The sequence below is a fragment of the Mycobacterium montefiorense genome (assembly GCF_025823255.1).
GTDB classification, from domain to species: Bacteria; Actinomycetota; Actinomycetes; order Mycobacteriales; family Mycobacteriaceae; genus Mycobacterium; species Mycobacterium montefiorense.
This window is the reverse complement of sequence record NZ_JACKVL010000007.1, coordinates 115344-173014: the sequence shown is the minus strand read 5'-3', so window position 1 is coordinate 173014 and position 57671 is coordinate 115344. Positions and strand designations below refer to the sequence as shown.

Below are 57671 nucleotides of genomic sequence, written 5' to 3'. Positions count from 1 at the left end.
GCTGACAAGGCACCGATTTCGGGTCACGTGCGCGAGCTGCTCGACGATCCGACCGGAGTCGACGACGCGGTCTGGCGCGGCCTGGCCGACCTCGGCACCACCGGGCTGTTGGTTCCGGAGGAGCACGGCGGAGCCGGGATGACGATGGTCGAAGCCGGCGTGGTGGCCGAGGAACTCGGCGCCGCGCTGCATCCGGGTCCATGGTTGTCCACTGCGGTCGCCGCGCCGCGCGCGCTGACACGAATCTGCGATAACGACAGTGCGGCACCAATTCTGGCCGGCATCGCCGAGGGAACGACGATCGCCACCGTCAGCTTCCTGGGCTTCGAGAATGCCGCGGTCGACGCGGCCGGCGACGGCGTCGTCCTGCGCGGCGAACTCGGCGATGTGGCCGATGTCGCGGCTGCCGATGTCCTGCTGATGCTGGCCGAAGATGCGAGGGGCACCGCACTTTTCGCTGTGCACACCGACTCCCCCGGGTTCTGGGCGCAGCCCGAGCGCGGTATCGATGCGACCCGTAAACAGTTTCGCGTCCGGCTCGACGGCACCCCCGCCCAGCGGCTGGCTACGGCTACGCCGGCTGACGTGACGGCGGTGATCGACGATCTGCTGATCGCCACTGCCGCCGACGCGCTCGGCGCGGCACGGGCCGTGATGCACCTCGCCGTCGAATACGCAAAAGTCAGAAAGCAATTCGGTCAGATCATCGGATCGTTTCAGGCGATTCAGCATCTGTGCGTCGATATGTACGAGACGGTCGAACTGGCCCGCAGCGGTGTTCTGCACGCGTTGTGGGCCGCGGACGCCGAAGTGCCGGCCGACGAACGCCATGTTGCCGCGCTGCGGGCCAAGGCGTTCGCCGGTCGACTGGCCACCGTGGGCGACACCGCCATCCAGGTGTTCGGCGGTATCGGCTACACCTGGGAGCACGACGCGCATCTCTACCTCAAGCGCCTGCTGAGCTGGAGCGCATTTCTCGGCGGACCCGATGGATATCTGACCGAACTCGGTGCGCGCCTTGCCAAGAGAGATCACTGATGGATATCGAATACCTGCTGACCGCCACCCGTTCCGCGCGCAAGACCCTCGACCTCGACGCGCCGGTGGACCTGGCGGATATTCGCGAGTGCTTGCGCATCGGCCTGCAAGCCGCCAACGGCTCGAATTCACAGGCCTGGCGTTGGCTGGTAGTCGCCGACCGACGCTGCGGGAAAAGATCGCCGAGTTGTACCGCGATGCCTATCGGAAGCGGGTCGGCGGTCAGTTGCTCGCCGACATGTTGCCGGGCGGCACGCCAGAGGGCCGGCTGATGTCTTCAACAGAGTGGCTGGTCGAGAACATGGCTAAGGTGCCGCTGCTGGTAATCCCAAGCTATCAGCCCTACTTGCCGCGCATCGACGGCGACGAGTCGTTTCACCTGGCAACCTTGTACGGTTCGATCTTCCCCGCGGTGTGGAACTTTCAGCTGGCCTTGCACACCCGCGGCTACGGCACCTGCGTGACAACCCTGCACCTGCACCATGAAGACGAGGCGCGGCAATTGCTCGGGATCCCGCCGACTTACGTCCAGGGCGCGCTGCTGCCGGTGGGCAGGCTGCGGTCCGGGCACAACTTCTCCCCCGCCCCGCGGCGGCCGCTCGACGAGGTGATTGCGGTGGACAGTTGGGACGGTCCCGCGCTCTAGGGCTTTAGAATGGCTCTGTCACCGCTGTTAGCAGCGCATTTGAGCCGGTTTCGAATCGGGCAATCTGATAGCCTTTAACAAAGATTTGGTTCGGCAGGAGGACGAATGCGTAGGTTTGCCCGGTCGCAGTCCTCTCGATGTGCGCACCGTTAGCCATGGCCAAAGCCGAGACCTTGGCTAAGGGCAAGCGGGCGCTGGCCGATCGTCTGGATCAGGCCGACGACTCCGGGACGCGCCGCACCGAGATTCTGCAGACCGCGGCCACTTTGATCGCATCCTCGGGATTGCGAACCTCGTTGCAGGAGATCGCCGACGCGGCGGGGATTCTGCCCGGAAGCCTGTATCACCATTTCGAATCCAAAGAAGCGATCCTGATCGAGCTGATCCGCCGCTATCAGGACGACCTGAACCGCATCGGGGAAAACGCCCAGGCGCGATTGGACGACGCCGGATCGCGGCCGGCTGCCGAGAAAATCATCGAGCTGGGGTCGGCGGTCGCCAACTGCGCCGTACACCATCGGGCCGCCCTGCAGATGTCGTTCTACGAGGGCCCGAGCGCGGACCCCGAATTGATGAACCTGACCCGGCAGCAGTCCGTGGCGGTTCAAGAGGCCATGGTGCAAACGCTGCGCGCCGGCAGGTGGACCGGCTACATCAAGCCCGACATCGATCTACCCACACTGGCCGATCGCATCTCTCAGACCATGCTGCAGGTCGGGCTCGACGTCATGCGGCACAACTCTGCACCCGACCAGGTGGCCGAGCTGCTGTGCCGAATCATCTTGCAAGGGCTGGCGGCCCGGCCCCCCACCGACTCGGCACTGGATCGCTCCAACGCCTTCGCGGCCGCCAGCGCCGTCATCGAGTCGTGGGCCGACGACAGCGACGCCGACCCCAGCGACAAGACCGCCCATGTCCGTGCGGTGGCCCGTACCGAATTCGGCCGCAAAGGCTATGAAGCCACCACGATCCGTGACATCGCGTCGGCGTCGGGTCTTGGCACCGGCACCGTCTATCGGGTGATCGGATCCAAGGACGAGCTTCTCGACTCGATCATGGAATCGTTCGGGCAGAAGGTCGAGGCGGGGTGGGTCAGCGTGCTGCGCTCGGATGCCACGCCCATCGAGAAGCTGGATGCGCTGAGCTGGATCAACGTCAACGCGCTGGACCGATTCTCCGACGAATTCCGGATCCAGCTGGCGTGGATGCGGCAATCGCCGCCGACCGCGAATCCGGGCTGGTCGTATCCAACACGGCTGCGGCAGATGAAAACGCTGCTCTCCGAAGGTATCCGCGCCGGCGAGATTCGCATCGACACTCCGTCGGCCGCGATGCTGGCACGCTGCGTCATCGGGCTGCAGTGGATACCGGAGAACATCCTGCGTGCGGTCGGGAAGCGGGCGGCGCTGGTGCACACCCGTGACACCGTCTTGCGCGGTGCCGCCGTTCGCGGCAAGTAAGCCCGTCTACTTAATCCCGACCCGGGTATTGAACCAAATAACTGTTACCCATACAGTTGAGCAGTTAGAACCGCGTTGGCATTATCCGAGAAGGGGATTTCCATGACCATTGTCGATCGGTTGCGCTACGACGGCAAGCGCGCTCTCGTTGTCGGTGGCGCGACTGGCATGGGCGCCGCGGCGGCCAAATCAGCGGCTGAGCTCGGCGCCGAAGTCATCGTGATGGATTACGCACCGGTGAGCTATGACGTCGCCAAGTCCATCCAGGTGGACCTGCGCGACACCGCGTCCATCGATGCCGCGCTCGAGCAACTCGACGGTCCGGTCCACGCCGTGTTCTCGGCGGCCGGCATCGCCGACGGCACGACGGACCTGATGGCTATCAACTTCCTCGGCCACCGGCATCTGATCGAGCGCCTGCTCGAGCGCAACCAGCTGCCCTCCGGCTCGGCGATCTGCTTCATCTCCTCGGTCGCCGGCATGGGCTGGGAGAACGACCTGGACCTGCTGACCGAGTTCCTGGCCACGCCGGACTTCGCGTCGGCCCAGGAGTGGGTCAAGGCGCACGAGGCCGAAGGCATCATCCACTACGGCTTTTCCAAGAAGGTCGTCAACGCCTACGTGGCGACCCAGGGCTATCCGCTGCTGAAGAAGGGCATCCGGATCAACGCGATCTGCCCGGGTCCCACCGACACGCCGCTGGCCCAGTCCAACGCCGACCTGTGGCTCACCTTCGCGCAGGACTACCGCGACGAGACCGGCTCCAAAGTGCACACGCCCGAGCAGATGGGCGACGTGATGGCGTTCCTGAACAGCGCCGCCGCCTTCGGCATCAGCGGGATCACGCTGCTGGTCGACTACGGGCACACGATGGCGTCGCTGACCAACGCCTATCCGCCGGGAAAGCCGATCATCGACATCATCATGGGGCGGGTCAAGCTCTAGGGCCGGTGGCCTCGAGCTGGAACGGCTGCATCGACAAGTAAGCATCCGCCGCGCACCAGCGCGCCGCGAGGAATCTCTCGTCTTGCCAATCGGAGAGTTCTCCGGTAGCTTCCGACTCAGCTACCGGAGAACTCTCCGTTAATGCATTCGGGAGGAGTGGACCTTGCAATACATCAAGCTCGGCACATCGGGACTCGACGTGTCTCCCATTGCGATTGGCGCCATGACCTACGGCGATCCCCGGCGCGGGCATCCCGTGTGGTCACTGCCCGAAGACCAGTCTCGACCCCTGATCAGATACGCAATCGAAGCCGGGATCAACTTTTCGACACCGCGAACATGTACTCGCAGGGAAGCAGCGAAGAGATCCTTGGGCGCGCGCTGCGCGACTTCGCCAGCCGCGACGACGTCGTTGTCGCGACCAAGTTGAGACACGCAATGCGTTCGGGACCGAACGGTAAAGGCTTGAGCCGCAAAGCAATCATGACCGAGATCGACCATTCACTGCGCAGACTGGGTGTCGACTACATCGACCTTTACCAGATTCACCGCAATGATCACACCACGCCGTTGGAGGAAACTCTCGAGGCACTTCATGATCTGGTCAAGGCCGGCAAGGTCCGCTATCTCGGGGCGTCATCGATGCCGGCATGGGAGTTTTCCAAAGCCCTGCACCTGCAGCGCAACAACGGCTGGGCGAGATTCGTCTCGATGCAGGATCACTACAATTTGTTGGCTCGCGAGGAGGAGCGCGAGATGATCCCACTCTGCCTCGACGAGGGCGTGGGCGCCATTGTCTGGAGTCCGTTGGCGCGCGGAAGGCTGGCACGATCCTGGGGTGACGTGAAAGCCACCGCACGGTCGTCGAACGACGGATTTGCCGACTTGCTTTATGCCACTGCCGATAACAGCTCCGACAAAGCCATCGTTGATGCGGTCGGCGCTGTCGCCGAGGCGCACGGCATCAGTCGCGCCCAGGTGGCACTCGCCTGGCTGCACGCCAAACCCGTGGTGACAGCACCCATTGTCGGAGCGAGCAGTGTCGGTCAGATCGACGAGGCGATTGCCTCCCTCGACGTCGACCTCACGGCAGCCGAAATGCAGATGCTGCAGGCACCGTACACACCGCGCTACGACTTCCAGGGCATGTCAGACGATGCGCAGTTGCAGGCGGTGATCGCGCATGTACCCCAATTAACCACCGCTGTATAGCGATTCGTAGGCAAGAATCGCAAGGCGGTCCGACATCGCCCGGCGGTGGACGTGCACGGTAGACCGGCGAGCATCTCGTCGTGCACATGAACGTATTCCGACCACACGGCGTATCGAATTCAGCAATTGCGCTGCTTTATACGTTGGCCTGCTTGTCTCACGCGTTCCACTCGAAGGGAACAAGTCATTGCGTTATGTGCTGAAACCCGACGATATCCCGGCGGCATGGTTCAACGTGGCGTCCTGCCTACCCGCACCACTGGCAATACCGAAACACCCGGTCCTCGATCGAGGAGTCGACCGCGACGATCTTGGCGCGATCTTTCCTGCTGCGCTGATCGAGCAAGAGATGTCCGCCGACCCCTGGGTCGACGTGCCAGGCGAAATACTCGACATCTTAAGACTCTGGCGTCCAACGCCATTGGTGCGTGCGGTGCGTCTGGAACGAGCTCTTCAGACGCCGGCCCGGATCTACTTCAAAGACGAGTCGGTCTCACCCACCGGTTCCCACAAGGCCAACACGGCAGTCGCCCAGGCGTACTACAACAAAGCCGAAGGTATTCGACGGCTCACCACCGAAACCGGTGCCGGACAATGGGGTAGCGCGTTGTCGATGGCTTGCCAGCTATTCGACCTGGATTGCCGCGTCTTCATGGTGGCCGCGTCGCACCAGCAGAAGCCGTATCGCCGCGTCCTGATGGAGACTTGGGGCGCCGAGGTGATTGCCAGCCCGTCTACCACAACCGAGGCAGGCAGATCAGTCCGACAAAGCCATCCTGACAGCCCCGGTTCGCTCGGGATCGCGATCAGTGAAGCCGTCGAAGAGGCGGTTGGCCGCTCGGATACTCACTACGCGCTCGGTTCCGTGCTGAACCATGTGCTGCTTCATCAGACCGTCATCGGATTGGAAGCCAGAGAACAACTGCAGCTCGCGGGCGAGGGCAGCCCGGATATCGTCATCGGCGCATGCGGCGGCGGCTCGAACTTCGCGGGTCTGGCTCTGCCGTTTCTGCAATCACGCCCCGGTGCAGCGAGCAGGCCTCGCCTGATAGCCATCGAACCGCGATCCTGCCCGTCATTGACAGCAGGCCAGCTGCGGTACGAATCCGGCGACACCGCGGGTCTGACACCGCGGATGTGGATGTACACGATCGGGCGCGAATTTGTGCCCCCCGCTACCCACGCCGGAGGACTGCGCTATCACGGCGCCGCGCCGATCCTGTCAAATCTCTTGCAACACCAGTGGATCGAGGCCGTTGCGTACCCGCAGCGGTCCGTGCTCGAAGCCGCCGTGAGGTTCGCACGCACCGAGGGCATGGTCCCGGCACCGGAGACCGCGCACGCCATCAAAGGCGTGATCGAAGCAGCGCTGGCAGCGCGGCGCGCGCAGCAGGAACCCGTCATCTTGTTCAACTACTCGGGGCATGGCCTACTCGACTTGGCGGCCTATGACGATTACTTCCACGACCGGCTGTCCGACGACTGATTGCGGTCTTACCCGAGACGGTCTCCACCTATGCTCGGTCTGCAACAGAGAGTGTCCTTGACCAAGGAGGTATCGGTCCGTGGCAGACGACGCTGTCGCCGGGATCCGCGCCGACGCCCTGCGCAATCGAGAGCACATCATTGAAGTTGCGCACGACGCCTTCGCCGCGTCGGGAACGACCTCGCTCAATGAGATCGCCAAACGAGCAGGCGTCGGTGCGGGAACGCTGTATCGCCATTTCCCCACCCGGGAAGCGTTGATCCTCGCGGTATACCGTCACGACGTCCAGCGACTTGTGGGTTCGGTGCCCAAGTTGCTGCAGGCTCACCCGCCGTTGGATGCGTTGCGTTTGTGGTTCCAGAAATTGGCAGATTACGTTCGCCTCAAACACGGTCTGGGCGACGCACTGCACAGTGCAGCGCTACAGGACGCGATCGACGAAACGTATACCCCGGTTGTCGCTGCAGTCGGCCAGCTGGTCGATGCCTGCATTACCGACGGGTCCCTTCGGCCGGACCTCGATCCCGCAGATGTTCTGCTGCTGATGGGTTTTCTGTGGCGGGTCGCAGACGGAGCAGAGGGAAAGCGGCAAGCCAAACGGATAATGGGCCTCGCAATCGAGGGACTGCGGAGCAGCTGACCGGGCCGCCGCGGGGGTTCTGACGCGTACGGTCGGGGTATGGCTCGAATCCTCGTCATCGGCGGCCACGGCAAGGTTGCGCTGCAGCTCGCCCGCATCCTGACCGAACGCGGCGACGAGGTCAGTTCGGTCTTCCGCAATCCCGACCATTCCGACGAGGTCGCCGCCACCGGCGCCAAACCGGTGGTGGCCGACATCGAGCAGCTCGATACGAATGCCCTGGCCGATCTGTTGACCGGGCACGACGCCGTCGTCTTCGCGGCCGGAGCGGGCGGCGGCGATCCGGCGCGAACGTATGCCGTCGACCGTGATGCCGCAATCCGGGTGATCGACGCCGCCGGGCAGGCGGGCATCAACCGGTTCGTGATGGTGTCGTACTTCGGCGCGGGGCCGGATCACGGCGTGCCGCAGGGCGATCCGTTCTTCGCCTACGCGGAGGCCAAGGCCGCCGCCGATGCCCACTTGCGGGCCAGCGAACTGGACTGGACGGTGTTGGGTCCCGGCAGGCTCACCCTGGAGCCGGCGACCGGTCGCATCGTCGCCGGCCAGGGCAAGGGCGAGGTATCCCGCGCCGATGTCGCGCTCGTGGTGGCTGCCGCCCTTGCCAACGATTCGACCCTGCGGCGGACCATCGAATTCAACAACGGGGACATCCCGATCGCAGTGGCGTTGGCGGGCTGACTAAACTACTCCTCGCAGCTGGTCTGCTTGCGCCGCACCCGCGGCGCCGGCATCGAACGAAGCAACGTGAGTAACGCTTCGTAAGAGGGAACCCGGTGAGAATCCGGGACTGTCCCGCAACGGTATGCAGGAACGACCGCCGTCAGAGTTTCTGGCAAGCACTGGTCTTACGACTGGGAAGCGACGGCCACTAGGAGCACCACCCGGTGCGCGCCTGCAAGTCCGGAGACCTGCCAGCTGTGCCGGGCGCGCCGCGCCCGGCGGCTCATCGCCTCGTGGAATGGGCGCTAGGCTGCAGCCGTTGCGATACGTGCACAGGGTGCGCACCGCTACCGGATCGGCTGCATGTCCGCCGGCGGTGACCTCCACGCCGATTGAAGGACGAATATCGTGACCCCTCAAGCATTCACAGCGACAGTTGTCGGCTCTCCGCGCATCGGCCCGAAACGGGAACTCAAACGCGCGACCGAGGGCTACTGGGCAGGACGCACCAGCCGAGCCGACCTCGAAAACATTGCCGCCACCTTGCGGCGCGACACCTGGAAGCGCCTGGCCGACGCGGGCCTGGACTCGGTGCCGGTGAACACCTTCTCCTACTACGACCAGATGCTCGACACCGCGGTCATGCTGGGCGCATTGCCGGCTCGCGCCGCGCAGGTTCCCGACGAGCTGGACCGCTACTTCGCCGCGGCGCGCGGCAACAAAGACGTCGCGCCGCTGGAAATGACCAAGTGGTTCGACACCAACTACCACTACATCGTTCCCGAGATCGAGCCTGCGACGAAGTTCTCGCTGAATCCGGACAAGGTGCTCTCCGAGCTCAAAGAGGCTCAAGGGCAGGGAATTCCAGCGCGTCCAGTCGTGATCGGCCCGGTCACCTTCCTGTTGCTGAGCAAGGGCGTCAACGGTGGCGGCGCGCCGATCGAGCGGCTGCAGGAGCTGCTACCGATTTACTCCGAGCTGCTGTCGCTGCTGGCCGACAACGGCGCGCAGTGGGTACAGATCGACGAGCCGGCTCTGGTCACCGACATCTCCCCCGATGCCCCCGCGCTGGCCAAAGCCGTGTACAACGCGCTGGGCAAGGTGAGCAACCGGCCCGCCATTTACGTCGCCACCTACTTCGGTGATCCCGGCGACTCATTGGGAGCGCTGGCCCGCACACCCGTCGAGGCGATCGGCGTCGACCTGGTTTACGGTGCCGACACCGCGATCGCCGCGGTGCCCGAGCTGGCCAACAAGACACTGGTGGCCGGTGTCGTCGATGGACGCAACATCTGGCGCACCGATTTGCAGGCGGCGCTGAGCAAGCTGGCGACGCTACTGGGTTCGGCGGCCAACGTCGCCGTCTCGACGTCGTGCTCGACGCTGCACGTGCCGTACTCGCTGGAACCGGAGACCGGCCTCGACGACGCGCTGCGCAGTTGGCTGGCGTTCGGTCAGGAGAAGGTCGCCGAGGTGGTGGCGCTGTCCCGAGCGCTGCATGAGGGCCGCGACGCGGTCGCCGAGGAGATCGAGGCCTCCAACGCCGCGGCGGCCTCCCGGAAGAAGGATCCGCGGCTGCACAATGACAAGCTCCGGGCTCGCATCGACTCGATCGTGACGTCCGGTACGCACCGCGGCGACGCCGCGCAGCGGCGCACCAGCCAGGAAGAGCGGCTGCACCTGCCGCCGCTGCCGACCACCACGATCGGCTCGTTCCCGCAGACCGTAGAGATCCGCAAGGCCCGCGCCGCGCTGGTCGCCGGTGAGATCGACGAGGCCGAATACGACCGCAGGATGAAGCAGGAGATCTCCGACGTCATCAAGCTGCAGGAAGGCCTCGGCATCGATGTGCTGGTGCACGGCGAGCCGGAGCGCAACGACATGGTGCAGTACTTCGCCGAGCAGCTGGACGGATTCTTCGCCACCAAGAACGGCTGGGTGCAGTCCTACGGCAGCCGCTGCGTGCGGCCGCCGGTCCTTTTCGGTGACGTGATCCGCGAGCAGCCGATGACGGTGGAATGGGCCAAGTACGCGCAGTCCCTGACCGAAAAGCCGGTCAAGGGCATGCTGACCGGCCCGGTCACGATCCTGGCCTGGTCGTTCGTCCGCGACGACCAGCCGTTGGCCGACACCGCCAACCAGGTGGCGCTGGACATCCGCGACGAGACGGTGGATCTGCAGTCCGCCGGCATCGCGGTGATCCAGGTCGACGAGCCCGCACTGCGCGAGCTGCTGCCACTGCGTCGCGCTGATCAGGACGAGTACCTGAGCTGGGCGGTCGGGTCGTTCCGGCTGGCCACTTCCGGCGTCGATGACTCGACCCAGATCCACACGCACCTGTGCTATTCGGAGTTCGGCGAGGTGATCGGAGCCATCGCGGACCTGGACGCCGATGTCACGTCGATCGAGGCGGCTCGCTCACACATGGAGGTGCTGGACGACCTGAACTCGGTCGGCTTCGCCAACAGTGTTGGCCCGGGCGTCTACGACATCCACTCGCCGCGGGTGCCGAGCACCGGCGAGATGGCCGAGTCGCTGCGGGCGGCGCTGCGGGCCGTTCCGGCGGAGCGGCTGTGGGTCAACCCCGACTGCGGGTTGAAGACGCGCAACACCGACGAGGTGAACGCCTCGCTGCAGAACATGGTTGCCGCCGCGCAGGAAGTCCGCGCGGGGGTCTAAGCGGTTTACTCCGCTTGCTCGGACAGCACCTGGACCGGCACATCGTCGGCCCAGGGCTGCCGGGTGACCATGTCCGAGACTTTGACGATGCCGCGCTCGAACTCGCCTGTCGCGGCGTCCACCAGCCGATAGGACTGGGTCTGGCGGTGGATCGGCTGAGCGTCGAGTAGCACGACCCGCACTTCGCCAGGCAGGAAGCCGCAGCGCTGCTGCATCGCGGCGATCAACTGCTCGTTGTGCATATGGCCGTCGCCGAAATTCCATCCGATCGCGGTGCTGCAGATCCGCTCCCCGTCGGTGATGACGTAGTCGTCCTCGTTGCCGTCGGCCATCGCGCGATGCGCGAGTGTGAACAGCGCGCGGCCGTGAGTGTTCATGGCGCGGAACGCATATCCGAGATACATCGGGATCTGGGCGCGCTCTTTGCCGTACACCTTCTCCAGCTGGGCAGCGGGCATGCTGGCGATCGAGACGATGTTGTGGTTGATCTTCTTATCCGCTGATCCCTTGATGCACCACAGCGTGGTGTCCCAATTGCCGGCGTAGTACCGCATGCCGGGCAGGAACGAGATCTTGCGCGGAAACAGGTTGCCCGCGATCACGATCCCGGCAATGAACGCGATGAAAATCCCCACCGGGACAGGGTTTTTCAGGTCGGCCAGCCCGGTGTGAGCGTGGCCGACAAACAGCGCGAACACGCCGAAGATCATGAACACGTTCCACTCCAGCGGCACCCCCATCGGGATGGCCGACAGGATGCCGAAGTGGAAGAGCACCATGATTGCCGCGGGAACCGCGGTCCACCAGCCGCCGTGCCCGACGAATAGCGCAATGGGCACACACATTTCGACGAAGGTGCTCACGTGGGCGAAGATCCGCGACAGCCGTCCGGGCCGCAGATCGTCGGGAAACTTCTCGAAGAACAGCCGCTTGATGAAGCGTGGCCGGAAGACCGGGTTGTTGGACATCATCGTCGACATCACGAACGGAAAGTGTTTGTTCAGCTTGGACGTCGCCGCGCCCATCCAGATCACCAGGAACACCAGTTTGGCGGCGATGATCATGTCGACGCCGCCGAACAGGAACGTCACCGCCAGCGTCGCGTAGACCTCCCCGCGGGCGGCTAGAAAGATCACCTTGTCGCGCAATCCCAGCACCGCGAGCAGCACCAGGATCAGCACGATCCGCCAGGTGGGTATCAACCCGACCTGGGCGCCCAGTTCCGGCACCGGGCCGGTGCCGTCGGCAAACAGGGTCAGGAAGGTCAACAGCAGAAGCAGCCCGTACAGCGCGTTGTCCACCAGCGTGCGGGCCGTGCCCTTGGTCCCCGGGACGCGCTTGGGCCACGGGGGCAACCGAATGGTGTCGGGCCGCAGCCAATACAGGATCGAACCCAACGGCGGATTGACCCGGTTGTTCAGCGGCCCAAACCCACAGCCAAGCCCGATCACCTCGAAGAGCATCGTGTAAAGCACGACCTTCTCGAACACGATCGGCTCGGAGTACCACGACATGACGTGGGTGAACGCCAGCCCGCGGGTGGTCGGCACCGCCAACAGCCACGCGAACAGGATGTAGAGCAAGATCTTGCCGACGTAGAACAGGTGCAGGACGACCGGCGTTCCGAAGCCCACTTCGGCCCAGTGCCGGGCCATCGGCCGGATCTTCTCGCTGCGGCTGAGCTTGCTCCACTCGTCGATGTCGACCTGCGGCAGTTCGGGTTGGAGGAATCCCATTGCCACAGACTAGAACGCGTTCTAGCGCAACGTGCCGAGGGCCGCGGATGACATCCTTTGCCCGCAAGTTCTCCGCCGGATAGCGTGATGGCTTGACACCTGCTTAGGAGATGTCCATCGTGAGCAGATTTCGGTTCCTGGTATCGGCCGCCGCATTGGCGGCCTTTATCGCCGCCGGCTTCGGCGTCGGCACCGCGCACGGCGACGCGCCCGCCGTCGGGGATTCGTGCACGGCGTTGCACGCCACCACCCAGGACGCCAATGGCCGCACCATGTGGTGCAATCCGACCATGACCGGCAACCACAACCTGGTCTGGCAATACGGCGGCCCGGCGGACTAGCCGGCTTACCTGAAGGCCAGTGCCCGCTGCTGGGGCCCCGAGTAGGCACTCAACGGGCGGATCAAGGAGTTCGACGCGGCCTGCTCCATGATGTGAGCGGTCCACCCGGTGATCCTGCTCATCACGAAGATCGGCGTGAAGCAGGCGATGTCGAATCCCATCAGGTAGTACGCCGGACCGGTCGGGAAGTCGAGATTGGGCTTGATTCCGGTCGCGTCAAACATCTCGGCTTCCAGGATGTTGTACATGTCCAGCCAGCGCTGCCCATCGCGCGTCGCGGCGACCCGGCTCAACGCCTCCTTCATTGTCGGCACCCGGGAGTCACCGTTCTTGTAGACCCGGTGGCCGAATCCCATCACCTTTTCTTTGCGGGTGAGCTTGCCGCGCAACCATTCTCGGGCGTTGCGCGGATCGCCGATCTCGATCATGTCATGCATGACCGCCTCGTTGGCGCCGCCGTGCAGCGCGCCCTTGAGCGCACCGATGGCACCGGTGACCGCGCTGTAGATGTCGGACTGCGTCGACGTCACCACCCGTGCGGCGAACGTGGAGGCGTTGAAACCGTGTTCGGCGTACAGGATCATCGACTGCTCGAATGCCTTCACGACTTCGGGTTCGGGCACCTTGCCGAAGCACATCTGCAGAAAGTTCTCGGAGTATCCCAACCCGCTGTGTGGCGGGATCGGCTCCAGCCCACGGCGCCGTCGCATGTCGACCGCGACGATGGTGGGCAACACCGCCAGCATGCGCAGCGACTTGGCCCGGTTCGCCGAATCGTCGTCCTCGTCGGGATCCTCGGCACCCAAAAAGCTGATCGCCGTGCGTACCACGTCCATCGGGTGGCAGTTGTCGGGGAGCTTGGTCAACAGCGACAGCATCGACCGGTCGATCCGCCGGCTGGCGCGTTCCCGCTGGCTGAACAGCGCCAGCTCCGAGTCGGTCGGGAGCTCACCGCGCCAAAGCAGGAACGCGACTTGCTCGAAACTGCACTGCGCGGCCAAATCCTGGACCGCGTATCCCCGGTAGGTCAGCGAATTGGTCTCCGGCACCACCTTTGAGATCGCGGTGGTGTCCACCACCACGCCGGCTAGGCCCTTTTTGATTTCAGCGGTCGGCGCGGTCATGGTTAGTTCCCTTCGACGGCGAAGTTGTAGATGTCGGAATCGAATTGGTTGTAGTCGGAATAGCGCAGCAGCTCGTAGAGCCGGCTGCGGTGCTGCATTCGCTCCAGCAGGCTGGATTGTGTTCCGGTGTCCGCGATTTCACGAAGGCCAGACTCGACGGCTTGCATGGCCAGACGCAGGGTGGTCACCGGGTAGATGACCACGTTGTAGCCGATGTCGGACAACTGCTTGGCGGTCAAGAGCTCTGACTTGCCAAACTCGGTCATATTAGCGAGCAACGGCGTGTCCACCGCGGCGCGAAACTGCTCGAAATCGGCTGGCGTACGCAGGGCTTCGGTGAAGATCAGATCGGCGCCGGCGTCGGCGTAGGCCTTGGCGCGGTCGATCGCCGAGGGAATTCCTTCGATACCCGCGGCGTCGGTGCGGGCGCAGATGATGAAATCGGGGTCCCGCCGGGCGGATACCGCGGCGCGCAGACGTTTGACCATCTCACTCGCCGGCACCACGGCTTTGCCATCGAGGTGCCCACATCGCTTCGGATTTTCCTGGTCCTCCAGGTGGCAGCCCGCCAGTCCGGCATCCTCCAGGACGGTCACCGTGCGTGCGGCGCTCATCGGTTCGCCGAAGCCGGTGTCGGCGTCGATCAACGTGGGCAGGTCCGTCGCCCCGGCGATCTGGGCGCCGCGCGCGCCGACTTCGGTCAGGGTGGTCAGGCCGATATCGGGCAGTCCGAGATCCGCGGAGAGCACCGCGCCCGACACGTACACGCCGTCGAACCCGATCTCGGCGACCAGCTTGGCAACCAGCGGCGAGAATGCACCTGGAAATCGTTGCAGCCGACCACTTTGCAGCGCGGTGCGAAGCTGTGCTCGCTTCTGTGCCGCGGGAACAGCGCTGCCGATCAGCCCGCTCATCAGAAGATCCCCGGCCCAATCTTGGGCGCCCGGTCGAGCACCAGCGGACCGACCGTGATGTTGAGCGCGCCCAGAGCACCGGCCTGCAGTTGCGGAAGGGCTTCCACCGCCGACAGGAATCGCTGCTGCTCGGCGTCGGCGACCACACCGTCGGCCAGGTCGGTGAACTTCCCGACGTACTGCTTGCGCTCAAATGGCCTGGCCCCCAACGGGTGCGCGTCGGCGACGGCCAGCTCGTCGACGATTACCTCCCCGCTCTTCAGCGTCACTTCGGCGCGGGCGCCGAACGCCTTCTCGGCGGGATCGGCCGAGTGATAGCGGCGAGTCCACTCGGGGTCTTCGACCGTGGAGATCTTGTGCCAGAGCTCGACGGTGTCGGGCCGGTGTGCCCGCTCGGGCGCGTAGGACCGTTCGTGGTGCCAGGTGCCGCCCTGCAGCGCGACCGCGAAGATGTACGGCAGCGAGTGGTCCAGCGTCTCCCGCGATGCGTCCGGGTCGAACTTCTGCGGGTCGCCGGATCCGGTGCCGATCACATAGTGGGTGTGGTGGCTGGTGTGCAGCACTATCGTCGCGATCTGGCCCAGGTCGCCGATGCGCTCGCGCAGCCGCCGGGCCAGGTCGATCGGCGCCTGGCTCTGGTACTCCGCCGAGTGCTCCTTGGTGTAGGTGTCCAGAATGGCCCGCTTCGGTTCGCCCGGCTCCGGCAACGGCACCTGGTAAGTGCGCTCGGGACCGCCTAGCAGCCAGGCGATTACGCCGTCCTCGCCCTCCCAGATGGGCGCCGGAGCACCTTCCCCGCGCATCGCCCGGTCAACCGCCTCGATAGCGATCTTGCCGGCGAATGCCGGTGCGAAGGCCTTCCAGCTGGAGATCAGGCCTTTGCGGGACTGACGGGTGGCCGTGGTCAGGTGCAGTGCCTGCCCGACCGCCTGATAGATCACCTCGGGGTCGAGCTTCAGCATGGTCCCGAGGCCGGCGGCCACCGAGGGGCCAAGGTGGGCGACGTGGTCGATCTTGAACTCGTGCAGCGAGATCCCTTTGACCAGATCGACCTGGACCTGGTAGGCCGTTGCCAGACCGCGAATTAGATCGGCACCGCCGATATCGAGGTGCTGTGCCACGGCCACCAGTGCGGGGATGTTGTCTCCCGGATGCGAGTACTCGGCGGCCAGGAACGTGTCGTGGAAGTCCAACTCGCGTACCGCGACGCCATTGGCCCATGCCGCCCACTCCGGCGAGTAGTCGCCTTCGACGCCGAAGACCTTCGCGCCCCGCGCCGAAGCCGGATGCGCCAGCGCCTGGACCCGGGCGGTGGTCACCGGACGACGGGTCAGCGAGGCAGCCGAAACCGCGGCGTTGTCGATAATGCGATTGATCACCATCGCTTCGGTCTCCGCGGGCACGGCGACCGGATCTGCAGCGACCTCGGCAATCTTGAAAGCCAGGTGCTCGCTGCGGGGGAAGTCGTCGGCGCTGCGCCGGGTTCGAACGTCATGAATGCGCATAAACCGCACATTACGCAACCAATGAAACGGGGTAAATCCCCTAAAAGAGCGTAATTTTGTGTCCTTATCCGCATGATTTTGCAAATCTTGTGAAAGACAGTGCGCGTACGCTGTTACGGGTGGCGAAGACGTTCGCTGGTGCGCGGCTGCGACGGCTCCGCGAGGAGCACGGGCTAACTCAGGTCGCGCTGGCGCGCGCCCTGGGATTGTCGACCAGTTACGTCAACCAGCTGGAAAACGACCAGCGTCCGATTACGGTGCCGGTGCTGCTGACACTCACCGAACGCTTCGACCTACCGACCCAATACTTCGCGCCGGAGTCCGATGCCCGCCTGGTCGCGGATCTGCGCGAAATCTTCGCCGACGGGCCCGCGACGGCCGGACAAATCGAAGAGCTGGTAGCCCGGATGCCCGAGGTCGGCCAGACGCTGGTCAACCTGCAGCGGCGGCTACACGATGCCACATCCGACCTCGAAGCCCTACACGGTCGTGCCAACGCCGAAATACCGACGGGCCCCCCGCAGCCGATGCCATTCGAAGAGGTTCGGGACTTCTTCTACGACCGCAAAAATTACATCGGTGATCTCGATGTCGCGGCCGAGCAGTTGTTCAACCAAAACCGTTTGCAGACAGGCGGACTCGACAGCCAGCTGGCAGAGCTCGTTCGCGAAGAACTCGGCATCACCGTGGTCATCGACGACGGTCAGGTCCTGAATCCCAACTCCAAGCGCCTGTTTCGGGCCGAGTCGAAAACCCTATATCTGGCCCGGTGGCTCCATCCCGGCCAGCGCGCCTTTCAGTTGGCAACTCAGATCGCGTTGCTCACCCAGGCCGAGTTGATCGGCAGCATCATCGCCGGCGACGACCAGCTCAGCGACGATGCGCGGGGCGTGGCTCGCATCGGCCTGGCTAACTACTTCGCCGGTGCCCTGCTGTTGCCCTACCAACGGTTTCTGGCAGCCGCCGAGGGCATGCGCTACGACATCGACCAGCTGGCAAGACGTTTCGAGGTCGGCTTTGAAACCGTCTGCCATCGGTTGTCCACCCTGCAACGCCCGAGCGCGCGCGGGATCCCGTTTATCTTCGTCCGGACCGACAGCGCGGGGAACATCTCTAAACGTCAGTCCGCCACGGCTTTTCATTTCTCGCGGGTGGGCGGCAACTGCCCACTATGGGTGGTTCATCACGCCTTCTCCCGGCCCGGCCAGTTCATGACACAGATCGCTCAAATGCCGGACGGGCGCACGTATTTCTGGATTGCGCGCACCACCACGACGGAGCCCAGCCGATACCTGGGCCCGGACAAGAGCTTTGCGATCGGGCTCGGCTGCGACGTGGCGCACGCCGAGAAACTGATCTACTCGGTCGGTATCGACCGCACCGGTACCGAGGCGATCGTGCCGATCGGTGCCGGCTGCAAGATCTGTGACCGGCCCGCCTGCCCACAACGCGCCTTTCCGTATCTGGGCCATCGGGTGCACGTGGACCCGCACTCCAGCACCGATCTGCCCTATCCGCCGGTGATCACACCGTCATAGCGGCATCGAACGCCGGCCGATTTGACCTCATGCATGAATTCCGCGCGAACGGACAGCCATGATCTCGCGATCGGTGTAGTTTGCTGCTCAGCACCCAAATGCAACCGAGGAGCCGATCGTGGCGGACGTCGATTATTGCGTGGTCGGAGCGGGTTTCGCGGGTTTGACGGCCGCCTTCCGGTTGAAGCAAGCGGGCCACTCGGTGGCCTTGCTGGAAGCTCGTGACCGGGTAGGTGGTCGCACCTTCACCGAAACCTTCCCGGACGGAACGTGGGTCGATCGCGGCGGCGCGTGGATCGGGCCGGGCCACGATCGCATCTACGCGCTGATGAGCGAGTTCGGCGTGCCGGAGTACAAGCAGCACAACGACGGCGACGCGATGATGATCGTCGGCGGCAAGAAGCACCGTTACGGCGGTACCATCCCGTGGACCGTGAGCCCGTGGGCGGTCGCCAACCTCGGACTCGGTTTGGCCGCCATCGAGAAGATGTGTAAGGAGATTCCGCGCGAAGCCCCGTGGGAGGCGAAGAAGGCCGCCGAGTGGGACCGCATCAGCATCGGGGAATGGATCCACAAGAAGACCGCGTCCAAGGAAGCCGCCGAGATGCTGGACATGGCCTTCGCCGGCCTCTACACCTCGGCAGGGTCGGAGACGTCGTTGCTGTGGGGGCTGCTGCAGACGGCCTCCGCCGGCGGGCTCACGTTCGCGATTTCGGGTAAGGGTGGCTCGCAGGATGCCCGCCCCGTCGGTGGGATGGGCGCGCTGCACCGCCCGATGGTGGCCGAACTCGGTGACGCGCTGCACCTTTCGCAGCCGGTCCGGCAGATCACCCAGGATGCCGACGGCGTGACGGTCAGCGCGGCCGATCTGACGGTGCGAGCGCGCCGAGTCGTTGTCGCGATCCCGCTGGCGATCGCCACCTCGATCCTCTATGAGCCCGCGCTGCCGGTGGACCGGGCTTTTCTGCACCAGCGCGTTCCCAGCGGCGCGGTCATCAAGACCTCGATCTTTTACGACGAGCCGTTCTGGCGCGCCGACGGATTCTCCGGCCAGTCCGCCGCGCCTGGATCCCCGGCCACCCTGACTATCGACGCCTGCACCAACACCGCGGACCCGGGCATCATGTGCATCATCACCGAGGGACCCGCGGCGCGCCGGCTGACCTACCTCGACGCGGACGAACAAAAGTCGATCCTGATCGGCGAGCTTGTCGATCGGTTCGGCAGTAAGGCCAAATCTCCGCGCGAATTCCATCTGCAGAACTGGACCGTCGAGCGCTACTCCGGTGGCGGGATGATCGGCCACACCGCGCCCGGCGTGCTGACCGAGTACGGCTACACCCTGCGCGAACCCTGCGGCCGCATCCATTGGGCAGGCACCGAGAGCTCGGCGGTCATGTGCGGGTGGATCGACGGAGCGATCCGCTCCGGCGAGCGGGCGGCGGCCGAGGTGACGGCGGCCGAAACCGCCGCGGTGGCCTAGCGCCCCGAGAAGCTAGCCGGCTTGCTTGGCTGGCGGCCGGTAGAAGATCAGCAGCAGGCCGAGCGCGCCCGCGAGACCGAGCCCCACCGAGATCAGCAGCCCGTTCCAGCCGATCAGCGGGTCGTTGATCCCGAAGATCGCCCAGTCCAGGCTGAGCCGGCCGGGTCCCAGCGTCGCCACCGCGATCGCGGACAACGCCAGGACCAGGTTGTACTCCCAACCCTCCTTGACGATGAAGAACCCGTTGTGGCGGTGCACGGTCCACGCCGCGACCAGCATCAGCGAGACAAAGCCCGCGGCGGGAATCGGCGTCAGCAGCCCCGCGGCCAGGCCCAGCCCCGCGGCGATTTCGGTGGTGGCGGCCACGGTGGCGTGGAACTTGCCCGGCTTCATGCCGATGCTCTCGAACCATCGCGCGGTGCCCGGTATCCGGCCGCCGCCAAAGAACTTGTTGTAGCCGTGTGCGGCCAATGTCACGCCCAGCACCAGCCGCAGGATGAGTAATCCGACGTCATAGGGAGTCATACGTGCAAACCTAGATCATCGGGCGGATCGGATAACAGCAGTGGTGAGCGGCTGCGTCAGGCGATTCGTGTGGGAATATAGCGGGCGTTCCCGCGTTTGCCGGCAACTAGCTGAACCAGGAGGGGGTGCACCACGGCGCGTATCGCACGAGGCAACAGCACCCCCGAAAGCAGCTCGATCGGGCATGCGGCCACCTCCACCGACCACACCGTGGTGTTGCTGAACGGCGAAACGGACCATCCGCGGCAGATCCTGGGCAACAAGGGCCACGGCATCGAAGTCATGCACCGGCACGACTTGCCGGTGCCGCCCGCGTTCTGCATCACCACCGAGGTGGGCCTGCGGTGTCTGACCGAGCCCGCCGCGACGCTGGACGCGATCTGGCACGACGTGCTCGACCGAATGAAATGGCTGGAGGGCGAAACCTCACGCACCTTCGGCCGCGGGCCGCGTCCGCTGCTGGTCAGCGTTCGCTCGGGGGCCACCCTGTCGATGCCCGGCATGATGGACACGATCCTGAACCTGGGTCTCAACGACAACGTCGAACAGGCGCTGGCCGCGTCTGGAACCAAGAAGTTCGCCGAAGACACCCGGCTGCGGTTCACCGGTATGTATCACCGCATCGTCGGCGGCCAGTCGCCATCCGTTCCGGACGACGCGTACGCGCAGCTTCGCGCGGGCATCGAGGCCGTGTTCGCGTCGTGGAACTCGCCGCGCGCGGTTGCCTACCGCGACCACTACGGCCTCGACGATGGTGGCGGCACCGCCGTGGTTGTGCAGGCCATGGTTTTCGGCAACCTGGGCCCCAATTCCGGTGCCGGAGCATTCTTCTCACGCAATCCGATCACCGGCGCCAATGAGCCTTTCGGGGAATGGCTGCCGGGCGGCCAGGGCGACGACGTGGTCTCTGGATTGGTCGACGTGGAACCGATCGCCGCCCTGCGCGACGAGCAACCGGCGGTCTACGACGAGCTGATGGATGTCGCCCGCACTTTGGAACGACTCGGGTCCGATGTGCAAGAGATCGAGTTCACCGTGCAAGACGGCAAACTCTGGCTGCTGCAGACACGGGCGGCCGAACGCTCGGCGCAGGCGGCGGTGCGGCTGGCGCTGCAACTGCATCACGAGGGGCTCATCGACGCCGCCGAGACGCTGCGCCGGGTGACCGCGACACACGTCAAGGCTCTGCTACTGCCGGCGCTGCAGCCGGAAATACGTTTGGCCGCACCGCTTTTGGCAAAAGGATTGCCGGCCTGCCCGGGCGTCGTCTCGGGTAAGGCCTACACGCAGGTGGACGAGGCGCTGGATGCCGCCGACCGGGGTGAGCAGGTCATCCTGGTTCGCGACCACACCCGGCCCGAAGACGTCCTGGGCATGCTGGCCGCCCACGGCATCGTCACCGAGGTCGGCGGCGCCGCCAGCCACGCTGCGGTGGTCAGTCGCGAACTCGGCAGGGTCGCGGTGGTGGGATGCGGCAACGGAGTCGCCGCAACGCTGGCCGGTAAGCAGATCACCGTCGACGGCTACGAAGGTGAAGTGCGCGAAGGCAATCTGGCCCCGTCCTCGTGGTCGGAGAACGATACGCCCGAGCTTCGCGAACTCGCCGACATCGCGCGGCGAATCAGCCCGCTGCGCGCACACGCCGACGGCGACCACCCGCCACTTGACGATACTTCCGATGCCGCGGTGCGCGCCGCGCTGGACAGCGGGCGTACCGACGTGCTCTCGGCCTCCCCGCTGATCGTCATGCTGGCCGCGCTGCGACTGACCACCCAGACCACCCCGTGACTGAATTGGCTGTGCTGCAGGCAATTCGGCTCAAGGGTCGGGTGACGCCGACCGACCTCGCCGCCACCCTCAATGAAGACGTTGGCGACGTCACCGAGACGCTGACAACGTCGGGCTTGCTGGTCGGCGGGGCGACGTTGCGGATCAGCCCCAGCGGCCGCGACCGGCTGAACGAACTGCTCGCCCAGGAGCGCGAGGGCGTTGACCCGGCCGCGGTGGCGGCCGCCTACGACGACTTCCGAAGCGTGAACCACGATTTCAAGGCTCTGGTAACCGACTGGCAGCTCAAGGGCGGTCCCGGGAGCCCGCCCAATGCGCACGACGACGCCGAATACGACGCGGCGGTACTGGCCCGCCTCGACCGGGTGCACGCCAGGGTGTTGCCGATCATTGCCGCGACCGGCGCCCAACTGCCCCGGCTGAACGCCTATGCAACCAAACTTGTTGCAGCACTTGGAAAAATCAAGGGCGGCGACAGCTCCTGGCTGACCCGACCGCTGATCGATTCGTATCACACGGTGTGGTTCGAAATGCACGAGGAGCTGATCGGCGCCGTCGGCCTCACCCGCGAGGAGGCGGCCAGGTCCGGCGACGCGCAATAACTTAAAGCGCGGCGTCGAGGCGTGCCAGATAAGCGTCGATGTCGGCATCAGGAAAGGCAGATTCGGCCGCGTGCACGCTGATCGCGATCGTCTCGCCGATGCCGTGCACCCCGTGAGTGAGAGCCATCGCCGATGACAGCGCCGGATAGGTGGCCGTCAGCACGACCGGAACTCCCCCGAAATGCAGATCAGCGGGACCGCGATTATTGCTGGAGACCACGGTATTGCCCAGCACCTGCGCAGGCCGGACATCGGGGTCGAACAGCGACACACCCCACCGCAACAATGCGGCGGGCATCGTCGCGAATGCCCGGTCGGTGGCGCTGACAGCCGGATGCGCGAACCGGCGTCGACCATTTGCCAGGTCGCTAGCGATCCGGTGCTGTCGCTCATCGCGGTCAAGCCGTGGGTAGAGCCCGACAACGACATTTCCGAAGTGGTTATTCGCTGGTGGTACACCGGGTTTGGCCATCGGTACTTCTGCGGCCAATGAATCGGCTGCATCGCCGAGCAGACCCGACAGCGCCGTAGACACCGCGGCCAGTACCGCAACGGTGACGGTCGGACCCGACAATTGCGACCGGTGCCGCACCAGCGTGCGTACCGCGCGGGCGCCAACCGGACGGGCGTTCGTGGACAGCGGTGGCCGGTACCCGAGCCCCGGCGCCAGCAGCCCCGCGCGAGTATCGCGAACCAGCCGGCGATGAGTGCGGGCGGCGTCGACCGCGCGCCAGGGCAGAAAACCCCTCGGTGGCTGCTGCACCTCGGGCACCGGGACTGCTCGTCCGAACAGCCACGCCGCCAACGCCGCCGAACGACCGCCGTCGGCCAGTGCATGCGGGACCTGCATCACCGCGACGCTGCCTGGGCCTTGGATGCCCGGAATGTCGAAAACCGGTGTGAATACGTGGACCCGCCAGGACATCCGGCGCATGTCCAACTGGTCGTCGGCGAGGCGGACCACCGCCTGCAGGAATCCGTTCCAACTGCGATCAGCCAGCGGGCTGTGCACCACCCAATCAGGTCCGACCGCCGCCGGCACCCACCGCGGATACCTGAGCGCACCCGGGTCGCTGACCCGCAGCGCTAAATCCGGGCAGGCACGGGCCCGACGGCAAACCTGCTCCATGGCGCGCTCGAGATCGGCTGGCTCGCCGGCGAATGCGTAGACCATGAAGTCGTCATTGGGGACTTTGGCCGTCATCCAGTAGAACTGCGCATCGACGGCCGCCATTCGGCGCGCAGCCATGAGGTCAGCCGGGTGAGCCGGCGAACGCGAGCACCCGCTCGGCAACTTTCTCGGGCTGTTCAAGCTGCAGGAAATGCCCGGCATGCTCGACGATGGCCACCTCGCTACCGGCGGGCAGCACCTTTTCGGTCCAGTGCGCGAACGCCGGAGTCATACAACCGTCGTCGCGGCCATGCAGATACAAGGTGGGCAGGATGGGTGCCTGGGTCCACAGCTCGTTGAGTTCGGCGTAGCGCTGCGGCGGCTTGGTGTTGCGCAGCGTGGCCCGGTAGGTCCCCAGCGCCGCCCGCCAGCTTTCGGGCGTTCCGATCGCGGCGTCGACGTGGCGCAGATCCTCGTCGGCCCCGCGATAGCCCGGCGACCATCGCCGCCACAACAACGGCAGTATCCAGGGCCCGGAACGCTCTGGCAGCAAAGGTAATTGGAAGTAGAACATGTACCAGCTGCGCAACAGCTGACGCGACAACTGGCGGGCCAGCCGGCCCCGCTCGCTCGCCTGGCCGCGGAATGCGGCAGACACCGGCACCGACATGACCACGGCTTTGGCGAACGGGCTGTTGGGCATCGCGGCCAAGCCGGTGGCCGCCAGTGCGCCCCAGTCATGACCGATCACCACGTCGCGGTCGGTCCCTCCGGCCGCCGCGCGCACGCGCAGCGCGTCGTCCATGATCGCGCCGACGTGATAGCTGCCGTCGTCGGGAATCGACGACGGGGCGTATCCGCGCATGAACGGTGCGACGACCCGCCAACCCGATGCGGCAAGCAGTGGGGCCATCTTGCGCCAGCCGTAGGCGGTGTCGGGGAAGCCGTGGAGACACAAGGCGATCGGGGCGTCGGGCGGGCCCCAGGTCAGCGCCTTGAGGTCGCCGGGAGGCCCCGGCACGTCGATCCACCGCGGCTCGGTCACACGGACCAACCTAACGCGTACGGGTCCAGACCGCACCGACGGACCGCAGGAATCTCTAAACCGTCACGGCATCAAGGGTTTTCGCTCGATGCATCCGCCGCCGCCCGCTCGAGCTCAGCGACCACGATCTTGCGCATGCCGTACATCGCCCGGGTGGCGGCCGTCGCGCGGGCCGGATCGGGATGGCTCACCAGGTCGTAGAGCCTGGCCGGGATTACCTGCCAACGCAGCCCGTAGCGGTCCTTGCACCAGCCGCATGGCAACTCCTCACCACCGTCGGTCAGCCGGTTCCAGTAGTAATCGACCTCGTCCTGGTCTTGGCAGTCGATCGTGAAGGAAACCGCCTCGCTGAACGGGAACTGCGGACCGCCGTTGATCCCGATGAACCGGTTGCCGTCCAGCACAAACGTGCCCGATAGCACCGAGCCGGGCTCGCCGGGACCGGCGTCGGTGCTGCGGTTGAGGTCCTGGATTCGCGAGTTCGGGAACACCGAGGCGTAGAATGTCACCGCCTCCTCGAAGTTGTGGTCAAACCACAGCGAGGGAGTGATCGATGGCATGGGCGCCTCCTTTCCTGTTTGGGTACCTGCCGAGGTCGTCTCACGGTCAGACCCCACCAAGCGCCAGAAATCATCGGAGCACTATGTAACGTCAGTTCGATGAGCACCGTGAGCAGCAGTCCCCAGACGGTCAAGTTCGCTGGTGTGGGCGGTATTGGCCTGGTCGCCGACGAATGGAACCGCGACGTCGCCATCGCGGGCCGACCGTCGATTCTGATGTTGCACGGCGGCGGCCAAAACCGGTTCTCCTGGAAGAACACCGGTCAATTCCTGGCCGACGAGGGTTACCACGTCGTCGCACTCGACAGCCGCGGCCATGGCGACAGTGACCGAGCGCCCGGCGCGGACTACGCGATCGAAACCCTGATGGCCGACGTCTTGCACATCCGCGACGCTATCGGCCATCCCGTGGTGCTGATCGGCGCCAGCATGGGTGGGCTGACGGGCATCCTGGTGGCCGACGCCGCGGGCCCGGACAGGGTGACCGGATTGGTGCTGGTCGACGTGGTGCCGCGGTATGAGAAGAACGGCAGCGCGCGCATCCGGGACTTCATGTTGACCAACCTGCACGGTTTCGGCTCGCTCGAAGAAGCAGCCGAGGCAGTGTCGGCCTACCTGCCGCACCGCAGTAAACCGCGCAGTCCCGAGGGGTTGAGAAAGAACCTTCGGCTGCGTGACGGCCGGTGGTACTGGCACTGGGATCCGGCGTTCATGACGGCACCCGGGGATGACCCGGATTTGCGGACGGACAACTTCGAGCATGCGGCCAAGCATCTGCAGATCCCGATCCTGTTGATCCGCGGCAAACTCTCCGACGTTGTCAGCCCCGAGGGCGTGCGGCATTTCCTGGACACGGTGCCGCGCGCCGAGTTCGTCGAATTGTCCGACGCCGGGCACACCGCCGCCGGCGATGACAACGACGCGTTCACCGACGCCGTGGTGGACTTCGTCAGGCGAGTGACCGCTAGTTAGCCGGTTTCTCGGCGTGTCCGCCGAACTGCTTGCGCATCGCCGACAGTGCCTTGTTGGCGAAGTCGTCGAGGCTGCGCGAGGCGAAGCGGGATTGCAGCGCGGTCGTTAAGACCGGTGCGGGAACTCCCTCGTCGATCGCCGCGATCGCGGTCCATCGACCCTCGCCCGAGTCCGAGACCCGTCCGGAGAACTCGTGCAGGTCGGGCGATTCGTGCAGCGCGATCGCCGTCAGATCCAGCAGCCAGGACCCCACGACGCTGCCCCGACGCCACACCTCGGCGACATCGGGAATGTCGATGTTGTAGCGGTAACACTCGGGGTTGGACAGCGGCGCGGTTTCGGCGTCGCCCTTTTCGACGCGCGTACCGATGTCGGCGTTGCGCAGAATGTTGAGCCCTTCGGCCAGCGACGCCATCATTCCGTACTCGATTCCGTTGTGCACCATCTTCACGAAGTGCCCGGCCCCGGCCGGCCCGCAGTGCAGATAGCCCTTCTCCGGTTGCGCGACCTCGCCCTCGCGGCCCGGCGTGCGCGGGGCCGCGTCAACACCGGGCGCGATGGTGGCGAACAGCGGCTCGGCGTGATCGAAGGATTCCTGGTCGCCGCCGATCATCAGGCAGTAGCCACGCTCTCGACCCCACACCCCGCCGCTGGTGCCGCAGTCCATGAGGTGAATCCCCTTCTCGGCCAAGAATTTTGAGTGTTTGAGATCGTCGCGGTAGTAGGAGTTGCCGCCGTCGATCACGATGTCCCCAGGCTCGAGCGTCTTACCCAGCTCCTCGATCACTGACGTGGTGATGTCGCCCGCAGGCACCATCACCCAGACCACCCGCGGCGCGGTCATCTTCTCCTTCAGCTCGGCAACCGAAAAGGCCCCTGTCATTCCCGCCTCACCGGCCAGCGCCTTGACGGCTTCCTGGTCGTGGTCGTACACCACGCCCTCATGTCCGCCGCTGACCACGCGGCGAATGATGTTCGCACCCATCCGGCCCAGGCCGATCATTCCGAGCTGCATTATTTTCCGGTCTCCTTACTGTCCCGACTGCGTTTTTGGAGGGAACCACGGGTCTTGCCAGTGGCGATGACCACGTACCAGCGACTGGACGGCCTCGGGCCCCCAGGACCCCGGCTCGTAAGGGTGGATTTCGCTCGGCTTGTCGAGCAGCGGCTGGACGATGCGCCAGGTCTCTTCGATGCTGTCCTCTCGGGCGAAAAGCTGCCGATCGCCGGTCAGCGCGGCATGCAGGAGCAGTTCGTAGGGCCCCTCAGCTTCACCCAGGTCCGTGGCGAACAACGAATCGAGGTGTACGTCGTGCCAATCGCCCTGGACTTGAGCGGACAACTGCAGACGCATGCCCGGTTCCGGGTCGATGCGCAACACGATCTGATTCGGCTCGGCCGACCTGCGGTGGGGCAGGAAGGCCAATTGCGGAACCCGGCGCAGAAACAGCCGCACCTCGGTGACCTTCTCCGGCAGCTCCTTACCGGCCCGCAGGAAGATCGGCACCCCGGACCAGCGCCAGTTGTCGATCTCGGTCCGCAGCGCGACGAAAGTCTCGGTCTGCGAGTCCTTTGCCACTCCGGCAACGTCGGTGTAGCCGTTGTACTGACCCCGTACGCAACGCTTGGGGTCTAGCGGCGGCATGGCGCGGAACACCTCGGACTTTTTGTCGTTGAGGTCGTCGGCGCTGCCACCGACCGGCGGTTCCATAGCCATCACAGCAAGCACCTGCAGCAGATGGTTCTGCACCACGTCGCGCAGGGTGCCGACCTTGTCGTAGAACTTGCCGCGGTCCTCGACGCCGAAGTTCTCGGCCATCGTGATGTGAATCTCGGAAACGCTCTGGCGATCCCACAACGCGGCCAGCGCCTGGTTGGCGAACCGGAGGCATTCAAGTTCCACCACGGGCTGCTTGCCCAAGAAGTGGTCCACCCGCAGGATCTGGTCTTCGTCGAGCACCGCGTGTAATCGCTCGTTGAGCTCGCACGCCGATTCCAGGTCATGGCCGAACGGCTTTTCCACTGCGACGCGTGCGCGCTGCACGAGTCCTTCCCGCGCGAGGTTCTCGACGATCGGGGCGAACAATGCGGGCGGCATTTCGAGGTAGTACAGCGGGCGGTAATCCGAACCGATCACCTCGGCCAGCCGGTGGTAGAGCTCGCGCTCGGTGACATCGCCGTGCATGTAGTCCAACCGATTCGCCAGCCGATCGAACACCTCGTCGTCGATCTTCTCCCCGGCTTCATTGATGGCGCCCCGCGCCCGCTCGACCAACTCCTCGACGCTGATGTCGTCGCTAGCGACACCCAGGATCGGGCAGTCCAGCAGGTTGCGGCGCTCGAGCCGATACAACGCCCGGAACGTCATCTTGCGGGCCAGATCGCCGGTGATCCCGAAGATCACCAGCAGGTTGGACGAATCACCACCGTCGTCGGCCAAGACCGAACCTCCCAAAAGTCACCTGATCGGAGCACTTGAGATGCACTACCCGGGGGTGTTCGCACTCAACCCTAGACACTGCTTATAGGGCCGACAACCGGAAGCCATCGCGCACTTTGCAAGGATGCGTGACGTGGGTGATGTACTGCATATCGCGGTCTACGTCCTGGCCGGCGTTGCCGTGATCGAGGCCTGCGCACTCGCCGTGTTGTGGCGGTTGCTCGACCGTAGCCGCCAGGAGGCCGAGGAGCTAAGGCAGCGTGTCGACACCCGCAATTGGCTGATCTCCGGTGGCCGTGAGGCGGTCAAGACGGTGTGGAACACCGCCAGCGTGATGCGTAAGGAGGGCTTTGGCGCGGCCATGCGCAGCTCCATCGAAGACCTCGCCGACTGGGCCGAGGTCGAGCGCCCCGACCTGGCCCGGGTAACGCCGGACGGCCGGGTGGTGATTTTGTTCTCCGACATCGAGGAGTCCACCGCGCTCAACGAGCGGATCGGCGACCGCGCCTGGGTCAGGTTGATCAGCTCGCACGACAACCTCGTTTCCGGGCTGGTGAAGCGTCGATCCGGCCACGTGGTCAAGAGTCAGGGCGACGGTTTCATGATCGCCTTTGCGCGGGCCGAGCAAGCGGTGCGCTGTGGCATCGACCTTCAGTACGAACTGCACAAGGATGCAAAACGTAAGCGGCACGAGGAGATTCGGGTGCGGATCGGCATCCACATGGGCCGCTCGGTGCGCCGCGGCGATGACCTGTTCGGCCGCAACGTCGCCATGGCGGCGCGGGTCGCGGCGCAGGCCGTCGGCGGAGAGATCCTGGTGAGCCAACCGGTGCGAGACGCGCTGAGCGACTGTGACGACATCTGGTTCGACGAAGGCCGCAGCGTCGAGTTGAAAGGATTTTCGGGCGACTATCGGTTGTTTGCGGTTCAGACCGAATCCGACGCCGACCTGGACTGACCATCCTGCGCATCCGACTCGGCCAGCCGCTGGTGCAGTCGGGAGCGGATCTCGTCGGGGGTGTAGGCGCGCCGTTTCCGTTGGTCACGCACGACGAGCGCGCCCCCGGCGACGACACCGGCGACGCCGGCCAGGCCGATCCACTTCCAAATGCTGCGCATAATTGACACGCTATTACCGCCATGGACACGGCGAAACCCCAAGCGACGAGCGGACTTCAATGCTGACCCTGGAACAAGCGCTGAACGAGACCCGGACCGGCGACCTCTGGCTGTTCCGCGGGGGTTCGGGACCCGACCGTGCCATTCAGACGTTGACGAACAGCCCGGTGAACCACGTCGGCATGACGGTGGCCATCGACGACCTCCCACCGCTGATCTGGCATGCCGAATTGGGCGACAAGCTCGTCGACCTATGGACCGGAACGAACCACCGTGGCGTGCAGCTCAACGATCTCCGCCAGGCCGTCGTGCAGTGGAGTGAGCGCTACCACCAGCGCTTCTGGCTGCGCCAGCTGATGCCGCACGCCACCCGCGAACAAGAAGACAAACTGCTGCGGGTGATCGCCCGGATGGACGGCACCGCGTTTCCGACCACCGCGCGCCTCACTGGACGGTGGTTGCGTGGCCGGCTCCCCACCGCTTACGACTGGACAAAGGGAATCCCCTTCGTAGACAAGAAGGTTCGAGAGTCCACCCAACGGCGCAAAGAACGTCAGCGCGTCGGCTTGGAAACCGCGTACTGCGCCGAGACGGTGGGCATCACTTATGAGGAAATGGGCTTGGTCAGTACCGAGAAGTACGCGAACTGGTTTGACCCGGGCACGTTCTGGAGCGGCGATACGCTTCCGCTGGCACCTGGGTACGCACTAGGCGAAGAAATCGAGGTGTCCATCGGCTAGTCGACGGACATCTCCCCCATCTTCGACCAGCCCGTCGCGTCGATCGTCTGACTGATGATCTTGGGCGTGGACTTCAGCGCCTGCGGCATCTCCTGGATGGCCCGCTTGAAGTGATCGCTGTTGACGTGGACGCCCCCGGCGTCGCCGTCAACGAATGCCTCGACGAGGACGTACTCTGCCGGGTTGTCCAGGCTGCGCGACCATTCGAACCACAGGTTGCCCGCTTCGGCGCGGGTGGCCGCGGTGAACGAGGCGACCAGGTCCGGCCAGCGGTCGGTCCAGTCGGGTTTGGTTTCGAACTTGACGACGATGAAGATCATTGCGGTCCCCGCTTTGCTCGCAGCTCCGAATGCGCCTGCCTGCCCGATCAGCGACGGGCAGCGCCAGGATATACGGCCCGTTGCGGCCCCAGGCTCCTCGTTGTGACGGGAGTGGCACTGCGGGACAGTGAGGCTCCTGTTTCAGGGGAATACAGCAAAGTCCGCCTAAGCGTCGTAATGGACGCGTAGGCGGACTTTTCACTGGAACTTCATTATTTGAATTTGCGGTGCCACACGGTGACTTGTGATGCAGGCCACAACGAAGTGGTTTTCTCGACTACTTCACTTGCGCCAGGCGCGCAATGCAATCCGGGTGATTCGCGCCGCGATTCGATCTCCGAAATTAGATAACATGTCGAAATCCAATTCTTTATCAATTCGGAATTCCGGGATCGCCTGGCGGCGGCAATTCGGGAGCCGGCGCAGCGGGTGGGGCGGGAGCCACGGCACCAACCAAGACGGGCGGCGCCTCCGGCGGCCGGGGCGGAGCGTCCGGCGGCGGAGGGGGCGGTGCATCCGGTGGCGGAGGCGGCAGACCCGGCAGCCCCATTGGCAGGCCTTCACCGTCCGGCGGCATCGGCAGGAACATATGGTGCGTGAATCCGGCCTGGTAAGCGCCCGCACCACCGACGTGCACCCCGCCACGCTCGCCGCTGGACACCGGGGTACCGTCCGGCAGGGTCACCGCCGTGTGGCCCCCGTTCCAGCCGACAACCAACGCGTTGGGAGCCGTTCCATATTGAAAGCCCCGCGACAACAGCGCGGCTTCTTCATTCCCAGTATTGAATCTGTTTCCGTAAATCGGTCTGTCGGTTGCCGCGTTGACAACCCACGACACGAGCCCCGAACAATCGGTACCCGCGGGAGAATCTCCACCCACAATATAGGGCGTCCCCGAGACCTGATTAATCAGCGACATCAACGAAGCAAGGACAATCATGGGCACGGACACTAGCAACAAGGTAGTTAGCAAGACAAAATTTGTGGCGCCGATCACGTGTAAATTAAATAATGGTGTGCACCGCACCTACAGCAAACAAGTCACGAGAATGCATATTTCCCGAAACGGTACTGCTACCAGGCCTCATCCCGCCGGCGCGGGCCGCAGGCGCAAAACCGGGATCCGCCGCCCAAGCGCAGTGGCCTTGGCGCGGTAATCGCCATAGTTGATGCAGACATGCTCCGCGAGCGCGTAAAGGCGCTCGTAGTCGGCGGGATCGGTGACCTCCACCGCGACGAAGCCTTCGTCACCGAGCCGACATTCGGGATGCGCCTTCAGGTTGTGGTACCAGTGCGGGTTCTTGGGTTCACCCAGATAGGAGGCGACCAAGATCGCATCGGGCCCATCGTGGAAGTACGCGAGTTGATGCTCTCGCGGCTGACCCGACTTGGCGCCCATGCTGATCAATGGGGCCGAGGAAAGCCCGCCGAGGATGGACGGGTAGCGCCCGCCGGTTGCTCGATACAGCCACGGATCGATGTGCCACAACAGATGTCGCCCCACGAACCCTCCCACCCGCGAGCGGCCGAAGCGTTCCAGGGCTCGATACCAGCGGCCGTAATCCTGGGTCGGGTCGACGTAGTGCAGCGGCATGCCGCGACATTACTGTGCGGTGCCCCACCGTCAGGCGCATCTGGACAATTCCCAGCGCAGTTGAGCCTCCGATGGCGACTGAACGGGGACGAACGCCGCCTCCCGATAATGGCGGCTCGTCGATGTCCTGGTTGCATACCCGTTGCCTCCGGCCGTTCGCAATTCTAAATCGGCGCTGGCACTGACAAGTTCACCCGCGGAAAGCCTCAAGGACAGCAGATCTTTCGTGGTCGGCGGCCTGGCGCCACCCACGGCGGCCGCCACCGCCGCCAACGTTGCTTCTGCTTGGGCCAGCCCGCCCGCGATGCGGTCGAGGTCGGGGCGCAAGACCGCAGTGGTCCCGGCTAGACCGAGCCTGCTCTGATCGACGCAGGTCCTGGTCAGCCCCAGACACATCGCGGACTGCAGGATGAGCATGGTCGGACGCACCGCCTGCAGGAAACCCTTCAAGTCGCGCGACAGCACTTGCTCCGCGGGGACGTAGGCGGCTGTCATATGCACATACGACGACGCGGTGCTCCCCATTGCCAGCAAGTCGAAGGGATCGCCCACCTCTATCCCCAGCGTATCCAGTGGCACGGCAATGATCAATCTCTCTCCGTCATCCGTGCGCACCCCGGTAACCATGATCGAGTCGGTATACAGATTGCTGGCCCACCTGATCGGGCCGGAAATCTCATAGCCGCCCGCCACCGGCGTCGCCGTCAATTCCAGGCTTCCGCAGCCCGTCACCTCCTTTTGCGTCGCAGCCATTCCACTGACCCCCAGGGCGGTCCCGGCAAGAAGCGGCGTGGCCGCGGCATTGCTGAAAGGCGTTGCAGCGGTGAGTAGATACTCCACCGTCATCCTGTGCGCCCACAACGAGAACCCCGTGCTCATGCATTCAGCCGAGATCAACCGGATCACATCGGCCATCTCGGGGAGCCTGCCGTCGGCATTGCCGGGGGCACCTACCCCGAGCAGAGCGGCAGATCCGAGCGCGACGAAGCTACGGCGGGAGTGATACTCGCCGCGGTCCAGCGCCCCGGCGTGGGCTCGAATATCTTCCAGCAGTCGCGAATCCAACTGGGTTGGTGCGGAACCCATCGCCGCCGTCATACCAGTACCTCCCGTTTGGTGTTTCATTCGCAACCAAGCAACTCGCTGCCGGAAGCGACGGTCGCCCCGGCACCGTTTCGAACGGGGCGGGGGTGCGCACTCACGTGAAAGTCCATCGCGCTCATGGCCGGTCACGGAAGGCCCGTTGTGTACTACGTACAGCGTCTACGGGCTACGCCCGAATCTACCCCGCCTACGTGACCCGGAAGTATGCACATTTCGGACGATTTCTCAGATACCTCGAATACCACGACCGCTGACAGCGGTAGGGTATTTCACAGCGATGCTGGCGAGCTGGTTCGGAAATCAACTGGGCACGAGCGGTTCTATGGACACGGGCTCCGAAATCGCAGGCCCCGCGGCTCAAACCTCTTCCGAGAAAGCATGTTCGGTGGCGGGCCCATCCCACCTGGGCAGTCCGCGCCGATGGACGTCGGAGACGAACTGTTGAACAAGGTGATTGGACCGTGCGTCGACAATAACAATGACATCAATCGTTATCAGGGGTTTTAGTCGGCGCACGGTTCCGGCCAGCCGCGTCGGTAACGCAGACGTTGGCGCGATGGTGATACCCATCCCGGCGGCGGCAAGCTGCACCGCCGTGCGCGGACTGCGGGTACGTAGCACGGTATTGAGCAGGATATCGTGGTGCGCAGCCAGCTGGTCAACCCATGCGGCCAAGGCATTTTCGCTGTCGTAGTGGATAAATGGCTGGCCATCAAGGTCCTCGATCGGTATGTGGGGCAGCTCCGCGTAGGGGTGCCCGGCGGCTGCCACCACAACGGCATCCTGCTCACCGATGACATCGATGTGACCAGAGCAGCCGCGGGTGGGTCGCGGGCCGAAAGCGACGTCGATTTGACCAGCCTCCAGCAACTCGAGCATGACGTCAGTGTTGGTGAACTCCGACAACTCCAAATGCACGTCCTGGCGCAGACATCGCCACTGTTGCAAGACCGGAAGCAAAAGCCATGCCGTCAGGGTCTCCGAACAAGCGATGCGGATTCTGCCCGCCCCACCCTGGCCCACCCGTCTGCCGGTCTGAACGGCTTGCCGAGCTGCCTGCAGCGCGATGCGCGCCTCGTCGGCCACCGCCCTGCCGGCGGCAGTAACGCGTACGCCGCGCCGTAGCCTTTCGGCCACAGAAGTTCCTAATTCCTTTTCCAGCGCCGCAATTTGGTGTGATATAGCTGGCTGCGACATGTGCAAGGCCACCGCTGCTGCGCTGATAGATCTATGGTCGACCAGGGCGACCAAGCATTCCAGCGCCCTCAGCGTTGCCATTCCAAAAAGATTACCTACCACCGTTGTGTTTGTGGCATTCGCGAAATCTAATCAACAAGACCACAGCGCAAAGCAAACACATCATAAGACGGAGCGACCTGCCCGACTTCTACTTCCGAGTCTCGGATGCGGTCTCCACCCAGCCGGCTTTCAAGAGCTATGCGGTCACGATAAGCCGCCGGCTAACGACGCCATTGACGAAAAGTGCTGAATTACAGGTGTGCCACCCCATCAGCCACTGAGCGCGCGACCAGGCGTTCTGCACCAAGCCCGCCCGGCAACGGGCGTGGTATAGAAATTTCCGAATGACATGCCCCAAAAATGTCATATTTCAAAAGCGCACGCCCGTCATGTGCCGACTACTGTAGTACTCGAGGTTCAGCGGTTCCGACAAAACAAGATCCGCAATCAGCTTGTGCGCAAACATAACTGATTGTTGATTCACTCGACATGGCTGACCTGTGCCGAACAACATCGACAGTCATCGGGGGGTGTTTAAGATGAACGCCCCGTCGGCATGCATGGCGTGTGGAACCGAATTGCGTTCGTCGGCACGCTTTTGCGATGCTTGTGGCGCACCGATCGCCGGCGTACGAACAGCAGCGGAATATAAACAGGTCACCGTAATATTCGCTGATGTCGTGCAATCGATGAACGTCGCAGCCGCCGTGGGACCGGAGCGGATGCGCGAAATCATGACCGAATTGGTCGACCGATCAGCGGCTGCCGTGCAGCGTCACGGCGGAACACTGGACAAGTTCACCGGCGACGGAGTCATGGCGATTTTTGGCGCACCTACCGCGCTCGAAGATCATGCGCTGCGTGCATGTTTGGCCGCACTCGGTATTCAAGAGGAAGCCAAGCAACTTGCCGCGAAGGTCAAGGTCGACGACGGTGTGGATCTGAGCTTGCGGGTCGGGCTCAATTCCGGGCAGGTGATCGTCGGTGAAATCGGTTCCCGCACACCGGCATATACCGCCGTCGGCGAGCAGGTCGGCATCGCGCATCGAATGGAGTCGATCGCGCCTCCTGGCGCCGTCATGATCAGCGCAGCCACGGCGCGACTCGTCGAGAACGTGCTCGCTCTCGATAAGGCTCAACAAATTCAGGTCAAAGGCGCCACTGATCCAGTGCAAGCTCATCGCCTTTTGGGCATTAGCGCGCAGCACCAGCGGACTGCAGATTGTCCGCCGACATTAGTGGGCAGAGAGCGGGAATTGGCTACGTTGACGGCGATGCTGGATCGCTCCATGGCTGGACACGGCTCCGTGGTCGGCCTGGTTGGCCCGGCTGGCATCGGTAAGACACGGCTGGCCCGTGAACTCGTGCAAGTGGCGAGAAGTCTTGGTGTCAAAAGATTTCCAACCTTCGGTGAATCACATACCGCCGATGTGCCATTTGGAGCCGTGGCGCGTTTGCTGCGAGTGGCAAATCGACTGAACGGCCTAGATAATCGAGTGGCGCGGGCACGAATCAGGGCATTTATGGCCGACGCTGATGCAGATGATGTGCTGCTGCTGGACGACCTGCTCGGCATCGCCGACCCCCACGTGGCGCCGCCGAAGATCGACCCCGAGGTGCGCCGGCGACGATTGACGGCGCTCATCTCTTCTCACCTAAACCCCACACAAACAGCGGTCGTCGTGATCGAGGACGCGCACTGGATCGACGGGGTGAGTGAATCCATGCTGGTCGACTTCCTGGCCGTGACCCCTAGGACGCATTGGCTGGTGATTGTCACCTACCGCCCCGAGTACCGCGGGCCTCTTCGGGCAGTTGCCAACGCCCAGACCATTGCGCTCGCACCGCTCAACGAGGCCGAAACCATCACGCTGACCGGTGATTTGCTCGGCCCTGATCCATCCGTTCGGGAAGTTTGCGAGATTATTGCCGCACGCGCGGGCGGAAATCCTTTCTTTGCACACGAGATGACTCGAGAACTCTGCGAACGCGGCGTGTTGGAGGGCACCCGAGGATGTCACGTGTGCGTGAAGGAAGCCGCGGATGTCCGGGTCCCAGCAACGCTGCAGGCGACCATCGGCGCTCGCATCGATCGGCTGGGTCCGCTGGCCAAGCGTGCGCTCAGTGCGGCCGCGGTCATCGGATCCCGGTTCGACGCCGATCTTTTGACGCATCTGGGCGGCGAGGTCTCCGTCGACGAACTGGTCGCGGCTGAGCTCGTCGACCAAATCCGGCATAAGCCATGCGCAGAGTACGCATTCCGGCATCCGCTGATTCGCACCGTCGCCTATGAATCACAACTGAAGTCCGACCGCGTGCGGCTGCATCGTCAGGCCGCCGCTGCGATCGAAGCGAAAGAACCTGAGGACTGCGACTCCAATGCCGATCTGATCGCGGAACATCTCACTGCCGCAGGGGATTTACGTGCCGCTGACAGCTGGCACGTGCGTGCCGCGCGGTGGGCGACCAATCACGATCTCGCCACGCCGCACCGAAGCCGGGAACGCGCACAAAGCATCGCCGATGTGCTGTTGACCGATACCCCGCATAGGAGAGCGATGCGCATCGGGGCGTCGTGTCAATCTATTCCCGAGGAAGTTCGTTCACGCCCCTGCCGCACACACCGGCGGTGAACCGGGCAGCAGCGACGAATCGCCCGGCGCGTGATCCCCATCGCAAGACGCTGATGTCGTCGCGGTGTTGTGAGGCAGTTGGCCCACCCGACATTGGACTGACCAATTCGGGAGACCGCGATGGTGAATATCGGTAAGGAATTGGCGCACAAGCCCGTCTGACGGCGCGGCGACCACCGCGATGACATCGCGTTCGACTCGAGGTCGTAGGCGCCGCACCACTCCCGGTGACCCAGGCGCCAGGGCTGATACCGGAACAAGCGTCGCGCCGATCCCGGCGGCAGCCAACTGGGCTGCGGTCCGTGGGCTCCTTGTGTGCAGGACAGGATTCAGGACGACTTTGTGACGATCCGCAAGTTCGTCGACGCTGGCGGCCAGCCCGTTGTCGGGGCCGTAATGGATAAAGGGTTCGTCGCAGAGTTCGCTGACGGCGACTCCGTCCGTGAGCTCTGTGAAACGGTGGCCCGGCCCGACAACGACGACAATCTCCTCTGTGCCGAAGACGCTGATGTGGGCAGTGGTGGATGTCGGCGCCGGCCCAATGGCGATGTCGACGACACCCGCTTCCAACCTCTCGACCATCGCATCAGCACTCGTAAACTCGGACAGGTCAAGCTGTACTTCGGGGCGCTGCGAACGCCATTGGCGTAGCACCGGTGCCAGCAGCCATGTCGTCATCGTCTCCGCACATGAGATCCGGATGCTGCCGGCACCGGCTTGGGCGACCCGCTTGCCGACATGTATTGCCCTTGCCGCGGCGCTCAGCGCGGCTTGAGCCTCTTGCGCTGCGGCCCGGCCTGCCGCCGTCACCCGCACCCCTCGCGGCAATCGTTCCACCACGGGTGTGCCGAGTTCCTTTTCCAGCGACGCGATTTGGTGAGACAGCGCGGGCTGCGACATAAATAGTGCCGCTGCGGCTCTGCTGACCGAACGGTGCTCCACCAATGCGACGAGGCATTCCAATGTCCGCAATGTCGTCATGTCTAGCTCATTCAACTCCAGTAGGTGGAAGAGGCCGCGTTACATCGGCAGGCGGCTCGACTCCGGTCAGCCGGCGTGCCATGTTGTGTTCGCCTACCCGTCGCGAGACCGCGGACCATCTTCATTCGATACTCCATTTCAGACTATAACTATACTCCAGTCTGGAGTATAGGCAAGTTTGGGCATCGCGCCGTCAACCTTTGGGGGAGATTCAGTCGGTTCGTGTGACGAGGTATGCGCGATTTCTTCCGAACGAGTCCAAAAGTAGAATGGCTCGGCAATATGCTTATTCTGTTATATACAAGCATATTTCGTGGATACGTCATCGGCAGCTACCGCAAGGTACTCTCGCAAAATGGCAACGTTGCGCGCGCTGGAATGTTTGGTCGCGCTTGTCGACCACGGCTCTGTCTCCGCTGCAGCCGCGGCATTGCATATGTCACAGCCCGCCGTATCGCACCAAATCGCAATCCTGGAAAAGGAATTAGATACTCCGGCAGCAGACAGACTATGGCGAGGCATGCGGATCACCGTCGCCGGCAGGGCGGCCGCCGAGGAGGCGCGAGTGGCACTTCGGGCGGCCGAGCGAGCGATCTGGATCGGTCGCCGGGTTGCGCGCGCCGACGCGGGACGAATACGCATCTCCTGTGTCGAGACGATGACCACGTGGCTTCTGCTACCCGTGTTGCGCCACTGGCGATCGCGGCGACCCGGCGTCCACCTCGAACTGTCCGAATTCACCAGCGACGACGCCATGCTGGACCTGCTTGAAGCTGGGCAAACCGACGTCATTTTTGGCTCGCACCCTACCCAGGCTACCGATGCGGGCATCGAAGTCTTCGGCAAACAAGAAGTTGTTGTAGTCGCGGCGCCCGGACACCCCTTCACCGGGATGTCCGCCGTACCCTTTCATGACCTGCAAGGCAAGCCGTTCGTACACTACGACCAGGAGAACGCGCTCGCCGTGTGGATCGATCAACTCGCCGCACGCCACGAGGTAGAACTCAACCCCGTGCTGCGAACCCGAAGTGCGCGCACCGCAGTGCAACTGGCCGGCGCAGGGATGGGGATAACCATCGCCCCCGTATCGGCACTGCCGTCACGGCCGGCCGGAACGGTACGGCGATTGCGACCGGGAACTTCGGTCGACGTCGTAGGCATCCTCGCTGCACCATCAGACACCCTCGTTTGCAAATTTGTTGCCGACATTCGCCGTCGCGGCCTACCCGCGTGGACGCCGGAAGGGCAACCCGATCGAACAGCACCCAACGTCGTCGCGTAGAGGTACACGACGTCTGCCACCTGCGACCACAGCCTGGGCGGCTCGGCCCACCATAGACGGGCGAAATAGCGAAGCGGGACTGTCGATCATCCACAGAACGCGAAGCAGCTGCTGCGCTACTGCCGGATCCGTTTCGATCGCTGCCAAAATGCAGTTCATGTAGGGAGTGGTCATCCGTGCCGACAGCGACTGACGGCCCGGGACGTATGGGAGGGCTAGATCCGACCGGACTGCTGTCCCCCATGCGGTCCGAATGCTTTTGGCTGATTTCCGATGAAAACGCTTCTGCACGTGCCGAATGTTGTTGTCGCGCCGTAGGCAGTCGCGTAATACTTCAGCTTCGATCGCGGCGATCGTCATACCTTGGCCGTAAATCGGGTTGAAGCTACAGACCGCATCGCCGAAAACCAATAACCCCTCGGGCATCCGAACAAGTTTGTCATAGCGCAACCATCGGTTAGACGGCACCCGATGCTGTGCCACCTCACCGAGCGGTTCTCCTGCTCGGACCGCAGCCGTCACGTGGGGAGGCGCAACTTCCGCGACGAGGTCAAGGAACGCTTCGCGCTCAACGGGCGGGTCCTGACCTCCCAGAAAACCCACGCAGACAAGGTAGGTGTCCTGCTCGCAACCGATCATCGCGAAAAGCGATGGACGGCTCGGCGTTGGCGGGTTCGCCACCATGACTTCTGGCAACATTCCATGCGGAATACGAACGGGTAACGTCGAATACGCCAGACGCACATCAACGCTGTCAGATCGTGGACGGTCGTATCCGAACTTCTCAAGAAACATCGGGGTTCTCGAGCCACGACCAGTCGCGTCAACGACCAGATCTGCCGGTAGCCGCATCGCGGCGTCATTATCGCGCTTCGAGACCCACACGTCGGTGATGCGGAGGCGTTCGGGGTCGGTGGCCAAGCTGATAAAATCGTGCTGTTCAAGGATTTTCACGTTTGAGATTGCTCGGACCGCTCGGCGAACCCCCCATTCGAGCAGCGGACGACTCAGATGGTAGTTCGTCATCGCCGCGGGATCGGGGAGTGTGGACGAACGCGCCATCAGGCGCCCCCCGATCATCCACCAGAATCTGGATAAGTCGCCGTCGTCCCATCTGATTGCGCCATCGGCGACTAACTGATCAAAGAGGCCCGGGAATCGGTGCCCGAGAATCTCCACAGCTTTACCCAGCAGGGCATGCGGATGCTTGCCTTGCGGAACACCCCGGCGATTAACCGGTCCCTCGGGCAGACGGTCCCGCTCGACGACAGTAACCGTGTGGTAGAAGTCGGCCAATGCACGGGCGGCAAGGAGTCCGCCCATGCTTGCGCCCAAAACGATTGCTCTCTCCCGTGGTTCGCCCACTCGCGGATCTCCCTAACCTCGTACGCGTGCCACGTGGACACCGAAAAACGCATCGCGCGCAATGAACTCGAAGACCTGCTATGGCCTTGGGTTGAGACACACTGCCGCGCAGGATAAGCGAGCAGGCCCTGCGTCTCGGTGCGCGACCGTCACCACTTGCGGAGTGGGGATTAGAGCAGTGGCCGCCACCGGTCGACTTCAAAGTTTCGAACCGTCCTTGCGGAATGTGACTCGCCACAATCGTCGGGGTAGCTCGCCTTCTTCGAAAGCGTGCACCTCGTCGCACACCCACCCGTTGGCCAGGTCATCGAGAAGCTGTCGAGTGAAGAAGTGGACGGCGAAGCCACCGGACTCAAAGATGTCGTCACCGTGGCTGTTGCCAGCGCGGTAGTGCGCATCTCCACTGTGCCGGACGGTAAACACGAACATTCCGTTAGGACGCAGCACCCTGTGGATCTCGTCGACGATGCGGTGAATCTCGCTGGTACTCAGTGCCATACATAGCGCCATGTGCGCATAAACCGCGTCGACGGAGCTTCTGCTCAGCAGCAGCGGTTCTCGAATATCGTGAACGAATGCCTGAATTCGTGGTTCCAGGTCTGCCGACCTGGCATCGCGCCGGATCTGCGCGACCGCGACACTGCTGAAGTCTGAGGTCAACACCGTGAATCCCTGCTTTGCGAAATATAGGGCATCGCGACCGTGGCCTGCCGCCAACTCGAGTACCCGTTCAGCCCAGCAGCTTTGAAGGCGCGCGCGGCGTATACACCTGGTGCCGAAGGCGCAAAGCCATACATATGCGGATGAGCTTGATAGGTATCCTGCCAGTGTTGCCGCTGGGCCGCGCTCAGATTCATTAGATCCCCTACCGCTAGTAGAACTGCAGACCCAGTCCAATCGCATCGGGTAGGCACTATCGCTTGCAGCCCTGGTGATTTCATTAATGAGGCGTAGCTTCGGACTAACAAATCCGTCGAAGCCCTCGCAGCCAAGTGTAAGCGCGCCGGGTTGCGGATACACGGTGCGATGTACCGCGTAAGGATGCGAAATTATGAACTGGCACAACGATATTACGAATATCTCGACTATATGCTCGATACCACGAGCTCAGTTGAAGCCGGACGATCTGGACACTTCAGAGTTCTGCGGCCGCAAAAGCTGTCTTCTGCAAGGTAATTCCTAGCGATCGAAATAGCGACGCCCCCTTACTGAGAATCTATGCTAGACGTCATGACCCACGAAATTCCCTGCAGTACAGCAGATACCAAAAAATAGACCACGTAATGAATCGATTGGAAGGGACGGCTGCCGTCCCTGGCGGGAACGTCTGGTTCAAGCTCATTGGGGGCGGGAGGGGACTACCCCTGCTGGTCATTCACGGTGGGCCGGGGTTCCCCCACAACTACCTCGGCTCGCTGGGGCGACTGGCCGACAGTAGAGAGGTCATCTTCTGGGATCAGCTTGGCTGTGGCAGATCCGAATCACCGTCTAATGCCGAGCTGTGGACGATGCGCCGCTCTGTGGCAGAGCTCCGTGCCGTTATCTCAGCGCTCAACTTAGATCGGTTCCATCTCTACGGTCATTCCTTCGGCGGCATGCTGGCGCAACAATACGTACTCGACGCGCCGCCTCAGGCGGTTAGCTTGATCCTTTCGAACAGCCTCGCGTCGATGCAGAAATTTGCGCAAGACGTTGCGTATCTGAAGTCGCTGTTGGACCCGGCAACGCAATCGGTCATCGATCATCACGAGTCCGCGGGCACGACCGACTCCGACGATTACCAGGCCGCCTGCAAAACCTGGTTTGAGACGTACATCTGTCGTGTGCTTCCTTGGCCGGCAGAGCTCGAGCACTCCATTAACAACGTCGGAGTTCAGATTTACGAAACGATGTTCGGACCAAGCGAGTTCAGCATCAACGGAAATCTTCGAACCTGGGACATCCTCGACCGTTTGGCTGAGATTTGCCTGCCAAGCCTCATCATCGCCGGCACCTTCGACGAGTGCACCCCTGACCACATGTGGGAAATGCATCGGCGCATCAAGGGGTCACGGTTTGCGTTGTTCACTGGCAGCGCTCATATGCCCTTTATTGAGCAGCCAGAACGTTTCGATCGATGCATGCGGGATTTCCTTAGCGCGCATGACTAGTCGTTCAGGCAGCTCCGCGGCCCCGGTGTGAACTCGACGGGAAGCGAGGTGATAGCCATCAATGTTCCACCAGACAAGCCTGCCTCCACGACCGGGCCGACTAGGTGGAGATCCGGTAAGCGCCGCAGTAACGTGCGGACACCGATCCGAATCTCGGCGCGGGCCAAGTGTTGTCCAACGCAGTAGTGAATGCCTGCACCGAACGCGAGATGCGGCTTGCGCGCTCGGTCGATGTCAAAGGCGTCGGGATTGGGAAACTGACCCTCATCCCGGTTGGCGGCCCCTACGTTCAACATCAGCCGATCTCCGCGGGTGAACTGCACATCACCGATGGTTGTGTCGCTGCACACGGTCCGGGCGAAAAGCTGCAGCGGTGTCGTCAGGCGAAGGCTTTCTTCAATTGCGCGCCCTAGTGTTGAGTCGGACTCGGTCACTTCAGCAGCCAGACCCGGATATGCCAAAATGTGGCGCAGCGTTCCTGCGATGCCTGTCGACGTTGAGTGGTGACCACCTACCAGGAAGGCTGTCATAATCCGGGTGACCAAATCGCTGTCAATCGCTACTCCGCCAATATTGCCTTGGGCTAACTTCGTCAAGTAGTCGTCGCGGGGCGCACGGGTGCGCAGCTGAAGTTGACCGTCGATGAAGGTCGAAAACTCTTGCCACGCTGCGTCAAACGTTTCTGTGCCAATGCTGGTGAAAAGGGTCATACCCAGCTGGCGGACATCGGCCGCCTCCCCCTGGTCGAGTCCCATCACGCGGCAGATCGCGATGGCAGGCAGTGGATCGCAGAACTCGGACGCCAGATCTGCCGAACCTCGGGCCACGAAGTGGTCGATCAGGTGATCGACGATCTGCTGGATAGTCGGAGCGAATGCGCGGACTGCCCGCGGATTGAGCGGATCTTCCATCAGTTCTCGCAGCACGGTGTGATCCGGGGGATCGTCCTCTAGCGCTGGTATTTTTGGAAATCCGTTCTGCGGGATGAAGATTCCCTCAGCGCTAGAGAAACGGGCGTTGTCATGCAGTGCGCCACGGACGTCGTCGTAGCGGTTGACATAGTCGAAGCCGCCATAGCGCTCGCTGTGAGCGATCGGACAATGTTGAAGCATGTCCTTGTAGAGTTGCCGCACTTCCGTAGCCGGAACTGATGAGTCGGTATGGTCGAATGCCGCCGTCCGCGTCGGATCCTGACTGCCGAAAACCATCGCTGCCCAACTCCTCTCCTGCGCGCAGCACCGGTTACGGTTCGCGGGCAAGCCATCAAGCATCGAGACACAAATTCCGCAATCGGCCGAATACTCGTTCCAATAGAGCCGCGGCATAGTACATTTCGGTGTACCCTGCATCGGCGGAATCACTCCACCATATCGCCGCCAGCGAAACCCGGCCACTCGCCTAGCATGCGAATAATCGCAATTTCCGATTCGGAAATCTGATCCTGATCATAAGCCGACCAAACGTGGCGAGGCACTCGGTTAGATCGGAGTCCATACTCCGTTGTCGAAAAAGCCCCACGCGCCGGAGGTCGGGTTCCACATCAGGTGCGCCTGAGGCGCCCACGCGGGTGCAGGCGGCTGCGGCGGAGCCCAGGGCGGCGGCGGTCCCCAGGGCCCCCAGCCCGCCGGTGCCGGACCCTGCCAGTCGTGGCACTGATTCCAGTCCCAGTGATAGCTGGTGCCCCAGGCCGGGTCCCATTGCTGACCAGGACACCAGTGATTGCTGGGCGCGGGAGCCGGAGCCGCCTGGGCGACACCGCTGGCCAGCGTCAATGCGGACAACGCCACCCCGCCTTGCGCCAACAGCCGAACCCACGGTCTGGTGTGCTTTACCGTCGCCATCCCCTAAGAATGGTCGGCCGGCGGCGTCGCCGCTAGTGTTCGACCCACTGCGCGCGATCGACCCGGCTCGAACACCGCACCGAAGTACTGGGTGTCGGCGTCGGCCATCAGACTCCGAACTTGGCGCGAGCCTCGTCCGTGACCGGGGTGAACAGATTGACCAGGTTTGCATCCGGGTCCCGAAACAGCAGGGCACGGTTACCCCACGGCATCGTCGTCGGCTCGGTCACAACTTCGCCGACGCTCCCCCGGAGCCGCTGATACTCGGCGTCCACATCCTCGACGATGAACTCGATGATCGCGCTGCGGTTGGCGGCCGGCTCGGCCGATCCGGCCCCGAACAGCGCGACAGTCTTGTCGCTACCGATGGCAAGCGCGCCCACCGGTGTTGGGATCTCGGCGAAGAGTTCGTTTCCCCAGACAGCCTTGATTTCGGTGACCTTCTCGTAGAAGGAAACGAGCCGATTGACATCGGCTGTGATGATCCGGGTCGAGACGAATTTCACGACGGCTACTCCTATCGCTGCGGCAGGGTTACGGCGACCGATGCCGAGATCCTGCCCAGCACGTTAACCGTGCGCTACGACTATTCGAGATTCTCAACGCCTCTTGGCAACTGCTAGACGTTGAACCGGAATTCGACCGAATGTCGTTGCCGAACAACTGAGCAGAGGTATTCCACCGCGGCCAGTTCATGCCCTGGGCGTGAGGATGTCGGTGATGGGCCAGGCGACTTCGGTTTTCCACTGAGTCTCGTCCGCAGTGTGCGTGTGATCGCAGTGGTAATACTCACGGATGCCTGGTCCGACGGCGAGGCCCTGGCCGGCGATGTAGCTGCCCAGCTTGGCGTAGGCGAGATCGATGTCGGCCATTGTGCCGTGATGAATCGTCACGGCTACCTCCGCGGCGGGCACCAGGAGGGGTTGGACGGGCCCCAGCTGCCGTGGTGTGTCGACGGGAACGAAGACGGTGGCCTGGCCCGGTTCGTGCCGGAACAGGCTTTCGTCGTATATCCCGCCGGCAGGCCCGGTTTGGTCGACCCGACCGGTACAAACGGCCGCGCGAACATCGTGTAGGGCTGCGCGCCACCATTTTTCGACGTCGATGGGATCGACGGTGGCGGTGATGGCGACCGCGGGAATGGTCGACTCTGCGCGCCGGTTGACGGGGTCCGTGCTCGCCGCGTTGTTCAGCAAGGCACGAAGCGAATTGACCGCGGCTTTCGTCTCGGCCAGCTCGGCCTCGAGGTGATCGATGTGGGCTGCGATCAAGGATTCGCGTTCGCGGGCGTTCTGAGCGACGAGAACGTGTCGGACGTCGGCGACGGGCATCCTCAGGTCACGTAGTCGTCGGATCAGCTGAGCGGTCGGCAGTTGGTCGAGCGAGTAGTAGCGGTATCCCGTCTCGGAATCGACGTCTATCGGTTCGAGTAGTCCGACGTGGTGGTAGTGGTGCAGCGTCTTGACGCTGAGGTGGGTCATCGTGGCGAACTGCCCAATGGGAACGATGGCACTCATGGCGGCTCCGGATCAGAAGGGCCGGTCAATACTGCGGTTGGGTGTTCTTGATGATGAGCAGGCTGACGATCTTGCCGTGACGCAGCCGGAAATAGTTCGTCATGACCAGCGGATTGGGTAAACCGGTCTTGTCGTAGTCACCGTCGTAGTGGCACCGGACGCACAACATACCGGCGTTGTCGACGATCTCGACGGGGTCGACCGTGACGCGGTCGCCGACGAACTCCTTGGCGATGAACGCGCGAATATGATCACTGCCCCAGAACTCCCGCGAGACGTCGTTGACGAGCGCATCGTCGGCGAATGTGTCCATGATCGCGTCCACATCGAATTTGTTGATCGCGGCGATGTGGGCGGCGATCACGGGGTCCATTGCGAGCTGTGCAGTCATTGCTTTCCTCCTTGGCATTCTGACGCCGAACGTCCGTCGAACACCAGCCTGGGCCCTCCCGTTACAGGAGAGTCAAGGTCGTGAGACTGCTATCTACACATTGAACCGGAATTCGACTACGTCGCCGTCGGCCATCACGTAATCCTTGCCTTCCATCCGGACCTTGCCGGCCGCCTTGGCCGCCGCCATCGACCCGGCCTCGATCAAGTCGTCGTAGGACACGATTTCGGCTTTGATGAAGCCCTTCTCGAAGTCGGTGTGGATCACCCCGGCGGCCTTGGGCGCGGTGTCGCCTTGATGAATCACCCACGCCCGCGACTCTTTTGGACCCGCCGTCAGGTATGTCTGCAATGCCAGCGTGTGAAAACCGGCTCGCGCCAACGCATCCAGTCCGCGCTCGGTCTGCCCGATGGATTCGAGTAACTCCGCGGCAGACTCGTCGTCAAGCTCCTGCAGTTCGGCTTCGATCTTCGCGTCGAGGAACACCGCGTCGGCCGGTGCGACCATCGCGCACAGCTCGGCCTTGCGGGCATCGTCGGTCAGCACGGACTCGTCGGCGTTGAAAACGTACAAAAACGGCTTGGTGGTCATCAGGTTGAGCTCGCGCAGCAGTGCCGCGTCGGCACCGGCCGCAAACAACGTCTTGCCAGAGTCCAGCACGGCCTCCGCAGCGACGGCCGCTTCGTGCACGGGCTTGCGTTCCTTGTTGTTGCGGGCTTCCTTCTCCAGCCGCGGGACGGCCTTCTCCAATGTCTGGATATCAGCGAGTATCAGCTCGGTTTCGATCACCTCGATGTCGGAACGGGGATCGACCTTGCCGTCGACGTGCACGACGTCGTCGTCGGCGAACACCCGCACCACCTGGCAGATCGCGTCACACTCGCGGATGTTGGCCAGGAACTTGTTGCCCAGGCCAGCGCCCTCGGAGGCGCCCTTCACGATTCCGGCGATGTCGACGAACGTCACTGGCGCCGGCACGGTCTTCTCTGATTCGAACAGCTCCGCCAGCTTGTCCAGTCGCGGATCGGGCAGCGCTACGACGCCCTCATTCGGTTCGATGGTCGCAAACGGATAGTTGGCCGCCACCACGTTGTTCCGGGTCAGCGCATTAAACAGGGTCGACTTGCCCACGTTGGGCAGGCCCACAATTCCCAGGCTCAGGCTCACGGGGAACCAAGTTTAGGGCTCCGCGCCAGGCTCGGGCGCCGCGGATCAGGTAGTGCGCGGCGGGATGGCACGCCCGGCAGCCCTAACAAGGTATTTACGGGCGTTTTCCCCCATTGCCGGTACGGTCTACATGTGTCAGCGCAGCGGGGAACCTCGGCAGTAGAAGCTGCCCATCGCTCGATCCACCCCGGCATTGCGGGTGCGCCGTCCTGGATAGCGCTGCTCATCGCCATTACCGCGACCGCTATCGGATATGGAATCGACTCCGGCTCCGGCCACAAGGAGCTGACCGGCATCTTCGCCGGCTTCTATATAGCGGGCTGTTTGGCAGGGGTGCTGGCGGTACGCCAAGAAGGCCTGTTCACCGCGATCATCCAGCCGCCGCTGATACTTTTCTGCGCGGTGCCCGGTGCCTACTGGCTGTTCCACGGGGGCAAGATCGGCAGCCTCAAAGACCTGCTGATCAACTGCGGCTATCCGCTCATCGAGCGCTTCCCGCTGATGCTGGGCACCGCCGGCGTCGTGTTGCTGATCGGCCTGATCAGGTGGTACTTGGCGACGTTGCAGCGAACGCCCGCGGCGGCCGACGCGACCGAGGACAACGCGACCGCTGTCACCAAGGAACAGTCGTCCATCGTCCGGGCGATCAGCGCGAAACTGAATTCGCTGTTGGGCGTCGCGTCGTCCGACGACGAGGACGACGAAGAAACGTCCACCGACTCGCGGCGGAGCTCGGCGAGAACCGGTCGGGCGGCGCGCAGCGCAAGGCCCGCGACGAGTTCGGCCCGAAGCCGGTCCCGGCACGCCCGCCCGTCGCCGGAAGACGAGTACGACCCCGCCGACGAGCGGGCACGCCGGCGCCGCCAGCCACCGCCTCGTGACTACGACCCCGCGGACCCGCCGCGCCGCCCGACGCGGCGACGGCCGCCGACCGATCCCGACCAGCGGGCCCAGTCGCGCGAAGGCCGTCGGGATCCGCGCAGCCGCCGCAGTCCCTACGAGCGCCCGGCGCCACGCAGCGGTCGCTACGACGGGTACGACAGGTACGAACCGCCCGTCTCGCCGGATTCGTACAGCAGGTTCCAGTCCTATCAGCCTTACGAGTCCTATCAGCCCGCCCCGGACCCCCGACGCCGCCATGCCGGCACGAACGGCACGGATTCGACGCATCACCCGATTTCGCAGGTTCGCTACCGCGGGTCAGGTCCTTCGGACGAGCACCGCGGTGAGCCACGCGGCCGATCACGGGCGAATGGCCGGCCGCAGGGACGACCCCCGGCCGAATCCTGGGAATAAGCGCCCAGGTCGTTACGCCGACCGGGCTGTGAGGCCGGTTAGAGCAATGAGCGGATTTTCGGGGCAGCGCAAATACCAGCGTCTCCTGGGCCGTCGTCACCGGTTGCACGATGTCGAAGCCGGCCTCGGCCAGCCGCTCCAGCACCCCGGGCACCGGAGACTGACGCACCCGAGGTGGCCCCGACCTTGGTGACGCCTCCCAGCCACCATTTCCGCTATGAACTCGATCGGAGTTTTCGATTTGCTATTGGCGGAGCACAACTTTGGGTCTAAGGCGTGCTGCCGAGATGGCTCGATGTTAGCCATCGCGGCGAACTTGCCACCAGAACTGCCGTGTTCGACAGCCGCACAAGCATGCCCCGCCACCACCCCGGACCAAAACCGTAAACAAGGGATATAAAGCCCTTTGGAGAGTGTGTGGTCTGCGTTACACTCGCCAGCATTCCCTTGGGCGTGCGGCGGGCGATCGGGACGTCATCACCCACGCTCTAGTTTCACCTTGAGTTGACCGCAAGTGGGGCATTCATCCGCAGGGATCGAATCACCGCATTTTGCTAAGGGGGGTAATTGTGGTGGATTTCGGTTTGCTACCGCCGGAAATCAACTCTGGTCTGATGTACGCCGGACCCGGACCCGGACCGATGCTGGCAAACGCCGCGAGCTGGGAAACACTGTCGGTCGAACTGGAATCCGCAGCCGCCGGCTACTCCACCCAGATCACAGAGCTAGCCGGGCAGACCTGGTTTGGCCCCTCATCAATGCAGATGGCCGCCGCGGCCGGCCCCTACGTGGAATGGCTACAGGCCAGCGCCGCCCAAGCCGGCCAATCCGCCGCCCAGGCCTACGCCGCAGCAGCCGCCTACGAAGCGGCCTACACCATGACAGTGCCCCCACCAATGATCGCAGCCAACCGCCTACAACTAGCCGTGTTAACCGCGACCAACTTCTTCGGACAAAACACCGCCGCCATCGCTGCCACCGAAGCCGAATACGCCGAGATGTGGGTCCAAGACGGTACCGCCATGTACGCCTACGCCGCCGACTCCGTGGCCGCCTCCACCCTAGAGACCTTCGATGAACCCCCCAAACCACCAACCAGAACGGCCAACTCAATCAAGCCGACGCCGTGGGCAAAGCCGCTGCCGACACCACCAGCCGCACCCAATCCCTGGCCCAGCTGACCTCTGCACCCGCCGAGCAGCAACTCAACGCCAACCTCGCCGCCAACGACATCGTCGTCAACCCCGGCGAAACCTACGAAATCCCCGCCGGCACCACCCTCACCCTCGCCAACGGCGACACCATCACCGTCAACGGCAACCTCATCCTCGAAGACGGCAGCACCGTCACCCTCAACGGCGGCATCATGACCGTCAACGGCACTGTCACCGTCAACGGCGGCACCGTCACCCTCAACGCCGGCACCGCCCTGACCGTCAACACCGGCGGCACCCTCACCCTCAACAGCGGCACCTTCACCGTCAACGGCGGCACCGTCAACGCCGGCGGCTCAGGCATCCTCACCGTCAACACCGGCGGCACCATGACCATCAATGGCGGCACCGTTACCTTTGATGCCGGCGGCGACGTCATCATCAACGGCGGCACTCTCAACGTCCAGTCCAGCGGAGTCCTTAACCTAACCCAAACCAGCACCTTCACCGTCAACGGCGGCACCGTCACCGACAGCGGCGCCATCAACGCTATGAGGGTTGACGTCACCAACGGCGGCACCCTCACCATCAACCCTGGCGCCACCTTCACCGCCGGCAACACCGTCACCGTCAACACCGGCGGCACCGTGACGATCGACGGCGGCACCTTCAGCGGCACCATCTCCGTCAACATCACGGGCGGCACTCTCGACGTCAACGGCGGCACCGTCAACGTCGGCGCCATCACCGTGAACACCGGCGGCACCGCCACCATCGACGGCGGCACCGTCACCGGCAACGTCACCGTCACCAGCGGCGGCACCGCCACCCTCAACAGCGGCACCCTCAACGCCCCAGTTATCACCGTCAACGGCGGCATCCTCGACGTGAACAGCGGCATCGTCAACACCGGCACCCAGGGCCTGGGCGGCATCTCCCTCACCAACGGCGGCACCTTCACCCTCGACGGCGGCACCGTCACCGACCTCGGCAGCCTGACGGTCAATCACAGCACCCTCGACATCAACGGCGGCTCCTTGACCGTCAGCGGCAGCAACATCACCGTCAACAACGGCGGCACCTTCACCCTCGATGCCGGCACGTTCACCACCAGCAGCCGCCCCATCACCGTCACCGGCGCCACCATCGACATCAACGGCGGCACCTTCAACACCGGCGGCACCGTCACCCTCAACACCGGCGGCACCATCACCCTCGACGGCGGCACCCTCAACACCGGCGGCACCCTCAACTTCAACGCCGGCAGCACCGTCACCGTCAACACCGGCAGCACCTTCACCACCGGCGGCAACGTCACCGTCAACACCGGCAGCACCGTCACCCTCAACGGCGGCACCCTCAACGCCAACAGCAACCTCACCCTCAGCGGGGGCACCCTCGACATCAATAGCGGCGCCTTCACCGCCAACAGCGGCGGCAACATCACCGTCAACACCGGCGGCACCGTCACCCTCGACGGCGGCACCTTCACCACCAGCCGTCCTTTCCTCGTGAACGGCGGCAGCTTCACCGCCAACTCCGGCGGCACCTTCAACGGCCCCGTCACCGTCAACACCGGCGGTAGCCTGACCGTCCAGTCCGGCGTACTCGTTGACGTCAACAACACCCTCACGCTCAACACCGGCACCGTCACCAACAACGGCACCCTCACCGTCAACGGCATCGACGTCAACGGCGGCACCTTCACCGCCAACAGCGGTAGCCTCACCGTCGACCCCGGCGGCACCGTCACCCTCGACGGCGGCACCTTCGACATCAACAGCGGCACCGTCACCACCAACAGCGACCTGCTCGTCAGAGGCGGCACCCTCACCCTTGACGGCGGCACCCTCAACACCAACGGCACCCTCAGTGTCAACAGCGGCACCCTGGCCGCCAGCGGCGGCGAACTCTCCGCCAACGGTCCCGTCTCCGTCAACGGCGGTGGCCTGACCATCGGACCGAACGCCATCGTCGACGTCAACAACACCCTCACCCTCAACACCGGCACCCTCACCAACAGCGGCACCCTCACCGCCAACGGCATCGACCTCAACGGCGGCACCCTCACCGCCAACGCCGGCACCCTCACCATCGACCCCGGCGGCGTCGCCACCATCGACGGCGGCACCCTCACCGCCAACGCCGGCACCCTCACCATCGACCCCGGCGGCGTCGTCACCGTCGACGGCGGCAATTTCATCGTCAACAGTGGCCTGACCATCGACAGCAGCAGCAGCCTTACCGTCGGTGCCGACGGCACCGTCGACGTCACCGTCAACGGCACCCTGACCGTCGACGGCACCCTCGACGTCAACACCGGCGGCACCCTCACCGTCGACGGCACCCTCACCATCGACGGCACCCTCGACGTCGCCAACGGCGCATCCGTCCAAGTCGGCGACACCCTGACGATCGACGGTGGCACGGTCACAAACAGCGGCACCCTCGTTGTCGACGGCGTAGACGTCAACGGCGGCGACCTCACCGTCAACGCCGGCACCCTCACCGTGAATGGCGGCGACGTCACCGTCAACGGCGGTGAGGTCACGGTCAACGGCGGCGACCTCTTGGTGGGCACCGGCGGTGACGTCTCCGTCAACTCCGGTGGCACAGTCACCGTCGACGGCGGCGTGCTGACTGTCCAGGGCGGCGACTTCACCGTCAACACCGGCGGCAGCTTCGGCGTCGGCGACGGCGGCGTCAGCGTTTTCAACGGCGGTACGGTCACCATCGAGGACGGCGCCACGGTCGGCGTTCTCGACGGCGGCACCGTCGACATCACCAATGGCGGCACCCTCAGCGTGGACACCGGCGGAGCCTTGAGCGTTGACGGCACCTTGAGCACCGACGGCGCCCTCGACGTCAACACCGGCGCCACCTTGACCGTCACCGACGGCGGCGTCGTCAACATCACCAACAGCGGCACCCTCACCGTCGACGGCACGTTGACCATCGACACCGGCACCGTCAACCTCGACGGCACCCTCGTCGTGAACACCGGCAGCAACGTCCTCGTCACCGACGGCGGGTTTATCGATGTGGACGGCGCTCTCACCGTCAACCTCGACGGCGTCATCACCGTCGCCGACGGCAGCACCATCGGCGTCGACGACGGAGTCCTGACGGTCAATACCGGCGGCACCGTCATCGTCGACGCGGGCGGCCAGGTCTTGCTCGACAACCCCGGCTCGTTGGTCCTCGGCGAGGGCGAGGTGATCACCGTCTTTTCGGGCGGCTCCGCCGGTCCCACCGGTCTGTTCGGACCCGTCACGATCGCGTTGGGCGCCCCGGTGCCGCCGGCAGCAACGGGAGGACTGCCAGGGCTTGGCAGCGCGTTGGCCTCACCGGGCCTGGCCGGAACCGCTGGTATTCAACCCCAGGTGGACCCCAGGGAAGTCAAGAAATTCATGGACACGCTGTTCCCCGACGACACACTCGAAGGCGTGCTGTGGTCCGACGACACGCTCGAGGACGCGCTGTCCACCTTCGTGGACTAACCAACCCAGCTCGCTGCTCTAAGGCACTAGAGCAGTGATCGGATTTCCCGGGGCAGCGCAAATACCAGCGTTTCTTGCGCCGTCGTCACCGGTTGCACGATGTCGAAGCTGGCCTCGGCCAGCCGCTCCAGCACTCCGCGCACCAAAACCTCGGGCACCGACGCCCCGGAGGTGACCCCGACCGTGGTGACGCCTTCCAGCCACGCCGGGTCGATATCGTCGGCCCAGTCGACCAGGTAGGAGGCCTGCGCGCCCCCGTTCAACGCCACTTCCACCAGCCGCACCGAGTTCGACGAATTGCGGGACCCGACGACGATCACCAGCTCGCACTCCGGCGCCATCGCCTTGACCGCGACCTGCCGGTTCTGCGTCGCATAGCAAATGTCATCGCTGGGCGGATCCTGCAGCTTGGGGAACCGCTGCCGGAGCCGCTGCACGATCTCCATGGTCTCGTCGACCGAAAGCGTGGTCTGCGAGAGCCACACCACCTTGTTCTCGTCGCGAATCGTCACGTGATCCACCGAGGCGACCCCGTCGACCAGCTGCACATGGTCGGGCGCCTCCCCGGCGGTGCCGATGACCTCCTCGTGGCCCTCGTGACCGATCAGCAGGATGTCGTAGTCGTTGCGGGCAAATCGCCGGGCCTCGTTATGCACCTTGGTGACCAACGGGCAGGTGGCGTCGATGGTGTGCAGGTTGCGTTCGGCGGCCGCGGCGTGCACCGTCGGCGCGACACCGTGTGCGGAGAACACCACGATCGCGCCCTCGGGGACCTGATCGGTCTCCTCGACGAACACCGCGCCAGCCTTTTCGAGGGTGTCGACGACGTGCCGGTTGTGCACGATCTCGTGGCGGACGTAGACCGGTGCTCCGTGCTTTTCCAGGGCGCGTTCGACCGTTTCGACAGCCCGGTCCACACCCGCGCAATAGCCACGTGGCTCGGCCAGAAGCACTCGCTTACGGGCCGGATCGGTGGCTACCGAGCTGGATGCGCCGGGAATCCCCATGTCGACAGTCGGTGGCATGACATCAAGGGTACTTTCTGCCGACACCGGCTTGCCAGCTCGCGGCGCTGGGCTTGGAGTTCGTCCTTGCGTAAGGCAATCTTGGACCCATGGCTACTGCACCGTACGGAGTTCGACTATTGGTCGGCGCGGCGACAGTCGCCGTCGAGGAGACCATGAGACTGCCGAAGACGATCCTGATGTACCCGATGACGGTAGCCAGTCAGGCGGCGCACATCGTGATGCGATTTCAGCAGAATCTGGCGGAGCTGGTGATCAAGGACGACTCGACCCTGGAATCCATTTTCCCGCCCAAGGACGAAAAGCCGGAGTGGGCCACCTTCGACGAAGACTCGGCCGATGCCATCGATGGGGCTTTCAGCGAATTGCCGGACGGCGCCGGGGGCGATCGCCGGGCTGAGGGGCGCCTCGCCCTGTACTCGGTTGCCGATGCCGCGCTGGATGCGGGCGCCCCAACTAAGCCGTCGGCACAATCCAAGAAGTCGATTGCGGAGCCGTCGGTGGCAGCCGAACTCGACTACCCGACATTGACACTGGCCCAGCTGCGGGCACGAGTGCAATCGCTGGGCGTCGACGAGCTCGAAGCCCTGCTGGCTTACGAGCAGGCCACCAAGGCTCGGGCACCGTTTCAGACGTTGCTGGCCAACAGGATCACCCGCGCGACCGCGAAGTGACCCGAGCGGCGAACGCGGAGGCGAACTCCGTCGAGAACCCGTTCCCGGTTCGTGCGGTCGCGATCAGGGTCGCCGGCTGGATCGACAAGCTGGGAAGCGTCTGGGTCGAAGGGCAACTGGCACAGATCAACATTCGCGCCCAGTCCAAAACCGTGTTCATGGTGCTACGTGATCCGGCCGCCGACATGTCGCTGACCGTGACGTGTCCGCGCGACCTGGTGCTCAACGCACCGGTCAAATTGGTCGAGGGCACGCAGGTGGTGGTCTGTGGTAAGCCCTCGTTCTACACCGGGCGCGGCACATTCTCATTGCGGCTGTCCGAGATTCGCGCTGTCGGCGTCGGCGAGCTACTGGCCCGCATCGACCGGCTGCGTCGGCTGCTGGATGCCGAAGGCCTCTTCGATCCGAGACTCAAGCGGCCAATCCCCTTCCTGCCGAACATGATTGGGTTGATCACCGGCCGTGCCAGTGCCGCCGAGCACGATGTCACCACGGTGGCCAGCACCCGTTGGCCCGCGGTGCGTTTCGCGGTGCGCAACACCGCCGTGCAGGGACCCAACGCGGTCGTCCAGATCGTCGAGGCGCTACGCGAACTCGACCACGACCGCGACGTCGACGTGATCGTGCTGGCCCGCGGCGGCGGCAGCGTCGAGGACCTGCTGCCGTTCTCCGACGAGACGCTGTGCCGCGCGATCGCGGCCTGTCGCACGCCGGTGATCAGCGCGGTCGGCCACGAACCCGACAATCCGCTGTGCGATCTGGTCGCCGATCTACGCGCAGCCACCCCCACCGACGCGGCCAAGCGGCTGGTTCCAGACACTGCCGCAGAGCAGCGAGGAATCCAGGACCTGCGCCGGCGCAGCGCGCAGGCGCTGCGCAATTGGGTGTCTCGCGAACAGCGCGCGCTGACCCAGTTGCGCAGCCGCCCGGTACTGGCCGAGCCGCTGACCGCGTTGACGGCGCGCGCCGAGGAGATACACCGCGCCCGCTCGGCGGTGCGCCGCGACATCACCCGGCTGGTCGCCGCGGAATCCGAACGCGTCGGCCACCTGGGCGCGCGACTGGCGACGCTGGGCCCGGCGGCAACCTTGGCCCGCGGCTATGCGGTGGTGCAGACAGTTCCCGCTTCCGAGCCAGCCGGTGCCATGCGCGTCCTACGCTCTGTGGACGAGGCGCCGGCCGGCACCCGGCTGCGGGTGCGGGTTTCCGACGGCGCCGTAGCTGCGGTGAGTGAAGGGCTGACCGATGGTCACTGACGACGACGGCGGCGGCGCCAAATCAGTTACGCCCGTTAGTCAACTTGGCTATGAATCTTGCCGAGATGAGTTGATCGAAGTCGTGCGCCTTCTGGAACAGGGCGGCCTGGACCTCGATGCATCGCTGACGCTGTGGGAAAGAGGCGAACAGCTGGCAAAGCGCTGCGAAGAACACTTAGCCGGCGCCCGCAAGCGCGTGGCGGATGCGCTAGCGTCCGGACAGGACGACGAGGCCTGAATCCGGCCGAATCCGCAGAACTTATTGAGCTATCTTTGCGAAATTGGAACGTGTTTCAGTAACACAGTGTCTCAGTTATCCTGTACGGCATGGGTGATGCATCATTGACAACCGAACTCGGCCACGTCCTGGTCACCGGTGGCTCTGGGTTTGTCGGCGCCAACCTGGTGACCACCTTGCTCGACCGCGGGTACTCGGTGCGTTCCTTCGACCGCGCCCCGTCGCCGCTCGCTGCGCATCCGAAGCTGCAGGTGCTGCAGGGCGACATCACCGACAAAGCCGTCTGCGCTGAGGCGGTGGACGGCATCGACACGGTGTTCCACACCGCGGCGATCATCGAGCTGATGGGTGGCGCGTCGGTGACCGAGGAATATCGCCAGCGCAGCTTCGGCATCAACGTCGGCGGTACCGAGAATCTGGTGGAGACCGGGCGCGCCGCGGGTGTGCAGCGATTCGTCTACACGTCATCCAACAGCGTGGTGATGGGCGGCCAGAACATCGCCGGCGGCGACGAGACCCTGCCCTACACTGCTCGATTCAATGACCTTTACACCGAGACCAAGGTGGTCGCCGAGCGATACGTGTTGTCCCAGAACGGCGTTGACGGCATGCTGACGTGCGCGATCCGGCCC

General features: G+C 64.1%; 50 protein-coding genes, 3 pseudogenes and 1 riboswitch (2 of these 54 cut by a window edge). Of the genes and pseudogenes, 26 read left to right on the top strand and 27 right to left on the bottom strand.

Features of this window, described 5'->3' with window-relative positions:
• The 9 genes and pseudogenes from H7K34_RS05460 to metE form a co-directional block, all read left to right on the top strand.
• Positions 1-1038: the 3' portion of an acyl-CoA dehydrogenase family protein gene (locus H7K34_RS05460; protein WP_264060779.1), read on the top strand. It extends 60 nt beyond the left edge of the window; the window shows 1038 of its 1098 coding nt (coding positions 61-1098); its start codon lies beyond the left edge, outside the window; it ends in the stop codon at positions 1036-1038.
• A pseudogene (locus tag H7K34_RS05455) lies at positions 1038-1684 on the top strand (nitroreductase family protein). The gene H7K34_RS05460 and the pseudogene H7K34_RS05455 overlap by 1 nt, the downstream one beginning before the upstream one ends.
• A 155-nt stretch (positions 1685-1839) precedes the next feature.
• Positions 1840-3144, top strand: coding sequence for a TetR/AcrR family transcriptional regulator (locus H7K34_RS05450; RefSeq protein WP_372510699.1), 1305 nt, complete (start codon positions 1840-1842; stop codon positions 3142-3144).
• A 102-nt stretch (positions 3145-3246) separates the two neighbouring features.
• On the top strand, positions 3247-4089 hold the full coding sequence (locus tag H7K34_RS05445) for an SDR family oxidoreductase (RefSeq protein ID WP_264060777.1): 843 nt from the start codon (positions 3247-3249) through the stop codon (positions 4087-4089).
• 339 nt (positions 4090-4428) lie between these two features.
• Positions 4429-5301, top strand: a complete 873-nt coding sequence (locus H7K34_RS05440) for an aldo/keto reductase (RefSeq protein ID WP_272896329.1) — start codon at positions 4429-4431, stop codon at positions 5299-5301.
• Positions 5302-5497: 196 nt separating this feature from the next.
• Positions 5498-6787: a TrpB-like pyridoxal phosphate-dependent enzyme gene (locus H7K34_RS05435; protein ID WP_308203159.1), complete on the top strand. Its 1290-nt coding sequence runs from the start codon at positions 5498-5500 to the stop codon at positions 6785-6787.
• Between the two features lie 79 nt (positions 6788-6866).
• Complete coding sequence (locus H7K34_RS05430) at positions 6867-7427, top strand: TetR/AcrR family transcriptional regulator (protein ID WP_264060774.1); 561 nt, start codon at positions 6867-6869, stop codon at positions 7425-7427.
• A gap of 39 nt (positions 7428-7466) precedes the next feature.
• Entirely contained in the window at positions 7467-8108 is a 642-nt protein-coding gene (locus H7K34_RS05425; protein ID WP_264060773.1) for an NAD(P)H-binding protein, read from the top strand.
• Between the two features lie 2 nt (positions 8109-8110).
• A riboswitch (cobalamin riboswitch) is annotated at positions 8111-8360 on the top strand.
• A gap of 138 nt (positions 8361-8498) precedes the next feature.
• On the top strand, positions 8499-10769 hold the full coding sequence (metE, locus tag H7K34_RS05420) for a 5-methyltetrahydropteroyltriglutamate--homocysteine S-methyltransferase (protein ID WP_264060772.1): 2271 nt from the start codon (positions 8499-8501) through the stop codon (positions 10767-10769).
• Between the two features lie 5 nt (positions 10770-10774).
• Here the strand turns inward: metE and H7K34_RS05415 are convergent, their stop codons facing one another.
• Complete coding sequence (locus H7K34_RS05415; RefSeq protein ID WP_264060771.1) at positions 10775-12505, bottom strand: DUF3556 domain-containing protein; 1731 nt, start codon at positions 12503-12505, stop codon at positions 10775-10777.
• Positions 12506-12624: 119 nt separating this feature from the next.
• On the opposite strand from H7K34_RS05415, the gene H7K34_RS05410 reads away from it, so the two are divergent.
• Entirely contained in the window at positions 12625-12846 is a 222-nt protein-coding gene (locus tag H7K34_RS05410; protein WP_264060769.1) for a hypothetical protein, read from the top strand.
• Between the two features lie 5 nt (positions 12847-12851).
• Here H7K34_RS05410 and H7K34_RS05405 read toward each other — a convergent pair whose 3' ends face one another.
• From H7K34_RS05405 to prpD, 3 genes are read right to left on the bottom strand one after another with little or no spacing between them, the layout of a single operon-like run.
• The gene (locus H7K34_RS05405) at positions 12852-13970 is read right to left on the bottom strand and encodes a bifunctional 2-methylcitrate synthase/citrate synthase (RefSeq protein ID WP_264060768.1); all 1119 of its coding nucleotides are present in this window, start codon (positions 13968-13970) and stop codon (positions 12852-12854) included.
• A 2-nt stretch (positions 13971-13972) separates the two neighbouring features.
• The gene (gene prpB, locus H7K34_RS05400) at positions 13973-14884 is read right to left on the bottom strand and encodes a methylisocitrate lyase (protein ID WP_264060767.1); all 912 of its coding nucleotides are present in this window, start codon (positions 14882-14884) and stop codon (positions 13973-13975) included.
• Positions 14884-16389, bottom strand: a complete 1506-nt coding sequence (prpD, locus tag H7K34_RS05395) for a 2-methylcitrate dehydratase PrpD (RefSeq protein ID WP_264060766.1) — start codon at positions 16387-16389, stop codon at positions 14884-14886. Before prpD ends, prpB begins: the two co-directional genes overlap by 1 nt.
• Before the next feature lie 110 nt (positions 16390-16499).
• Between prpD and H7K34_RS05390 the strand changes: the two genes are divergently transcribed.
• Positions 16500-17927, top strand: a complete 1428-nt coding sequence (locus H7K34_RS05390) for a short-chain fatty acyl-CoA regulator family protein (RefSeq protein ID WP_264060975.1) — start codon at positions 16500-16502, stop codon at positions 17925-17927.
• 118 nt (positions 17928-18045) lie between these two features.
• Entirely contained in the window at positions 18046-19410 is a 1365-nt protein-coding gene (locus tag H7K34_RS05385) for a flavin monoamine oxidase family protein (protein ID WP_264060765.1), read from the top strand.
• Positions 19411-19422: 12 nt separating this feature from the next.
• Here the strand turns inward: H7K34_RS05385 and H7K34_RS05380 are convergent, their stop codons facing one another.
• Positions 19423-19935 (bottom strand): DoxX family protein, encoded by a 513-nt coding sequence (locus H7K34_RS05380; protein ID WP_108924509.1) that lies wholly within the window; start codon positions 19933-19935, stop codon positions 19423-19425.
• Positions 19936-20112: 177 nt separating this feature from the next.
• Here H7K34_RS05380 and H7K34_RS05375 point away from each other — a divergent pair, with 177 nt between their 5' ends.
• Positions 20113-21723 carry a pyruvate, phosphate dikinase gene (locus H7K34_RS05375; protein WP_264060974.1) on the top strand — a complete coding sequence of 537 codons (1611 nt, stop codon included), beginning with the start codon at positions 20113-20115 and terminating at the stop codon, positions 21721-21723.
• The gene (locus H7K34_RS05370) at positions 21720-22325 is read left to right on the top strand and encodes a MarR family transcriptional regulator (protein WP_264060764.1); all 606 of its coding nucleotides are present in this window, start codon (positions 21720-21722) and stop codon (positions 22323-22325) included. The genes H7K34_RS05375 and H7K34_RS05370 overlap by 4 nt, the downstream gene beginning before the upstream one ends.
• Position 22326: 1 nt before the next feature.
• Here H7K34_RS05370 and H7K34_RS05365 read toward each other — a convergent pair whose 3' ends face one another.
• The 3 genes from H7K34_RS05365 to H7K34_RS05355 all read right to left on the bottom strand — a co-directional run bounded on the left by H7K34_RS05365 (position 22327) and on the right by H7K34_RS05355 (position 25041).
• Complete coding sequence (locus H7K34_RS05365) at positions 22327-23574, bottom strand: WS/DGAT/MGAT family O-acyltransferase (protein WP_264060763.1); 1248 nt, start codon at positions 23572-23574, stop codon at positions 22327-22329.
• A 4-nt stretch (positions 23575-23578) separates the two neighbouring features.
• On the bottom strand, positions 23579-24481 hold the full coding sequence (locus H7K34_RS05360) for an alpha/beta fold hydrolase (RefSeq protein ID WP_264060762.1): 903 nt from the start codon (positions 24479-24481) through the stop codon (positions 23579-23581).
• A 71-nt stretch (positions 24482-24552) separates the two neighbouring features.
• Positions 24553-25041, bottom strand: coding sequence for a VOC family protein (locus H7K34_RS05355; RefSeq protein WP_264060761.1), 489 nt, complete (start codon positions 25039-25041; stop codon positions 24553-24555).
• Positions 25042-25140: 99 nt separating this feature from the next.
• Between H7K34_RS05355 and H7K34_RS05350 the strand changes: the two genes are divergently transcribed.
• Complete coding sequence (locus tag H7K34_RS05350; RefSeq protein WP_264060760.1) at positions 25141-26013, top strand: alpha/beta fold hydrolase; 873 nt, start codon at positions 25141-25143, stop codon at positions 26011-26013.
• Here H7K34_RS05350 and gnd read toward each other — a convergent pair.
• Complete coding sequence (gene gnd, locus H7K34_RS05345; RefSeq protein ID WP_264060759.1) at positions 26006-27028, bottom strand: phosphogluconate dehydrogenase (NAD(+)-dependent, decarboxylating); 1023 nt, start codon at positions 27026-27028, stop codon at positions 26006-26008. The genes H7K34_RS05350 and gnd overlap by 8 nt on opposite strands.
• A 15-nt stretch (positions 27029-27043) precedes the next feature.
• Positions 27044-28453, bottom strand: coding sequence for a glucose-6-phosphate dehydrogenase (locus tag H7K34_RS05340; RefSeq protein WP_264060758.1), 1410 nt, complete (start codon positions 28451-28453; stop codon positions 27044-27046).
• Between the two features lie 124 nt (positions 28454-28577).
• On the opposite strand from H7K34_RS05340, the gene H7K34_RS05335 reads away from it, so the two are divergent.
• Positions 28578-29411 carry an adenylate/guanylate cyclase domain-containing protein gene (locus H7K34_RS05335; RefSeq protein ID WP_264060757.1) on the top strand — a complete coding sequence of 278 codons (834 nt, stop codon included), beginning with the start codon at positions 28578-28580 and terminating at the stop codon, positions 29409-29411.
• On the opposite strand, the gene H7K34_RS05330 is transcribed toward H7K34_RS05335, so the two are convergent.
• Positions 29381-29572: a hypothetical protein gene (locus tag H7K34_RS05330; RefSeq protein WP_264060756.1), complete on the bottom strand. Its 192-nt coding sequence runs from the start codon at positions 29570-29572 to the stop codon at positions 29381-29383. The two genes, H7K34_RS05335 and H7K34_RS05330, sit on opposite strands and share 31 nt — an antisense overlap.
• A gap of 59 nt (positions 29573-29631) precedes the next feature.
• On the opposite strand from H7K34_RS05330, the gene H7K34_RS05325 reads away from it, so the two are divergent.
• Positions 29632-30312 (top strand): guanylate cyclase, encoded by a 681-nt coding sequence (locus H7K34_RS05325; RefSeq protein ID WP_264060755.1) that lies wholly within the window; start codon positions 29632-29634, stop codon positions 30310-30312.
• On the opposite strand, the gene H7K34_RS05320 is transcribed toward H7K34_RS05325, so the two are convergent.
• The 5 genes from H7K34_RS05320 to H7K34_RS05300 form a co-directional block, all read right to left on the bottom strand.
• Positions 30309-30632, bottom strand: a complete 324-nt coding sequence (locus H7K34_RS05320) for a putative quinol monooxygenase (protein ID WP_264060753.1) — start codon at positions 30630-30632, stop codon at positions 30309-30311. The genes H7K34_RS05325 and H7K34_RS05320 overlap by 4 nt on opposite strands.
• A gap of 373 nt (positions 30633-31005) precedes the next feature.
• Positions 31006-31572 (bottom strand): C40 family peptidase, encoded by a 567-nt coding sequence (locus H7K34_RS05315; protein ID WP_264060752.1) that lies wholly within the window; start codon positions 31570-31572, stop codon positions 31006-31008.
• A gap of 144 nt (positions 31573-31716) precedes the next feature.
• Entirely contained in the window at positions 31717-32226 is a 510-nt protein-coding gene (locus H7K34_RS05310; RefSeq protein ID WP_264060751.1) for a nitroreductase family deazaflavin-dependent oxidoreductase, read from the bottom strand.
• Between the two features lie 30 nt (positions 32227-32256).
• Positions 32257-33324 carry an acyl-CoA dehydrogenase family protein gene (locus H7K34_RS05305; protein WP_264060750.1) on the bottom strand — a complete coding sequence of 356 codons (1068 nt, stop codon included), beginning with the start codon at positions 33322-33324 and terminating at the stop codon, positions 32257-32259.
• A gap of 363 nt (positions 33325-33687) precedes the next feature.
• The gene (locus tag H7K34_RS05300; RefSeq protein ID WP_264060749.1) at positions 33688-34608 is read right to left on the bottom strand and encodes a LysR family transcriptional regulator; all 921 of its coding nucleotides are present in this window, start codon (positions 34606-34608) and stop codon (positions 33688-33690) included.
• A 500-nt stretch (positions 34609-35108) separates the two neighbouring features.
• Between H7K34_RS05300 and H7K34_RS05295 the strand changes: the two genes are divergently transcribed.
• A complete protein-coding gene (locus H7K34_RS05295) occupies positions 35109-37202 on the top strand; it encodes an ATP-binding protein (RefSeq protein WP_308205435.1) in 2094 nt (697 codons plus the stop codon).
• Here H7K34_RS05295 and H7K34_RS05290 read toward each other — a convergent pair.
• Entirely contained in the window at positions 37173-38183 is a 1011-nt protein-coding gene (locus H7K34_RS05290; protein WP_264060746.1) for a LysR family transcriptional regulator, read from the bottom strand. The genes H7K34_RS05295 and H7K34_RS05290 overlap by 30 nt on opposite strands.
• Before the next feature lie 355 nt (positions 38184-38538).
• Between H7K34_RS05290 and H7K34_RS05285 the strand changes: the two genes are divergently transcribed.
• On the top strand, positions 38539-39465 hold the full coding sequence (locus H7K34_RS05285) for a LysR family transcriptional regulator (RefSeq protein ID WP_264060745.1): 927 nt from the start codon (positions 38539-38541) through the stop codon (positions 39463-39465).
• Here the strand turns inward: H7K34_RS05285 and H7K34_RS05280 are convergent.
• Complete coding sequence (locus tag H7K34_RS05280) at positions 39406-40788, bottom strand: FAD-dependent oxidoreductase (protein ID WP_264060744.1); 1383 nt, start codon at positions 40786-40788, stop codon at positions 39406-39408. The genes H7K34_RS05285 and H7K34_RS05280 overlap by 60 nt on opposite strands.
• A gap of 240 nt (positions 40789-41028) precedes the next feature.
• The gene (locus H7K34_RS05275; protein WP_264060973.1) at positions 41029-41733 is read right to left on the bottom strand and encodes a class I SAM-dependent methyltransferase; all 705 of its coding nucleotides are present in this window, start codon (positions 41731-41733) and stop codon (positions 41029-41031) included.
• 389 nt (positions 41734-42122) lie between these two features.
• Here H7K34_RS05275 and H7K34_RS05270 point away from each other — a divergent pair, with 389 nt between their 5' ends.
• Positions 42123-42980 carry a proline iminopeptidase-family hydrolase gene (locus tag H7K34_RS05270; protein ID WP_264060971.1) on the top strand — a complete coding sequence of 286 codons (858 nt, stop codon included), beginning with the start codon at positions 42123-42125 and terminating at the stop codon, positions 42978-42980.
• Here the strand turns inward: H7K34_RS05270 and H7K34_RS05265 are convergent.
• The 6 genes from H7K34_RS05265 to ychF all read right to left on the bottom strand — a co-directional run bounded on the left by H7K34_RS05265 (position 42977) and on the right by ychF (position 47896).
• Positions 42977-44188, bottom strand: a complete 1212-nt coding sequence (locus H7K34_RS05265) for a cytochrome P450 (RefSeq protein ID WP_264060743.1) — start codon at positions 44186-44188, stop codon at positions 42977-42979. The two genes, H7K34_RS05270 and H7K34_RS05265, sit on opposite strands and share 4 nt — an antisense overlap.
• 270 nt (positions 44189-44458) lie before the next feature.
• Complete coding sequence (locus tag H7K34_RS05260; protein ID WP_264060742.1) at positions 44459-44821, bottom strand: hypothetical protein; 363 nt, start codon at positions 44819-44821, stop codon at positions 44459-44461.
• A gap of 107 nt (positions 44822-44928) precedes the next feature.
• Positions 44929-45327, bottom strand: a complete 399-nt coding sequence (locus H7K34_RS05255; RefSeq protein ID WP_264060741.1) for a VOC family protein — start codon at positions 45325-45327, stop codon at positions 44929-44931.
• A 186-nt stretch (positions 45328-45513) separates the two neighbouring features.
• Entirely contained in the window at positions 45514-46338 is an 825-nt protein-coding gene (locus H7K34_RS05250) for a MerR family transcriptional regulator (protein WP_264060740.1), read from the bottom strand.
• Positions 46339-46363: 25 nt separating this feature from the next.
• On the bottom strand, positions 46364-46729 hold the full coding sequence (locus H7K34_RS05245; protein ID WP_264060739.1) for a nuclear transport factor 2 family protein: 366 nt from the start codon (positions 46727-46729) through the stop codon (positions 46364-46366).
• Between the two features lie 93 nt (positions 46730-46822).
• Positions 46823-47896, bottom strand: a complete 1074-nt coding sequence (gene ychF / locus H7K34_RS05240; RefSeq protein WP_108924488.1) for a redox-regulated ATPase YchF — start codon at positions 47894-47896, stop codon at positions 46823-46825.
• Between the two features lie 132 nt (positions 47897-48028).
• On the opposite strand from ychF, the gene H7K34_RS05235 reads away from it, so the two are divergent.
• Entirely contained in the window at positions 48029-49192 is a 1164-nt protein-coding gene (locus H7K34_RS05235; RefSeq protein ID WP_264060737.1) for a DUF6542 domain-containing protein, read from the top strand.
• A gap of 55 nt (positions 49193-49247) precedes the next feature.
• Here H7K34_RS05235 and H7K34_RS05230 read toward each other — a convergent pair.
• Positions 49248-49398 (bottom strand): annotated as a pseudogene (locus H7K34_RS05230) (4-hydroxy-3-methylbut-2-enyl diphosphate reductase); the annotation flags it as partial.
• A gap of 408 nt (positions 49399-49806) precedes the next feature.
• On the opposite strand from H7K34_RS05230, the pseudogene H7K34_RS05225 reads away from it, so the two are divergent.
• Positions 49807-50360: pseudogene (locus tag H7K34_RS05225) on the top strand (PPE family protein); the annotation flags it as partial.
• A gap of 3512 nt (positions 50361-53872) precedes the next feature.
• Here the strand turns inward: H7K34_RS05225 and H7K34_RS05215 are convergent.
• The gene (locus H7K34_RS05215; protein WP_264060736.1) at positions 53873-54871 is read right to left on the bottom strand and encodes a 4-hydroxy-3-methylbut-2-enyl diphosphate reductase; all 999 of its coding nucleotides are present in this window, start codon (positions 54869-54871) and stop codon (positions 53873-53875) included.
• A gap of 89 nt (positions 54872-54960) precedes the next feature.
• On the opposite strand from H7K34_RS05215, the gene H7K34_RS05210 reads away from it, so the two are divergent.
• The 4 genes from H7K34_RS05210 to H7K34_RS05195 all read left to right on the top strand — a co-directional run.
• Entirely contained in the window at positions 54961-55545 is a 585-nt protein-coding gene (locus H7K34_RS05210) for a lipid droplet-associated protein (RefSeq protein WP_264060735.1), read from the top strand.
• Positions 55542-56801: an exodeoxyribonuclease VII large subunit gene (gene xseA / locus H7K34_RS05205; protein ID WP_264060733.1), complete on the top strand. Its 1260-nt coding sequence runs from the start codon at positions 55542-55544 to the stop codon at positions 56799-56801. Before H7K34_RS05210 ends, xseA begins: the two co-directional genes overlap by 4 nt.
• Entirely contained in the window at positions 56791-57039 is a 249-nt protein-coding gene (locus H7K34_RS05200; RefSeq protein WP_264060732.1) for an exodeoxyribonuclease VII small subunit, read from the top strand. The genes xseA and H7K34_RS05200 overlap by 11 nt, the downstream gene beginning before the upstream one ends.
• A 77-nt stretch (positions 57040-57116) precedes the next feature.
• Positions 57117-57671: the 5' portion of a 3-beta-hydroxysteroid dehydrogenase gene (locus H7K34_RS05195; protein WP_264060970.1), read on the top strand. Its footprint extends 552 nt past the window's final position; the window shows 555 of its 1107 coding nt (coding positions 1-555); its start codon is at positions 57117-57119; its stop codon lies beyond the right edge, outside the window.

Excerpts from the sequence above, each read along its gene's own strand:
- H7K34_RS05355 (WP_264060761.1), bottom strand. The coding sequence starts at position 25,041 with ATGCCATCGATCACTCCCTCGCTGTGGTTTGACCACAACTTCGAGGAG.
- H7K34_RS05415 (WP_264060771.1), bottom strand. The coding sequence starts at position 12,505 with ATGGGATTCCTCCAACCCGAACTGCCGCAGGTCGACATCGACGAGTGG.
- H7K34_RS05445 (WP_264060777.1), top strand. The coding sequence starts at position 3,247 with ATGACCATTGTCGATCGGTTGCGCTACGACGGCAAGCGCGCTCTCGTT.
- H7K34_RS05250 (WP_264060740.1), bottom strand. The coding sequence starts at position 46,338 with ATGAGTGCCATCGTTCCCATTGGGCAGTTCGCCACGATGACCCACCTC.
- gnd (WP_264060759.1), bottom strand. The coding sequence starts at position 27,028 with ATGCAGCTCGGAATGATCGGCCTGGGCCGGATGGGTGCGAACATCATT.
- H7K34_RS05275 (WP_264060973.1), bottom strand. The coding sequence starts at position 41,733 with ATGCGATTGGACTGGGTCTGCAGTTCTACTAGCGGTAGGGGATCTAAT.
- H7K34_RS05265 (WP_264060743.1), bottom strand. The coding sequence starts at position 44,188 with ATGGTTTTCGGCAGTCAGGATCCGACGCGGACGGCGGCATTCGACCAT.
- H7K34_RS05425 (WP_264060773.1), top strand. The coding sequence starts at position 7,467 with ATGGCTCGAATCCTCGTCATCGGCGGCCACGGCAAGGTTGCGCTGCAG.
- H7K34_RS05380 (WP_108924509.1), bottom strand. The coding sequence starts at position 19,935 with ATGACTCCCTATGACGTCGGATTACTCATCCTGCGGCTGGTGCTGGGC.
- H7K34_RS05300 (WP_264060749.1), bottom strand. The coding sequence starts at position 34,608 with ATGGCAACGCTGAGGGCGCTGGAATGCTTGGTCGCCCTGGTCGACCAT.
- H7K34_RS05335 (WP_264060757.1), top strand. The coding sequence starts at position 28,578 with ATGCGTGACGTGGGTGATGTACTGCATATCGCGGTCTACGTCCTGGCC.
- H7K34_RS05290 (WP_264060746.1), bottom strand. The coding sequence starts at position 38,183 with ATGACGACATTGCGGACATTGGAATGCCTCGTCGCATTGGTGGAGCAC.
- H7K34_RS05285 (WP_264060745.1), top strand. The coding sequence starts at position 38,539 with ATGGCAACGTTGCGCGCGCTGGAATGTTTGGTCGCGCTTGTCGACCAC.
- H7K34_RS05210 (WP_264060735.1), top strand. The coding sequence starts at position 54,961 with ATGGCTACTGCACCGTACGGAGTTCGACTATTGGTCGGCGCGGCGACA.
- H7K34_RS05280 (WP_264060744.1), bottom strand. The coding sequence starts at position 40,788 with ATGGGCGGACTCCTTGCCGCCCGTGCATTGGCCGACTTCTACCACACG.
- H7K34_RS05405 (WP_264060768.1), bottom strand. The coding sequence starts at position 13,970 with ATGACCGCGCCGACCGCTGAAATCAAAAAGGGCCTAGCCGGCGTGGTG.
- H7K34_RS05440 (WP_272896329.1), top strand. The coding sequence starts at position 4,429 with ATGTACTCGCAGGGAAGCAGCGAAGAGATCCTTGGGCGCGCGCTGCGC.
- H7K34_RS05320 (WP_264060753.1), bottom strand. The coding sequence starts at position 30,632 with ATGATCTTCATCGTCGTCAAGTTCGAAACCAAACCCGACTGGACCGAC.
- H7K34_RS05200 (WP_264060732.1), top strand. The coding sequence starts at position 56,791 with ATGGTCACTGACGACGACGGCGGCGGCGCCAAATCAGTTACGCCCGTT.
- prpD (WP_264060766.1), bottom strand. The coding sequence starts at position 16,389 with ATGCGCATTCATGACGTTCGAACCCGGCGCAGCGCCGACGACTTCCCC.
- H7K34_RS05315 (WP_264060752.1), bottom strand. The coding sequence starts at position 31,572 with ATGATTGTCCTTGCTTCGTTGATGTCGCTGATTAATCAGGTCTCGGGG.
- H7K34_RS05450 (WP_372510699.1), top strand. The coding sequence starts at position 1,840 with ATGGCCAAAGCCGAGACCTTGGCTAAGGGCAAGCGGGCGCTGGCCGAT.
- H7K34_RS05310 (WP_264060751.1), bottom strand. The coding sequence starts at position 32,226 with ATGCCGCTGCACTACGTCGACCCGACCCAGGATTACGGCCGCTGGTAT.
- H7K34_RS05350 (WP_264060760.1), top strand. The coding sequence starts at position 25,141 with ATGAGCACCGTGAGCAGCAGTCCCCAGACGGTCAAGTTCGCTGGTGTG.
- H7K34_RS05215 (WP_264060736.1), bottom strand. The coding sequence starts at position 54,871 with ATGCCACCGACTGTCGACATGGGGATTCCCGGCGCATCCAGCTCGGTA.
- H7K34_RS05295 (WP_308205435.1), top strand. The coding sequence starts at position 35,109 with ATGAACGCCCCGTCGGCATGCATGGCGTGTGGAACCGAATTGCGTTCG.
- H7K34_RS05305 (WP_264060750.1), bottom strand. The coding sequence starts at position 33,324 with ATGACGGCGGCGATGGGTTCCGCACCAACCCAGTTGGATTCGCGACTG.
- H7K34_RS05365 (WP_264060763.1), bottom strand. The coding sequence starts at position 23,574 with ATGGCTGCGCGCCGAATGGCGGCCGTCGATGCGCAGTTCTACTGGATG.
- H7K34_RS05245 (WP_264060739.1), bottom strand. The coding sequence starts at position 46,729 with ATGACTGCACAGCTCGCAATGGACCCCGTGATCGCCGCCCACATCGCC.
- H7K34_RS05330 (WP_264060756.1), bottom strand. The coding sequence starts at position 29,572 with ATGCGCAGCATTTGGAAGTGGATCGGCCTGGCCGGCGTCGCCGGTGTC.
- H7K34_RS05325 (WP_264060755.1), top strand. The coding sequence starts at position 29,632 with ATGCTGACCCTGGAACAAGCGCTGAACGAGACCCGGACCGGCGACCTC.
- prpB (WP_264060767.1), bottom strand. The coding sequence starts at position 14,884 with ATGAGCGGGCTGATCGGCAGCGCTGTTCCCGCGGCACAGAAGCGAGCA.
- H7K34_RS05260 (WP_264060742.1), bottom strand. The coding sequence starts at position 44,821 with ATGGCGACGGTAAAGCACACCAGACCGTGGGTTCGGCTGTTGGCGCAA.